Raw genomic sequence first — 57671 nt, forward strand, 5'->3', positions numbered from 1 at the left:
ATCGATCGTCACTCAAATCTGAACTCCACTCCAATCAAATCCATCCCGTCCATATAGTTTCCGCGCATAACGATTCTCCATTCAGGTCAGCAAATTCAACATAAAACTCATATATTTACGCGTAATTGGCCCGCAATCCGCAAATTGCAGGTCAGTAAAATCGGTTTTGCCCGCAGATTCTCATCCGCCTTCAGTCAAAAGTATACAATCAATCAGCGCATGTATTTTATATGTTTTGCGTTGATTATTATGTAAATATATGTTTACGGGAACCGTCCGGATCGCAACTGGCCTGCCCTCTTCCTATCGACCATCGAATCGAAACTCTCCTTCTGGTTGTGTAAGTATTGCTTCTTGAGCTTCCGATTTCGAAGCTTTGCCCTGGCATAAAGAGAACGCGCCAGCCTTCTCTCATCAGGGCGGTATCTGCACGAGTAGCAAGGACGTACATTTCATAGAGACCCATTTGAACACACCTTTCCTATCACGCGACGCAGCTGCGGCCGTGTTGTGAACTTCATCTCTTTTTCCATCAGCCTTTCAGCTCGATGGGCATTGCAACGGGGCACTGAAAATTGCCGCCTGTGGAAAATAAAGACACTTATCAGTGCCCCGCATCAGCGGTTTATGCCTGTCAGAGCGTGTCGTTCAGCCAATGCGTTTCGGAGAAATAGAAAGGCCCACCACAAACCAGATTCCATCTCTCCTCCGGTCATTACCAGAGGACTTTCCCTGTCAGGCCCCGAAATATGAGAGTGACGTCTCTCTCTCACAACCGGCGCTGGCTCCCCTTCAAACCGGAAATTTCCCGATTCATCGCGGAACAGGGGCAGTATAGAGCAGGAAAACAGGGTGGGGATGAACGGGGAAACAAAAATCCCTCCCCAAAGCTAAAGAAGCTAAGGGAAATAGTGCTGGTACGTACGTTGAAAACATACATATTTTCAGGTTGAAATATGCAGACGGCAGCCAGTCAAAATAACTTTTTTACTTTGGTTCATCGACAAGCTAGCATGATTATGTCCCTTTCGGCCCGAAGCGGACATTGGTGAGCGAACACCAAAGGATCGCTTTGCGCCTTCATTCCGGTCGTTTGACGGCTCAAAAGCCAGACCTTCAAAGCGGCCGCGAAGGAACTGCAGAAAGACGATTCTGTTATATTGGTCACTGAGGGCCAAGGCTAGGCAACATTCTTTGCTGATCCTATAAAGCGAAATGATTTTGGATCTTTAACCGGGCGGGCGGGGAATGATTTTTGAGGCTACTGCGGACCAAATTGAACGGTTAAATGAAAATCAAGTTGTAGACTTGCTTCGCCGCCTTATCAGTGCGGAGCTGAACAAAAATTCTATTCCGTTGCGATCCGGTACTGCCCCTGCGCAGATAACCATTCCAGACGGAGGTGACGATGCGCGTGTCGCATGGTCTGGCGGCCCAAATGAAACCGATTGGCTGCCAAGCCGATTTACAGTTTTTCAAAGTAAGAAAGGACCAACTTCTCCCGCAGGGCTGAAGGCCGAGACCCAGACCAAATCCACACAAGGCACGAATTCTCCAAAATTGAGTGAGGCTCTTGAGGAAGCCATTTCACAAAGCGGTGCATATGTCATCGTTACACCCACGCCGGTTGTCGGCACAAACGTCGATCGCCGCATAAAAGCTATTCGGGAGGGAATCAACGATACGGGCAACGATCCATCCCTGCTATCCTCTATCCAAATTTACGATTGCAATAGACTTGCTGCATGGACGAATACGCATCCGTCAGTAGCGCTATGGCTCAATGCCTTGTTGCGAGATGTCCATCTTGGCGGCTTTCAAACCTTCGAGGATTGGGGGCGTGCTCCTGAGATTTCCGAAATCGTATTTCAGCAAAATGACGATACACGGTTTGTAGCCAAGGGATCGGAAATCCAAACTTGGCAAAACGAGGATGCTTCGATTTCGCAGGCGAAATCCTTTGATGAAATCCGGAAGGTCATATCCACCTTTCTGGCGGCACGGGGAAATGCCGTTCGCGTAATCGGACCGTCAGGGTTTGGAAAAACGCGTCTCGTCCACCAGATCATCGCAGACCAAGCCGAGTTGCCGCAGGATGTCTTGAGCGAGAGTCAGATCATCTACTGTTTCTACGAGGATGTTAAAGAACGTCTTTTGAATATCGCGCGCGAAATTGCCGACACCGGATCTCGTGCGCTACTGATTGTTGATGATTGCCCAGACTCCGTACATACCCGGTTGAGTGAAACCGTCCATCGGGACGGTTCACGCTGCCATCTCATAACGTTAGGCGTGGAGACCAAGGTGCAGGGCATGCGCCGCAATCTGATCGTTGAACTCAATGCCGCGTCAAACGAGTTGATCAACCATATTGCCGAGGCGACGAACAAACAGGTGAGTGAAAAGAATGCTTCGCTCATCCGCGACTTGTCGCAAGGTTTCCCGCGGATGGCGGTTTTCGCATCCCGTGCATTGGAAGGTGGAGACGAAGAGCTAAGTTCTGTCGAGACCCTGATTTCACGGATCGTTTGGGGCGAACATGAAATAGACCCGTCAGCCTTCGAAAGCGTGCAACTTTTGAGCCTTTTCACAGTCGTTGGAATGGAAAACGATGCCGCGAAAGAACTCGAAGAAATAGCGAGTTATTGCGGTAAGACCGCACGACAAATGTTCAACGAATTGCGGCGTTTTACCGAGCGAGGGGTTTTATTTCGTCAGGGGGATTATGGCGAGGTGCAGCCGCTTCCTCTTGCTATGCGCTTGTCAAATCAATGGCTCGAAAGCAACCCTGCGGGGACGTTGGAGAACCTATTTCGCTCTCTCAGTGAAGAGATGAAGCTAAGAATGGTTGGACGCCTGCGTTGGGTGTCGTGGTCAGACAAGGTTTCAAATTTCGGTCGCGCTCTGCTTTCTGAGGCGTTGCCGGACGAAGCAGCATTGGACAGCGAATTCGGATCAAAGCTTCTCGACCGCTTTGTTCACCTCGCGCCCGATGCAACAATGGAACATTTGGACAGACTGCTGTCGGGCAAATCAATCGATGATCTCGTAGCCTTTGAAACAGGCAGACGAAACACGATTTGGGCATTGGAGAAGCTGGTTTTTCGCCGTCAGACCTTTGACGCGGCAGCCAGGTTGCTGCTGAAGCTTGGTGCCGCGGAAAACGAAAATTGGTCGAACAATGCATCTGGTCAGTTCACCGGCTTGTACCAGCTTTATCTCTCAGGAACGGAAGCTACGCCGGAAGAAAAGCTGCTTGTTCTGGATGACGGCTTGGCCAATGCCGATGAACGGTTGCGCCGGCTCTGCGTCGGTGCGCTTAATCGAATGCTCGAAAATGGGCATTTTTCCAGGTCCGGGGGCTCGGAACATATCGGAGCTGGCGAAGCTTTGCAGGATTGGCGGCCGGAAACATACGGTGAAGTTTTCGATTATTATCGAGCGGCATTATCTCGCCTTGAGCAAATCGCCCTTAATACCAACGATCCGAACCAGCAGACGGCGCTAAACACTATCGGTTCGCATTTGAGGAGCCTGTTCTCCAATGTCAATTTGCTTGATGAAATTCAAGCGATGATAGCGCGGTTGTGCAAAGCTCACCCCACGTGGCACAAAGCAGCGCTTGGGGTCAATGAATGGCTGTATTTTGATCGAAGCAGTGCGGATGAACCGTACCAGCGACGGCTTCGTGAATACTACGACGAGCTTCTCCCGACCGATCCGCTAGAGCAAATTCACTTTTACAGTAGCGGTTGGGCGACAGATATTAATGATCCGGATGTCAGTTATGACCGCGAGGGTGACAACCATCATCACTACGGCAAAAACAAGATATACGAGCTTGTCGATGCAGCGCCGAATGAAGCCGCATATTTCTTTCCGTTCTTAGATTCGCTCTTGGAAACAATCACGAATTCGGGATGGATTGCCGTGGTTCGCGTCGCGCGGCATGTCGATGACCCCGAACGTCTGTTGCGACACCTTGTACAAAACATAACCGCCGACCGCGAAATTGGGGTCATTTCAAATCTTGCGTGCAATGTCATTTCCGGTGCGGCCCAAACCGACAGAAACAAAGGCCTCGAATGCCTGGAGCTCGCACTTGATGTTGAGAGTTTAAGCGGGTCATCACTCGAATTTCTTGCTTCGGTCGGACTGGATGACGCGCTCATGCGACGCGCAATCGAGTTTGTGCAAAACGATACGGTTGAACCGCATCAGATTTCTGTCATCGCCTTCAACGATATTCTGCAAACCGTGGACTACGCTTTGATTGAGCTGCTGGTGAGCACATTGCTGACCAAACAAGCGCACGGAGCATGGGCCGCCGTCGATTTCCTAGTGCACGTTCTGTATCGTTCTGATCCCAATGAAGGGAGACTGCTTCAAAGTCTTAAATCAGTTGTGACCAACCGCGCCTTATTCGATAAACCACGATATTCAAACATGGACTGGTATCATTGGTGCGAGTTGGTCGAAAAGGTCCCTAATGGCGGCCACGTAGATGATGCGTTTAATGTCGAATTAGTGGACTTCATCATCAGCGTGACGTCCGTCGAGGAGTACAATGTACAACTCTCGTTCGACGATTACGCCCAAAAGATACTTCGGCGCATAATATCCAGCTCAGCAAGTTTGGTTTGGGAGAAATACCACGAAGCTCTAGCATCCCTAGACGGGCGAGCCCTATATCGACTGCCAAGTTTGTTCGAAGCAGGCGTGGGAGAGCCTTCGGCTCCCGGCGTGTTCAACGATATTCCGGCTGAAATTTACGTGCCGTGGATGCTTGAGAATAAAGAGGAGCGAATGCCGTTTATTCTGGACTGGATTCAGCTCTTTGATGGCACAAAAAATGCGCGCAATTGGAATTCAGCATTTGTGTCATTTGTCGATGCTCATGTAGACCATGCGGAGAGACTGAATGCTCTAAGCTCCAGACTAACCACCGGCATGTGGTGGGGTTCGTATGCCAACAAGTTAGAAGTGGAACGCGGCTTATTGCTGCAACTGCGGGAGATTTCAAGAAATCCAAATGTCCATCGATGGCTTGATAAAACGATATCGAAAATGGAGCAGAACATCACCGATGAACGCAGGCGCGATGCAAATCGGGAAGCTTCGTATCGGGCGTGAGCGGGCTTGGTGCGTGGGCACTGCCGAGGGCGCTGTACTGCATAAACTGTTGGCCGACCTTGAGAAGCAATTGGTCTACCCTATCAAAACTGAATATCGCGACATGTTGGATCGCGCTCGCGATCGATTGAAAGGGAATTGGGATTATCCGACACTGAGAGGCTGATCGCTGCACTGCCACCGGACTGTTGGTGGGCGACCACATACGCAAGAATTCACCATTCTATAGCTGAGCCATCATAGGCAAAAAATTGCCCCGTCTGGCTCTGGTCTAAACCGTCGATCGTTTCCAACAGGCACACAGCCGATTGATCCGGGGTGAACCGGTCTCTGCCCTTCGAAAACGGCTGGGAAAGGTCCGTATCGACTGTTCCGGGATGCAGCGCGACGATGATGGCTTGGCGGTTGGTGCGGGCAATTTCGATGGCAGCGGTTCGAATGATCTGATTTTGAGCAGCCTTCGAGGCGCGATAGGAAATCCACCCGCCCAGCCGGTTATCGCCAATAGAGCCGACACGCGCCGACAGGGAAGCAAAGACGCTTCGCCTGTCCCGTTGCAAAAGCGGCGTGAAATATTTCAGGAGCAAGGCAGGCCCTATGGCATTGACCGCAAATTGTTTCGCCATGTGACCGGCGTCGATAGCGCGTATCGACTTTTCCGGACCGGCACCATCGACCACCAAAGCACCCGTTGCGTTGAAGATCAGATCGAATGAACCGCGTCGGTCCTCCAGACGGGCAGCGGCTTCGCGGACCGTCGTCTCGTCGGTGATGTCGAGACCGTCGCGGCTGCGAGAGAGAGGCAGGGCGAGCGCACACCGGGGATCGGCCTTTAGGCGCGCAAGCAGTGCTGCGCCAATATCGCCAGACGCACCGATGACGATGGCTCTATAGCCGCTTTCAAACGAGGCTGTCATGAATACGCTCCGTCAGCTGTTATCTCTGGGCGGGAAACTCAAGCTTTTTGACATCGTAGCCCAGCTCACGCACTTTCATCATCATCCTGTTGAGCTTCGCCTGGGAGGGAACATTGCGGGCGTAAACCCATACATCGTCGGTGGATGGATTGGCGCTGACGAACCAGGACTTGTCAGGAGATTTATACCGCACCCAGTAATTGAACGTGACCAGAAGCGGGTAACGGACCCTCATCTTCGCCTTCGTAGACGCGAAGTCCTCGATCTTTCCAACACCGTTGATGGTCTTCAACTTGCCCTGCGGCGTGCCTTCGCGGCAGCCGTCTTCTACCAGCACTTCATCGGCCGACTTACCCTGCCGGTAGGTGGAATAGCCGGCGACGCATCCGTCCGTCAGAAGCATCGGCATGCGACCGATTTCCAGCCATGTGCCGCGATAGTGATCGGCATCAACGGCAACGGGCTTGGGGGCAGCCGCGGCGAGCGAGCCCGCGAATAAAAACAGCGAGAATGTCAGCGCCCCCATGATGCGCTTGCGATTTTTCTGCATAAACTCCTCCTGTCGATCAATCGGGTTCAGGTTTCAGTTCGCCGTGACAAGCCGGCATATCGAAGTGCGATAAAGGCCATGAGGCCGGCAGCGGAGAACGCATTCAGATTAAGAAGCGTTGCAAGATCGCCTGCCGACCAGGATTGCAGCCCCGCGCCCAGAAACGTGCGCGAGCAGAAGAACGCGATAAAGACAAGAATTGCCATCGCATATTGCCAGAGTTTCTCATCCGCACGGAACGAGATGGCCGCCAGCATGATGCATGCCGCAAAGAAAAACTCCGTGCCGGATGCATGGCCGAACATCGCTGTTTCAAACAGGGTATCAAGCGTTCCCACAAGAGGAAGCGCCAGGCGCGCAGCCAGATGGGATTTCTTTGCAAGAAACGGAATCGCAAGGAAAAACGGCAGCGATAGCAGGGTAACGAGCGATGCCACAGCAGCACCGGCATCGACCAGATACCAGACATAAAGCAGATAAAACGGCTTGTTGAGGATGATGACCCAGGCAACGGTCAGTGTCGCCTTCGTCAGGTCATCGTTTACGGCCAAGCCCGTCCGCGTTTCGTCCCCTCCAAGCTCCATCAGGCCGTCTCCTCCGTTAGCGCCAAGCAGGTCGCTGGCCTAGATACGAAGAGGAGACTGGTTTGGTTTCATCCACCAGGTCCTGTTGACAAAGTCAGCAGTGATATTGCGATAAAATTGCTCCTAGCGGAGGATTAGATGTCCGAACTTGATCGAGGAAATACGACTTCGACGTGGTTTGCGACATGCCTTGCCTGGGGCCGTATAATCGACGCTCGCCGTCGTTACGTGTGGCTGGATAAGCGATTGCGATGAAGCTCGCCAGGATGTGTTCGACTACATTGAAATGTTCTACAATTCGAAACGAAAACACGTCAGGAACGGGATGCTGTCTCCCGTAAAGTTCGAGAAGCAGCAGAAAATCTAGCCCGAGGGTGTCTACGAAACTCGGGGCTATTCAACCCACGCCAACCGCCCTACCAGTGACTTGTTGGGGTATTTTTATGGATCCTCTAACCCATAAGGGCGTTATCTGGGTTTCAGCTACCAAAAGGATAGTAAGGCGCCAACTTCGGAGTATTCACCACTCCGTATCGTGAGCGCACTAGTCCTTACGACCAGCTTGCCGCCCGTTTTCAGCTCGCCAAGAATGCTTCTTCAGACGGGGCACTTGGCGGGAGAAAAAAGCGTGAGGATGATCTTCCTGAACAGATACGGTTTCCCCGACCAGTCGGCAACAAGCCGGATGATATCGTCGCTCGCCATGTCGATGGCGCAGCGCGGAATGAATGTGACTGTCGTTACAAGTCGCGAAATACACAATCATCCTAGCAGCGTATTGCCCGCAACCGAGACAGTTCGGGGTATCCATATCCAGCGGCTGGCGAGCGGTCGTTTCGGCCGGCACAGCCTCATGCGCCGGAGCATTGATTATCTTCTTTTTCAGGTGCTGGCATTCGCCTGGCTTCTGCGCAACGTTCGGGCGACGGATACGGTCATTGTCTGTACCGATCCTCCGCTTCTCTCCGTCATGAGCAGCATCGCGATCCGCCTCAAGGGCGCCCTCATGGTGAACTGGATCATGGATCTTTTTCCGGAGACTGCGATCGAGCTTGGATTTTTCCGGAAACGCGCACGGTGGCTTGCGCCATGGCTGACGCGGGCGCGCAACTGGTCTCTGCGATCCCCCGGCATGGTCGTCTGCCCTACCGAAAAGATGGCGGAATTCCTCTTCACGCAAGGCATTGCAAAGGATCGCGTCAGCGTCCTGCATCACTGGTCGGATGGCGAGGAAATCTATCCCGTCTTACCCGAGGATAACAGCTTGCGGAAGGCGTGGGGACTACAGGATGTCTTTGTCGTCGGCTATTCAGGAAACTTCGGGCGCGCGCATGATTTCGGCACAATGCTTGCAGCGGCGAAACGTCTCGAGCACCGGCCGGATATCCGGTTCCTTTTGATTGGCGGCGGACACCAGCACGCGGCTGTGAAGACTGTCGTTCAGGATCTCGGCCTTCAGAACGTCATCTTCAAGCCGCTGCAGCCCGTTGAGAACCTTGCAGAAAGCCTGAGCGTTGCGGACGTGCATCTTGTCTCACTGCTGCCGGAGCTCGAACACTGTATCATTCCAAGCAAATTCTACGGCATCATGGCAGCCGGGAGGCCGACGATCTTCGTCGGCGATCCGGATGGGGAGGTGCCCCGTATTCTCAGAGCCAGGAGATGCGGCAGCAACGTCGAAATTGGCGAGACCGACAAGCTCTGCGGCATCATCGAGGAGCTTTGCGATGACCCGGATACCACGAAAACCATGGGTGATGCGGCAAGACGGCTGCTTTGTGCCGATTATTCCCGAGAAAAGGCGGCAGATGCCTGGGTGGCGCTGATTGCCGGGCTGCAAACTGTCGAGCCTTCCAGGCCACATCTCGCTCAAGGTATTTCGCCATGAAAGACAAAGTCGTCGTCAGCCAGCTCGGCGCCCGCATGCATTATGCCGTGCCGAGGATATTCGCATCCGCTGGTCGCCTTGCGCATTTTTACACGGATATTTGCGCTACGAAGGGCTGGCCCCGGATCGTCAATTCGTTTCCGGCAACCCTTTACCCCGCACCCGTCAAACGGCTGGCCGGCCGGCTGCCCAAAGGCGTGCCAACAGCGCTGACGACGGTGTTTTCCAACTTCGGCCTCCGTTCCGTGCTGCGCCACATGCGCACGAAAGACGTTGTGGAAGAAACCTCTCACGCGATCTGGGCCGGGTCGATTTTCTCCGAAATGGTCGCCCGGCGCGGCTTCCATGGTGCCGCCGGGCTCTACGCCTTCAGCGGCGACGCACTCGAACAGATGCGGGCAGCAAAACAGCAGGGCTTGTGGACCGCAGTCGAGCAGATGATCGCGCCACGCGATGTCGTCGAAATGCTTCTCAATCAGGAAATGAAGCGGTTTCCCGCATGGGCAGGTCCTGCACAGGAGAATCCGCATGCGCGTCTCTTTGCCGAACGGGAGAAAGCCGAGTGGCGTCTGGCGGATGTCATCGTCTGCCCGTCGGAATTTGTCCGCAAGCACGTCATCGCATGCGGCGGGCCGGAAGACCGGTGTGTTGTCGTACCCTACGGGGTGAATGCCGCGGCTGCCATTGACCGGCCAGCACGCATGCCGGGGCCAATCAGGGTTCTGACCGTAGGCGAAGTCGGGCTGCGCAAGGGATCGCCCTATGTTGTGGAAGCCGCCAGATTAATGGAGGGCGCCGCCCGCTTCCGGATGGCGGGCCGCGTTCGCTTAGGCGAAGACGTCAAGCAGCAGATTTCGCAATGGGTCGAGCTGCGGGGGATCGTGCCGCGCTCGCAGATCGCCGAGGAATTTCGGTGGGCGGATGTCTTCCTGCTGCCGTCGCTCTGCGAGGGTTCCGCGACCGCCGTCTATGAAGCGCTGGCAGCGGGCCTGCCTGTTATAACGACCGAAAACACCGGCAGCGTGGTTCGCGACGGCATCGAAGGTTTCATCGTTCCCGTCTGCGATCCCGAGGCTATCGCGACTGCGGTGCGTGCGCTTGCCGACAATCCCGAGCTGAGGCGGAGCATGGCCGCCAATGCGCTCCTGCGCGCGGCCGAACATACCGTGGAATCCTATGGCGAGCGGCTTCTTGCCGCCCTGTCCGGGCCGCATCTGGCGGGATCCGTGGGACTTTGCCAGACGGATGAAGCGCGATGCCTGGGAAACAACACGATATGAAGATCATCCATGTCATCGCTTCGATTGATCCCAAACATGGCGGGTTGCAGGCCGTTGCCATGCGCCTTGCCGCTGCACAGGCCGGCCTCGGCCTCGATGTGAATATCGTCAGCTATGGCGACGCCGCCATCGAGGCGCAGGTCAAGGAAATCGGCCGCAGCATTCCGCATTTCGAGAATATTCACTGGCATCTCCTGCCGCCGGCCGGGAGGCTGGAGACACTGTTCTGCTTCAGGGGACGGCGCATGCTGAAAGCCCTGCTGAAGGATGCCTCCTTCATGCATATTCACGGCGTGTGGGAGCCATTTCTGCTTTATGCGTCCAAGCTCGCCCGCGCTGCCGGTGTACCCTACTGCATTTGCCCGGCCGGCATGCTGGATCACTGGAGCCTTGGGCAGCGATCGTGGAAAAAGAAGATCGCCCTGATGCTGTGCTATCGCAGGATGCTGAACGAGGCTGCGTTCCTGCATCTGCTCAACGTCGATGAGATGGCGGCCGTAGAAACGCTGAATTTTCAGGCACGGAATCTGATCATACCGAACGGTGTTTTTGCCGAGGAATTCGACCCCCTGCCGGCCCGCGGACATTTCAGGCAGAAAATCGCCCTCGCGCACGGCAGGCGTTACATTCTGTTCCTGTCACGCCTGCACATCAAAAAGGGTATCGACATTCTTGCCTCGGCCTTTGCGGCTATCTGTGAAACCTATGTCGACGTTGATCTCGTCGTCGCAGGTCCCCCCGGTGGCGCAGAGGGCCACTTCATGCATCTGGTCAAGAAACTGAACATCCGGCACCGCGTTTTCATGGTCGGGGCCATTTACGGCAAGGCGAAGCTCGAAGCCATGGTCGATGCCGACTGCTTCTGCCTGCCAAGCAGACAGGAAGGTTTCAGCATGGCGATAACAGAAGCGCTCGCCTGTGGCACGCCTGTGGTGATCACCGACCAGTGTCACTTTCCCGAAGTCGGCTCTGCCGATGCCGGGCTTATCGTCTCGGTTGATGCGGCCGAGGTTGCGAAGGCGTTGGCAAGCGTGCTCGGCAATCCGGCCAGGGCGAGAACGATGGGCGAAAACGGCCGTCGGCTCGTACTGGAGAAATTCACCTGGCCGGCCATTGCCCATGCCACGCTCGAAGGTTACCGGCTGAGCGCGTTGGAGGCCGCCACGTCCTGACGGCGGGAGCCAACCGCCCTTGCCGGATTGCCGACATAAATCGTCCATGGCTCCAGTGACTTCGCGGTGACGGCGCGCGCGCCGAGCACGGCCCCCCTGCCGATCACGACACCGGGCCCGACGAAGGCTTCCGCAGCCACCCAGGCATCCTCCTCAATCACCACCGGCCGCGTCACGAGGGGAAACGCGCTATCCTGAACGTCATGCGACCCGGTGCACAGATGGGCCCGTTGCGAGACCGAGGCAAATTGGCCGATGGTGATCATGTCGACGTTGTAGCAGATCACGCCAGGTCCAAGAGATGAATGACGCTCCATGACGAGGTGCCCCGGCCACCACACAATCGCGCTGGAATACACCATTGCCGTGGCATGCAGGCGCGCGCCAAAACTGCGCAGGAGAAAATTGCGCCAGCGGCGCATCTGCGGCGGCGTCCAGCTGGCGAGAAGCCGCCATACGATCATCCAGACCAGCCGTTTCAATCGCAAATTCAGTGCAAAGGTCGGACCTCCGAAACGCGGCAGGGGCGTCGTTGCATGCTGGAAGCCGGGATCGTCGTATCGTGAGCGCATGGCCTACCCTCCCACCTGAGACGTCAAAGACGGTATCTCGTATCGCCGCTGCTGCGCGCGCGCGGGTATCACGGCAAATGCCAGCGCCGGCGCTGCAAACATCAGCATATGCACCCAGACCATGAGAACCCAGTCGGTCTGATGCGAGATCGCATGCATGGACGGTATGATCGACAGGAGATAGGTGAATTGCGCAGCGAACTCGCCCGTGTTCGCGGTCACCCAGATCCGGCGCACGAGATAGGCGAGCAAGAAAAATTTGAATGCTCCCAGATACCAGAAGGACCCGAACGCATCTGCCATTCCAGTCTCGGTCGTGCCAAGGACGGGATTGTAGTCGCGCGATTGAACCGGTACCGGCAGCATGAAGGATTGCTTGACCTCCACGCCCACGAGCTGCGCGGGCACGAAGTTGAAGACCAGCCTGTTCCAATGGAACTTGCCATAGTCGAATTGCAGGGTGTTTGCGGTGTTGTCGATCCGCATGATCGCATTGCGCATCTCGTCACCGCCGTCCCGGAAGACTTTTTCAAGATTGCCGACGAAATCGATCCTCTTGATGTCATCCCAGACGGGCGCATCGTTGGCCTTGGTAATGGCGCGGTAGTCACCCATGCTGTTCATCGACAATGTGCCAAGGAAGAGCGCTATGATCACGAAGATGCGCGGGATCGCCCATCCCTTGTAAAACCACCATGCCAGCGCGAACATCATGATGAGTTCCACCGCTTCGGCGCGCTTTCCGGTTATCACGATGCGATCCAGGTAAAAGACGAGATCGAACGCGAGGACTGCGAGCGCCAGCCAGGAAAATCGCCGTGCAAGACAGAGCACCGCAATGGCCAGACCATAGCTCAACAGCCGCGAGAAGAAGATGTACATGACCGGAACACCGGTCATTTGCACCGCAATGGTCAACTCGCCCGGCAGACGGCTAAGCTTGAAATAGAAGTAGGCGCCGGCGAGCGAGAGAACGGCTGCGACGATCAGCAGACGGGTTTCATCGAAATCGATACGGAAGAATGCAAAGGGTTTCGCCGTTTTCCTCCAACCCCACCAGCACATGAAAAGGCAAAGCATCATGAACAGCGCGGTTCTGGCGAACGCGCCTTCCGGCAGGAATCGTTCCGACGCCAGTCCGGGAACCTGCGGCAAGATGAAACTGAACGTGATGACGCCCGTCAGAAACGGGAACTCGTAAATTCGCTCCCGACGGATCATTCCCCAACAGATGAGCAGGATGACACCAACGAAAAGGCAAAAAACCAGCAGCGTATTCATGACGAGAGCCCCAGCTGAACCGGAGGCAAGTCCCGCACGAAACTGCTTCTGACGTCGTAGAAGAGCGCTTTGGCGTATTCCTTGAACACCTGCACCCCGTCACCGTTGATGGCGAGCCGCCACAACGACACGGTTCTTTGCGCAGGAAGGGAAATCCACTGGATCTGAGGCATGACGAACCGGAAGCGCTTTACCGCGCGCCGGGAATGAAACCAGCTCGTGACCAGAATGGCGCGTTTTGCTCCCATTCCAGTCAGTATAGGCTGGGCGAATGTCGCGTTTTCCCACGTGCTGAGGGAAAGACATTCCGTCGAGACCGCAGCGAAATCCACGCCTGAGCGCACCAGCATATCGCGGATGAAGTCGCAATCGCCGTAGCCGGTCACCAGAACAAGCGGCGCCTTTCCCTCGTGCCACAGTTTCGCGGCCTGGGCGGCTCGAGGAGGACCGTCACCGCCCAGAACCACGATGACGTCGGCTTGCGCAGGCGGATCCTCCACGACAAGGAGCGATCCCGCCGAAACGAGCGCCAGTCCGTAGAGACCGATTGCACCCAAGATGATGACACCGAGGACAATCGAATTCCGTTTCCACAGCCAGTTGGTTTTCACGCCTCGAGAAACGAGCGAACGCCAGGGCCTTCCATTCGTAAAGTGCTTTGGGGGAATGCGCGGTCCGGGCCACGGCGGCTTCATGATGCAATCACTCTTCATTCGGCGATTGTATTGCTCTTGGCTCCGACACTGATTTAGCAACCACAGGCAGACGCACGACCTCGCGATAGAGATCGAAATTGCCCCTGTGAAGCAGCGTTTTCGAGAGATAACCTGTCGCGGCAAGGACGAAGGCAGTGTGAAGGGCAATCGGCACGAGAAGACCGGCGGCCATCACTTCCGCCGGCACACCAGCTTTCATCCCGGCAAAACCAATGCCTCCGCACAGGAAGGAAATGACGATCAGCGTGTTGGTTGCCGCAGCCGGCGTGAAACCGTAATCCAGCAGCAGATGATGAAAGTGCCAGCGATCGGCCGACATTGGACTGCGACCGTGCATGATGCGCCGGATAATCAGGCTGAGCGTATCGGTGATCGGCAGGATGACGATCCACAGCAGTGCCGGAAAGGATACAGAAGCGCTTGTGGTTGCAAGCAGGACGATCACGTAGGCAATTGTCGCGCCGAGCGCGGTACTGCCGGCATCGCCAAGGAATATGCTCGCCCGTGCGCGCCATGGACCGCGCATGTTGAACACCAGAAATGCGCAGAGGCATACCGAGAGTGCCTCAAGCGGTGGAATGATGTCGCCGACGTTCGCGAAGACCGCCACAACCATCAACCAGATCAATGCAACGCCAGCCGTGCCGCCGGCAAGCCCGTCCACACCATCGAGCATGTTCCAGGAATTGACCAGCCCCGTCACGAAGAGAACGCCGATGAAGAAAAACAGCGGCAGGAACAACTCCGAATGCGACGTGAACAGCACGCCGACCGAGAGAGAGCCGATATCGGCGCCGCCTACGAGCGCAATCGCCATGGCCAGTTGCATGACAAGGCGCCCTGCTGCGGGCAGCGGCCGGCGATCATCAACGACGCCCATCAGCAGAATGACCGCCAGTCCGAGCCAGAAGTTCATGCCCAGAGCCTCGCTCCACCCGCCAACGAAGGCGGAAACAGCGAAAGCGGCAAAGATTGCAATGCCGCCGCAAAGCGGAACGGCTCCGGTGTGGCGTTTGCGGATTGAATCGGGACGATCCACAAGCTGAAACGCAATGGTCAGGCGCCTGAGAACGACAATGAAGGATACGCACAGGACGAAAGTAGCGATGGTATTGAAGAGTATCCCCGACATGTCTGATCCCCACGCTGAACCTTGGCGGCGCATTTGCAACGATACTCGCCTGCTGACGATCCTAAAAAACACCTGCCTTCAGGGGTATGCGGGCAAAAGGCGTGTGGAATCCACCAAAGGGAGAGGGTGTCGATATTAACGTCTACCCTGCCTACACCCGAACCGGATCGACCATCGAAAGAGCTAGGCTCAGGACCTTGACGGCGGGTGACCACGAATGAACGACTCGGCAATGAGCCGCAGCTCGGGAACGATCATTTCTGTGCGGAGAGAACCGCGATCCAGTCGTGAAAGCCGAAAGCATTCGCCGATGCTGGCACCGTCACGTCGCGAAGGCCGCTGCGGCCCAGACGCTCGGTGGGTTCGATGTAAAGTCCGTTCGAGGGATCATACCAGCGAAGGGTCTTCTCGCCGGCCCCCAGACTGTCGAGATCGATGGCAACGGAAGGGGTGTCGAGATAGATCAAGGCGAATGCCCCATCCCTGTCGCGCGCCGCGAATGCGCCAGCATCGCTTTTCAGCAGGCCCCCCTGATCGGGCACCAGCTTCCACCACGCCAATTGCCTGAAAAGCGCGGCCAGATGGGTAATGCTTTGAGCGCCGCGGCTGTTCAGCGAATTTTGCCAGCTGTCCTTCGCGTCATAAAGCCCGGCGGCGGAAAAATGCCAGACCGGATTGTTGCCGAAGAGCTGACCGCTCGCTCCCGAAAGCAGTGCACCATAGGCATTGAGGCGAACCTGCCGCTCCTTGACATCGTTCTCGCCTTCATAGGCGCTCTCGATGAGGAAAAAAGGCCGTCTCGGCCCAGATCGGTAACGATCCATCACCGCCGCCGCGACATTGCTGTAAGTATAAACTGAATCGATATCGAGCCAGGAAGCGTCCCGCCAAAAATCGCTGGTCACGGTATCGGGATTGCCATGCACGGTCTGCAATGCCGAAGGATCGGTTTCCGCTATCCCCATTGCAACGGCCATGACCAGCGTACGATCGGGCGGATCATAATCCCCGCCCTGCACCCAGATGATGTTGGGGTACTTCGCAAAGCGTTGTCCGACATAACGTCCGTAAGCCCGCAGCTTTTCCGGCCCGGTCGCAACCATTTCCTGATACCATCCTTCAGGACCACCGCGCGCGCCGCTATAGGCCGGACAGAGAAGCACCAGCAGGTTGCGATTGGCGGCGGCCTTTATGAACGCTTCCGCCCTGTCGAAATAGGCCTCGTTCGGTTGCTCGAAGGCTGCGCCGACAAAAGGTTTCTCGTCGTAGAAATTCGCGGGTGCCTTGCGCGAGAACCGGTGCTCGATCAACGATACAAGCACGGTGTTGAAGCCCTGCTGCTTTCGGGTTTGCAGATAAAGTTCGGCATCGGGGATGGAGGTATCGCCAATGAGCGACCACGCACTGTCTCCGACAATCAGGAATGGCAGGCCCTTGCCGTCTTCGAGATAATGACCGTCCTGCGCAACCCGCAGCGGAAAAGCGACATCCTGTGCGGCACAGGTCGAAAACATGCCCAACCATAGAAGGAAGATGCCGGACAGAGAGCCAAGTCGCCGCTGATCGCCGATCATCGCGTCAGAGCCGTTCTCGAACGACGCGAAGCCAGTTTTTCAAGGGCAACGGCAAATAGGTTCTGAGACCCGGCCTCAACCCGGCGGGAATAGACCAGTCCTCCATCCTGAGCACCGTTGACAGACCGGGGCGGTCGTTCAATGTCATGGCGATGACTTCGTTATAGCGTGCGGCCATCCGTTCGACGCTGAAGCGGTTCAGGACCATTTCCTTTCCCGCGATCGACATCCTCTCGAGAAGGTCGCGATCGGCATGCAAGCGTCCGATCGCATTGGCCGCCGCCGTATAATTGCCGATCGGGAACAGGAAGCCGTTTCGGCCCGGCTCGACAATCGTGTCCGTCACGCCCCGGATATGCGACACGACCGGGACACAGCCGCCGGCCATCGCCTCGATCATCGTCATGCCAAGCCCCTCGAAGCGGGACGGCATGATGAGAACATCGTGACTGGCCATGATGACCGGTATGTCGGAAAGCTGAACGGATCCTGCATAACTGACGCGATCGTCATGGCTGGCCAGCCTTCGCCTGAGTTTGCCCATGTCCGGCCCATCTCCGACGATCGTCAGGCGCACCGCCTCTGGCGAGCCATCCAGTATTTCCCGCAGCCACATCACGCCCTTCGATGCGTCTTCAATGCGGCCGACAAAGAGAACCTTGAGTTCCGGCCCCCGGTTGACGCGCCGAACCGCCTGGCTGCGGAACGCATCGCTGTCCACCGCATTGGGGATTGCGTAGGTGCGATCCTTCGGAAAGCCGTTGCGCGCGACCAGATCGGCGCGGCACCGCTCCGATACGCCTATCGTGACATGGGCATAGTCCCGGACCGAGCGCGCGGCCGCGTATGTTCCCGGCGAAATATTATGAACGACGAGAATACGCAGGATGCCTTCGGGCAGATAGCGCGCGATATTTGTCTGCAACTGATCGCCAAGAACGTTGACGATCACACCGTCGAACCCTCCGTTTTCGATGGCAGCCGCCATTCGCGCGGCGCAATCGCGTTCGCTGAGATTGACGGGCATGCGCAGGAGTTGCCCGAAAGCCGTCTCACCCTGCAGATCGAGGGGCAACCCGTATGTTTCCTTGCACACGCCAAGCCATCGCACGTCTATGTCATAGGCAGCGAGGCCTTTGCGAAGATGTTTGAAGACGGAATAGGTGCCGCCGATATGGGGAAGGACAAAATAGGCAAGCTTCATGGGACACTCTCGCTCTTGCATCCACACCCATGCCGCAATGGATCGACGGCGGCTGGTTCGAGTGGCGGCTAACGCGACATACTAAAAAGCCACGGGATGACAGTCAGTTGCATCTTAGGCTTAGCCGTATCTTCCTTTGAGAGGTTTGCGTCGGCCAGACTATTCGTTTGGCGTAAGACGCAACCCGAAGGTCGGTGTGGGGTCGTGCCGATCCAGCGGATATCAATGCCATATCGAGCGTGTCGGCGCCGTGCTGCGATTGGAAAATAAATGAGGATCACTCTCCTTGGACAATTTGGCTCGGGCAATTCCGGCAATGACGGATCGCTGGAAGCCATGCTCCTTTATCTGCGCAGGATGCGGCCCGATGCCGATCTCTTGTGTATCTGCGCAAGCCCGACAGTCGTAAGTGCGAAGTTCAACATTCGTTCGATGGGCGTTGGCGGCCCTCCCCTGACGAATCCGTGGATGAGGCAACTGGACAGGCTGCTCGGCAAGGTGCCTTCACGGCTGATGTTATTGGTCAGTTGCCTCTTTGGTTTCGACAAGGCTGACCTGATGATCATACCGGGGACCGGCATCCTCGACGATTTTCAGGAAAAGTGGTTCGGCTGGCCTTTTGTCGTATTTTGCTGGTGTCTCGTTGCACGCCTTCGTAACGCGCGGATCGCTTTCGTCAGCATCGGCGCCGGTCCGATGAAAAGCCGTCTCAGCCGCTGGTTCCTGCGCTCGGCAGCACAGATGGCCTCCTACCGCTCCTATCGGGACGATTTCTCCCTCAACTACATGAAAATGATCGGCGTTGACGTGTCGCGAGACCACCGTTACCCCGATATCGCTTTTGATCTTCCTGCGCCTGTTCCCCACCGCGAGAGGTCCGCCGACGGCGCAATGAGAATAGGTGTCGGCGTCATGGATTATCGCGGATGGCGTCACAACGATCCCGAGGCCAACAGGATTTACCAGACCTACATCCACAAGCTCTCGCAGCTTGTTAGCTGGTTGATCGGTGAAGGTCATCGTATCACGCTTTTGATGGGGGACGTTACGGATCGGGTCGCCTGCGCGGATCTGATGTTTCTGCTTAACGATATGCTCTTCGAGGATGAGATGTCGCAGATCGAGATCAGCTCGGCCGCAACGCTGCGCGATATCATGCTGCAGATGGCAGCAATCGATCTGGCCGTGGTGTCGAGATACCACGGAGTGGTCTGCTCGCTGAAACTTGGAAATCCGACGATATCAATAGGTTACGCCCGCAAGTTCGACGATCTTATGAATGATTTCGACCAGGAGAAATTTGTCCGGCACATCGACACGTTCGAAGTCGAGGACGTTATCGAGCTGGTGAAGGAAATACTTGCTGGGGCCGATGCGGTGAGGCAGCGGATTGCCCACGCCAATGAACGATTCAAGCGCCAGCTCGCCGAGCAGGAGGCCCTACTCGGCCGGGAATTTCTTTTAACGGATATCGTCGCAACGCCGCAGGGCGTTACGCCTTAGGCACGCACTATCCCCGCAAGCTAATGCTTTCGGCGTAATACCGAGGCGCTTTAACATTCGATTGGAGTAGACCGCCCACTGTCGCATGCCCTTCGGGAAACATTTTCCAAACCGCCTGCACCTACGGATCGGGCTGCCATCCCAATGGTCAGATTTTCAAGGTTCAAGTCCGCACTCTAGATTTGACGCTACCGTCGACTATCAGCGACGCTGTCGGAGCCTTTCGATGCACAAAGTCCGCCGTGCCTTTTTCATGGCCATGCTGGAACAGCACCTCGGAATTGCGATCAATTTCGCTCTGATCGCGATCATGTCGAGACTACTCTCGCCTGCGGAAGTGGGCTTCGCCGTTATCGGCTACGGGGTGACGGCGGTCATCTTCGCCTTTCGCGAATTCGTTTCGTCCGACTTCCTCATTCAGCTCGATGTCGTTGAACGCGATGACATAAACACATCGCTTACGCTGCTGCTTCTGGTCAGCGGTATTCTCGGGGTCGTTCTTTATCTGTGCGGACCGTATCTGGCGCTTTTCTACCACCAGCCCGGTCTCCAGCACTATCTTGTCCTCGCAATAGCCGCCGTCATGGCCGAAAGCCTTGGCATGCCGGCGTTTTCCATGCTGCGTCGCCGGCTGGCCTTCGGCACCATCGCACGCGTCCGAACCATCGGTCTCGTCGTCATGGCTGTCGTGACGATCTTCGCTGCCAGAAATGGATGGGGCTTCGTCAGTTTTGCTCTTGGCCTGCTCGTCGGCAACAGCGTTGCCAGCGCTCTTGCCGCCTATGCCGATCCGGCCCAGCGGTCAGCACGCCTCTCGCTCAAGTCGTGGCGCCGTATGGCCGAATTCGGCCGTTACAGGGGCGCTGCCACCATCGTCGACAAATTATACGAGTCCCTGCCGCAACTGGTGCTCGGCTTTGCCATGACACCGACCGCGGTTGCGATCTACAATCGCGCCAATACCGTCTGCTCCATTCCCGATCGCATTTTCCTTTCGGCAATCTTTTCCTTCGCCTTTCCGGCGCTCGCCGCAGAAGTTCGCGAAGGTGGCGACGTGCGTAGGTCCTATCTGCGCGCCCTCAGTTACATCACCGTGCTCTATTGGCCGTCACTGATCATGGTCGCCATCCTCGCCGATCCCATCGTGCGCCTTGCACTGGGAGACCAGTGGCTTGCCGCCGTACCAATCACCCGGATCCTCGCGCTTGCCTCGATTTTCTGGTTTCCAATGGTGCTGACAACGCCGCTGCTGATCGCCCTCAACGCCAACCGCGAAGCGTTCCTCGGCAATTTCGTCTGCCGCAGCGTTTCGGCAATTGTGCTCTGCTCCGCGAGCTTCTTCGGCCTGACCGCAGTCGCGCTGAGCCAGTTCGTCACATTGCCCTTCCAGATGCTCATCGCCTTCTATCTGGTCAGGCGCCATGCGCACTTCAAATTACCCGAACTGTTCGCAGCCATCGGGCCAAGTGCCAGCGTGACCTTTGCCGCGATTGCGGGGCCGCTCGCCATATCCGCCTGGATGGGCTTCCGCTTCGATTACTCCCTCGCCCAGGCTGGCGGCGCCGTCCTTCTTTCGGTGACGGGCTGGGCCGCCTGCCTGTTTCTTCTGCGCCACCCGCTCCTCAGCGAAATACGTTCGACCCTCGATGCTTTCACCGGTCGTCTGCGTAAAGTCGGCAAACCTGCTGGACCGGCTTCCATTCCCGACACCGTCGTTTCAGCGGCGGTCGAGCCATGAGCAGTATCGACATCGTCATTCCCAACTACAATTACGGTCGCTTTCTCAAGGGATGCGTAGAAAGCGTCCTTGGCCAGAACATCGCCGACATGCGCATCCTCATCATCGACAATGCCTCTACAGACGATAGTGTTGCGATCTCCCGGTCTCTCGCGGCAGCAAATCCGCGTATCGAAACGAGCCTGCGCGCAAGGAACCTCGGCGGTCACGCGTCTTTCAACGCAGGCATCGATTGGGCGCGGGCGGATTATTTCGCGATCATCTGCGCCGACGATGTCCTGTCGCCCGGGGCTCTGGCCCGCGCAATGGAAGCGCTTGACAATAATCCCGGCGCGCACATGGCCTTCGGCCGCACCGCCTTCTTTCGCAACGACGCCGAAATAGCATCAGGCCTCCACAGCGATGCCGATGGTATGCGGCTTCATCGCGGGATGGACTTCATCGCCAACATCTGTGCGACGGGACGCAGCCCGGTGCAAGGCCCACTCGCGGTTACCAGAACGCACATTCAGCAACATGCCGGACATTACCGGCCAGCACTGCGCCACACCGACGATGTCGAGATGTGGATGCGGCTCGCGGTGCTAGGCGACATCGTCGAACTTGACGCCGTGCAGAATTTCACCCGCATCCACGGCGCCAACCAGTCGGCCATCCTTGATAACGTGCTTGCCTGGAATACCGAAATCGAAGCCGCGCTCGAAAGCTTCTTCGGCAACGAAGGGGCTTTGCTTGCCGATGCCAAGACCCTGCTCCGGCGCGGCCGCGCGAGCCTGAGCGACCGCGCCTATTGGTGTGCGCTTTCCAATCTGGTCCGGCGCAGGCCTGGCGCGGGTGCCCTCCTTGCACAGGCTTTCCGCCTGAGACCCGCTTCAGCGCTTCTACCACCGATAAGTTATCTTATGCGACGACCCGATGCGCTGCACCGCATTCGTGCAGCGATCGCCCGCCGATAGCTGTCGACCGACCAAATTTTCGATGACAAAGGCCTATTCTTCGGCATTCAGGACAAGCCGCAACAATGCCGGCAACGAAGCGGATTTCGTACGGCGCATGATTGAAGCACGGTGATTCTCGACGGTGCGCTGACTAAGCTTCAGATCGGCTGCAATAATCTTGTTGGCCTGCCCCTGGACAATACGGTCAAGGATCTGCCGTTGCTTGCGCGTCAGCGTCGCCAGGGTGGCGCGCGCCGCTTCACGCCGTTCCTCGCGCTCGTTCGCATCACGCGAACGATCAAGGGCCGACCGAACGCTCCGATACAGTTCCTGGTAAGAAATCGGCTTCTCGATGAAATCGGCCGCTCCGTATCGCATCGCATCGATTGCCATACGCACATCGCTGTGACCCGTGATCACAATGACCGGAAACCGATGCTGTCTTTCTTTCAGCAGGCGTAGCAACTCCATGCCGACCATGCCCGGCAGATACGCATCGACAAGCAGACAGCCTGATCTGTCCGGCTTGTAATCTGCAATATACTCTTCGGCCGAAACATAGGTTGCGACCGTCCAGCCCTCGCCTTCGAAAAGAGCCCGCAAGTGGTCCCGGATGTCTTTCTCGTCGTCAATGATTTCGATGAGCCGGCCCGTCATCGGCTCCATATCTTCAAGTTCGCTTACGTGCTCCGCCCTCTCGCCGGTTTGGCGAACGACCAGGGTCTCGACCACCTGCACGACGTCTTTGAGTTTCACCGGCTTGTGCAGATAGGGTATTTCGTGCTGCGCAAAAGTCGTCAGGGCCTTGCTGGAAATATCGCCTGTGAGAATGAGCGCCGGAACATTTCGGCGGAGCGCCTGCCGGATATCTTCAATCGCAGCAATGCCATTCCCGCCGGTAGGGAAATTGTAGTCCGCGAGAATGACGTCGGGCTTGAACTGCAGTCCGCGAACGATCGCGAGCGCTTCGGCACCCGTTGAGGTCGCAGCGACCACATACCCAGACTGCTCAAGGCCCATCTTGAGAAGATCGCGCATGCCGTTTTCGTCCTCGATGATCAAAACCGAGGCAGACGACAGGGCGGTCGTGTGATGCGGACGGCCATCCACCGGCGCACGAAGTGGCACAAGCGGCTGACCTGCCGGTGCCTGATCGATCTCGATCATGAATACGGAACCTTTATGCAATCGCGATCGCACCGCTACCCTCAATTCGAGGAGCTCGCTGAGCCGCTTGACGATCGACAATCCCAGCCCCAAACCACGGTCTTCCGTTCCAGCAGACGCATCGAGCTGGAGGTATTCCTGGAAAACATCCTCGATTTGGCTCTCGGGAATACCGATGCCAGTGTCCCACACTTCGAACCGAACCTTCGTACCACGCCGGCGACAGCCGACCAGAATTTTGCCGCTGGTCGTATATTTCAGCGCATTGGATAGAAGGTTACGAACGATCTGCTCGAACAGACGCGGATCAGTGCGAACGGCGAGGCTGGACGGCACGACATGGAGTTGCAGCCCGGCGGCGCGAGCGGGATAATAAAACTCCTTGAAGAGCAGTCCCAGAAGGTTGCCTATTGCAAAGTTCACGACCTGCGGTTCCACCATGCCAGCTTCTATCTGGTTGATGTCGAGAAGGGAGTCGAGCATGCCCGACATCGAGGACAGCGTTTCCTCCATCCTCTGAACGAAAGTGCGCGCCCGCCCTTCGCCCACGCTCCTCTCCAAAAGCCCCTGCAACAGTTTCAGGGTTTGCAGCGGCTGACGCAGATCGTGGCTTGCCGCAGACAGGAATCGCGACTTGGCCTCGGTCGCCCGCTCGGCGGATTTCTTTGCAGCTTCCCTGCTCTCGGCAGCCTGTTTCTGGGCGCTCACATCGATGAAGGTGATGACGACCCCGTCGACGGTCTTGCTCTCGCCGCGATAGGGTTTGACGCGGCGGACATACCATCGACCGTCAGATCCTCCTATTTCCCTGTCGATTGTATTGCCGTCGTGGAGGGTCGCCATGGCATCGGTTTGAAGCGTACCGTCGCCGTCGAAGCCGCTGAGGTCTGAAAGGGGACGGCCCACATCGGACAATATGATGTGGAATACTGACCGAGTGGCTGGTGTGAAGAACCGTATACGAAGACTGGAATCCAGAAAAAGCGTCGGGACATCGGTACTATACAGGACGTTTTGCAGATCGTTGGAAACCGCGCGCTGGCGCTCCAGTGCTTCGTGCAATTGATTGTTGAGGGCTGTCAGTTCTTCGTTGAGGGATTGCAGTTCCTCTTTCGAAGTGACGAGTTCCCCATTCATCGACTGATCCTTAGCATTCAGTCCACTCGATGAAGATCCGACACCGACACTCGGGAATGCCTTAGCATGCGCTGCTTCCCGTGATCCGGGCAGCGGACCGGTGTCCGCCTCGAAAGCGGAGGGAACCTTGTGACTGTCATCGCCGCCTTCCGCCATGTTACTCTCGTAAAAATTGGCACACGTTCCAAACAGAAATCGACCCTCGCAAAGCGCCGGGTATGGAGGGTCAACGAAGTCTTGAAAACAGCCTTCACGGCCTTGAGATCATTCGTCAGGGATATATATTCCACCGTGCTCCGTCATAAGAGGAATATACGGGTACAGTGTGTCCAATCGTCTTGAGACGCAGCTTCAGAATGCGTTGAACACGCATAGGTTGCCGACATCACAAACAAATGGACCGAAGGCGGATAATAAATCAATCCGGCCGCGATTATAATTCATCCATTATAATTAGTGGTAGCCTACAAAAAACGACGACGGCCTGACAGACATTATATTTCAAGCAGTTCGCGCGTGTCTGCTTGTCTGTTCACATCATGCCTGATTGAACACTGCCTCGAAATCACAATCGAAAGTGAGTAATTTCCGAACCTTTTCTAGTTGTGATACTCCATTGTACGATGCCCTGATAGAAATTCGGGTAGTGCCACGTCTGTTGCTTTCTGGCCGACATTGAATCTCGAAAAATCCAGACCGCAATTCAGATTGTGTCTTTCCGAAGTTCCCGATTGACAACGACGTGACGGGTTGCCCCTCCAACGTCCGTTGTGGCGACTCGTAAAAAGAAACTCTTCGGTTGCGTCTCTGCCAAGCCAGGCAGATCCGCAAGCACGCTTTAGCGCGGATAGGACATACCATGCTGACGTCAGTTCCCAATAATGGATACAGCCCATTATCACCGAACTTTCATGTGATTGCGCATTCGAAACCTATGGAAACTTCGGTCAAAAAGCTGGCGATCATCGACGACCGGGCGCTTGACCGTGAGTGTCTGGCTCAGAGCCTGATCGCATATGGCCTTGATATGGAAGTCGAACTGTTTTCATCACTCGACGACTGGAGGCATGCCCCGAACGGACATCATAGCGGCATTCTGGTCAACGTCGGACGCAGCGATTTTTGCGATGACGTATCCCTTCATGAGCTGCGGGAATTTATTGCCGATTACCCTTATCTGCCGGTCGTCATTCTTGCGGAAAACCGCGATCTGCGCCAGGTCATGAGGGCGTTTGACGCAGGCGTGCGGGGATACATCTCCTCGTCAATAGGACTGGCGGTATGCGTGGGCGCCATCTCACTTGCATTGGCGGGTGGCGCTTTCGTGTCAGCTGAAAATCTGAGCGATCTCAGGCAGTTGCTCGTGGTTGCAGAAGACAAGGAACGTCAGCGCACGGCAATGTTCACCCAACGTGAGGTCGATGTCATCAACGCGCTCACGCAAGGCAAGCCAAACAAGATCATCGCCTATGAACTCAATCTTCGTGAAAGCACCGTAAAGGTGCATATTCGCAATATCATGAAGAAAGTCGACGCTAAAAACCGAACGGAAGTGATCTTTAAAATATCCGATCTTTTCAAAAACTAACATCAGGTGTCGTGAAGCGAACCTGTTTAAAATCCATGATCGCCTGCGGGTGTCGGGCCCGCACGATGCAAACGCATTGGAGCGATTATGACAAGAAGGTTGTACATCTCCTCTAAGCCTTTCGGCTAGCATTCCAAGCATAAAGACCGGGTAACGGGCACGGAGCCGGATACGGTAATCTCTGGTCATTGGACATATGGACCCGGGATTTCGCCATGCAAACTTTCGTCGAAAATTTCGAAAACTCGGATCGACTGCGCCAGCGCGCCCGCAACGTCATACCGGGCGGCGCGCATACCTATGCAAAGGGTGACGACCAGTACCCTGTTCTGTCTCCCGGATTCATTGAAAGGGGATATGGCTGCCATGTCTGGGATGTCGATGGAAATGAATATATCGAATACGGCATGGGTAATCGGGCGGTCGGCCTTGGCCATGCCTATGCCGACGTCGTAGAGGCGGCGCGTGCGGAACTATACCGTGGCTGCAACTTCACGCGCCCTTCAAAGATCGAGGTGGATTGCGCATCGACCTTTCTCGATACGGTCCAGACCGCCGAAATGGTCAAATTCTGCAAGAACGGTTCTGATGCGACATCCGCCGCGATACGACTTGCACGCGCCGTTACCGGCCGCGACCTGATCGCGCGCTGCAGCGACCACCCGTTTTTCTCGACCGACGACTGGTTCATCGGGACAACGGAAATGAATGCGGGCATTCCCGAGGCGATCCAGAATCTGGTCCTTGGCTTCAACTACAATGATCTGGCCGGTGCGCGCAGTCTGTTTGACCGCTTTAAGGGTCGCATAGCCGCCTTCATCCTGGAGCCGTCGCGCGGTGATCCGCCTCGGGACCAGTTTCTTCACAAACTCCAGAAGCTTTGCCACGAAAACGGCGCGCTTTTCATTCTCGACGAAATGATCACCGGCTTCCGATGGGATGCGGGGGGCGCGCAGAAGACATATGACATCGTCCCCGATCTATCCTGTTTCGGCAAGGCGCTGGGGAATGGCTTTTCTATTTCCGCACTTGCCGGCAAGCGCGAGTTCATGGAACGGGGCGGTATCGATCAAACCGATGCCCCACGCGTCTTCCTGCTTTCGACGACGCATGGCGCAGAAACGCATGCGATGGCGGCGGCCATCGCAACCATGAAAGTTTACACGCATGAACCCGTGGTCCCACATCTGGTCCGACAGGGAAATTCGCTGCGCGCCGCCATCAGCCAGATCGCAATTGCGCACGGGCTCGATTCCTACTTCGGCATCCAGGGCCATTCCGCCTGCCTCAGCTACTTCACGCTAGACCAGACCGGAAAGCCGTCTCAGGCCTTTCGATCGCTCTTTCTGCAGGAAACCATCCGTCGCGGCCTTCTCGCACCGTCTCTCGTTGTAAGCTACACGCATGAGGACGAGGATATAGCCAAAACGCTTGATGCCATCGATGGAGCGCTCGTCGTCTACCGTAAAGCGCTGGAATACGGCGTCGACAAATTCCTGACGGGACGCCCATCCGATGTCGTCTTCCGGCGTTTCAACGGCAACGCGCAGCATCAGGCCAGCCATGGGCTGGTCATGGCCGACATGCCCGAATTATCGGAAAGCATCCGAAAGCCTTAACCGGCCGGGGCACCTAGACCGTTCGCATTATCGCTACAGCCGCTTTGCGCGGTGCATCGATATCGCCTGAAAAGATACGCTCATCGCAATCGAAAATGGATTTTGAGGGGAAGTTTCATGCACGTTCTGGTCACCGGGCATCGCGGATACATCGGCTCCGTCATGGTACCCATCCTGCGAAAGGCGGGTCACGACGTATACGGCTATGACACTGAATTCTACCATCGCTGCGCTTATGTTCCAGGTGGACCCTTGCCGCAGGTTCCCGGCGTCTGCAAGGACATCCGCGATATCACGCCTGCGGATATGGAGGGTTTCGACGCTGTCATTCACCTTGCAGCGCTGTCAAACGATCCGCTGAGCAATCTCAATCCGGAAATTACCTATGAGATCAATTACCGCGGCAGCGTTCGGGCGGCGCAGGCGGCAAAGCAGGCGGGCGTCAAGCGTTTCATCTTCGCCTCGTCATGCAGCAATTACGGCGCCGCTGGCGAGGGACTGGTCAACGAGACGGCAGAGCTGAAACCGGTATCGGCCTATGGCACGTCCAAGGTCTTGGCGGAGCGGGAGATTGCAAGCCTCGCGAGCCCCGGCTTCTCACCGGTCTATATGCGCCCGGCAACCGCATATGGCCTTTCGCCCATGCTACGTTTCGATATCGTCCTCAATAACCTGACCGCTTGGGCGGTGACGGAAGGACTGATTCTCCTCAAATCCGACGGATCGCCCTGGCGTCCAATCGTTCACATCGAGGATATTTCACGCGCCTTTCTGGCCGCGCTCGAAGCGCCGACCGATGCCATACACAATCAGGCTTTCAACGTCGGACAGGATGCGCACAACTATCAGATCAGGGAGATCGCCGAAATCGTCGCTCTCACGGTGCCCGGATGCCGGCTGCAATATGCGAGCGATGCAAGCCCCGATACCCGTTCCTACCGCGTCGATTTCGGCAAGATCGCCCGTGCGCTTCCGGCGTTCAAACCGACATGGACGGCGGCCGCAGGTGCCGAGCAACTCTACCGGGCCTACAAGAGCGCCGGCCTGACAATGGCCGAATTCGAGGGACCGCACTATCAGCGGATCGGCCAACTCCAAAAGCTGATCGGGGACAAGGATATCGACATCAACCTGCGCCGCCCCATGGCCGCGCCGCGCCAGAACGCCGATATTGCGGCATCGGTTTAAACAGGAGGCCCGGATGGGCAAGATGGAGCCTGGTGCAAAGCTGACAGGTGATGCATGGAGAGAGGCAGGTATCGGCCAGACTATTCATGACCTGGCTTCCCGCCTCTTTCCGATCTGTCGCAGCATCACCGGCAAAGGCGTGCGCGACACCATCGATATTCTTAAAGACTATATCGATATCGAGCAGCGCGCCGTCCCAAGCGGGACGCGGGTTTTCGACTGGACGGTGCCCCAGGAATGGAACGTCCGGGACGCCTATGTGAAGAACGCGGCGGGACGCAAGGTGATCGATTTTCAAATGTCGAACCTGCATCTCATGAACTACAGCATCCCGCAACGTCGCGTGATGCCGCTGGCCGAACTGCAACCGCATATCCATACCTTGCCGGCACAACCCGATCTCATTCCTTACAAAACGGCCTATTACACGGATGCCTGGGGCTTCTGCATGGCGCATCACGACTTCCTCAAGCTCGAGGAAGGCGACTATGAAGTTGTCATCGACACCGAAAAGACGTCAGGCAATCTGTTCTACGGCGAATATCTGCATCGCGGAAAAAACGCCAAAGAGGTGCTTCTCTTCGCGCATATCTGTCATCCGTCGCTCGCAAACGACAATTGTTCCGGCCTTGCATTGCTGACATGTCTTGCCGCCGGCCTGAAAAGCAGGTCGACATATTACAGCTATAGGTTCGTCTTTGCGCCCGGAACGATCGGCTCCCTGTCGTGGCTTGCGCGGAACGAAGAAGGGATATCGAACATCGCGCAGGGTCTTGTGGTGTCTTGCATTGGCGACGGGGGTGGGCCGAACTACAAGCGCAGCCGCCGGGGAGATGCGCTGATCGACCGGATAGCCGCCTGCACGCGCTGCGGAGAGGATCGCAAACATCTGGAAATCGCCGATTTCAGCCCCTATGGCTATGATGAGCGTCAATTCTGTTCGCCAGGCTTTAATCTGCCGGTCGGACTGCTGCAGAGAAGCGCTTTCGGAACCTTTCCCGAATATCACACCTCGGCCGACAATCTCGACTTCATCCGGCCCGAGCACCTCGACTCATCCTTTTGGATGATCATGGACATGATCGATGCTCTCGAAGACAACTGGACGCCGTTGAACCTTCGGCCCAAGGGCGAGCCGCAGCTCGGAAAATACGGGCTTTTCCCTGCGATCGGCGGCCATAAGACGAATGACGACCGCACCATGGCCTATCTCTGGATACTCAACCTCGCCGATGGCAATAACTCGCTAGTCGATATTGCCGAGAGGTCGAAAATGCCGTTCGTGGATATTGCGAGCGCTGCCGACAGGCTGCTCGAGGCGGGCCTCGTCTCGAACCTCGGTGTCCAGACGCGCTAGACCTTCATTGCCAGGCCGGCCAACCGAGATCCTTTTCAGATATAACGGAGGCTGGCGCAGGCCATTCAACACCGATCGCCGGTTCGTCATGGCGGATCCCCGCCGCGCTCGCCTCGGCATAGGGCACCGAAATCAGATAGGACACAGCCACGTCGTCGCTGAGCGACTGGAAACCGTGCGCAAAACCCTCGGGAATGTAGAACTGTGCGCCATTATCGGCTGACAACACCGTACCAACCCACTGAAGATAGGTCGGCGAGCCGCGTCGCAGATCGACGGCGACATCCCATATCGACCCTTTGACGCAGGAAACCAGCTTGGTCTCCTGATGCGGCGGCCGCTGGAAATGCAACCCTCGTATGGTGTGCTTGAGCTTTGACAGCGAGAGGCTGTGCTGACTGAAATCAGACACCAGCGCGTTGCTCTCAAATTCACGCTTGCAGAATGTCCTTGCAAACGAGCCGCGACTGTCCCGGACAGGTATCGTATTGACGACCAAAAGCCCCTCGATCTTCGTCTTCTCAAACAGCATTCGGCGCTCCTGATGCAACCCGTATCCAAGAAGGATTCTGCGCCATTTCAGCGGCGCTGGAATACATCCATAGGCAGCAGCATACCTTGAAGGCGGGCTGGCAATTAAGTCACCCTTTCGGTTACCCAGACCGACAGCTGGAAGCCCATTTTCGCGGATATTCCTGTCAACCTACGGCTTATGGATGACGTTTTCGAGCCGAATGCAGTATCGTCACCCACCCTGATCCATAGTATTTTTTCCTTCTAATAAAAGAATTTTCTGAAATTAACTCAACGACACCGCGAAAATCAGGGGGCGTCCGATGAATAATGAGGCGGTTTTTTCTGCAAGACTGAGCTCGACGCAACATGTCGGGCTTTGCCGTCTTTGCAACTCGCCATTGGTGCATACCTTCGTCGATCTGGGAATGTCTCCGCCCTGCGAAAGCTTCGTTGCAGCTGATGCAGCCAACGACGTCGAGCCATTTTATCCGCTCCATGCATTTGTCTGCGACGAGTGCTTCCTCGTCCAGCTTCAGGAATATGTCGCCCCTGAGAACATTTTCACGGAATACGCGTATTTCTCTTCATTCTCGGACAGTTGGGTCGCTCACGCAAAGCGTTATTGCGACATGGTCATCGAGCGCTTCGCGCTTGGCCAGTCCAGTTTCGTTGTCGAGCTTGCCAGCAACGACGGTTACCTGCTGCAGCATTTCCTGACCAGCAACATCCCGATGCTCGGAATTGAACCGGCGGTCAACGTCGCGAAGGTGGCGATCGGGAAAGGTATTCCGACGCTGACGGAATTTTTCAACGAGGCTCTGGCGACCGATATGGCGGCCAGGGGGCAAAGGGCCGATCTCATCATCGGCAACAATGTCCTCGCGCAGGTGCCTGATATCAACGATTTCGTTGCCGGTATGAAAACCCTGCTCAAGCCTGAAGGCGTCATCACCCTCGAGTTTCCGCACATCGAAAAGCTTATCGCGGAAAACCAGTTCGACACCATCTATCACGAGCACTTTTCCTACTTCTCATTGCTGACAATAGAAAAAATGGCCCGTCGTCATGGGCTCAAGGTTTTCGATGTCGAAGAGATCCCCACACATGGCGGTTCACTGCGAGTCTTTTTCTCACACGAAGACAGCAGGTTTCCGCGTGAAGCCCGCGTGGATAGCCTCCTCGCACGGGAGTTGAATGCCGGGCTTGACAAGATCGAGACCTATACGGCGTTCGCCGAAGCCGTGCGCCAGACCAAGCGAAACCTCCTGTCCTTCCTCATCCGCCTCAAGGAGATGCGCAAATCGATCTGCGCCTATGGCGCACCGGGGAAAGGCAACACGCTGCTGAACTATTGCGGCATAGGTACCGATTTCATCGATTTCGCAGTCGATCGCAATCCTTACAAACATGGTCGTCTCACGCCGGGAATGCATATCCCGATCCGGCCCGTCAGCGAAATCCCGAGCATGAAGCCGGACTACGTTCTCATTCTCCCCTGGAACCTGAAGAATGAGATCGTTGCGCAAATGAAAGACATCAGAAACTGGGGCGGGAAATTCATCGTTCCAATTCCCGACATATCCATCATTGATCCGAAGGAGTTGGTACAATGAAGGTCGTCTTGTTCTGTGGCGGCAGGGGTACCCGCATCAGGGAATATTCCGAAAGCGTCCCGAAACCGCTGATCCCGCTCGGGTCTCAGCCGATCATGCGGCATGTCATGCAATATTACGCCCGTTACGGGCATGAGGACTTCATCCTCTGCCTCGGCTACAAGGCGCATGTCATAAAAGAGTTCTTCCTGAACAGCCGGCCGGAAAGCTATGCCGATTGCGTCATATCAAGCCCCGGACGCGTGGAACTGCTTGAGGAACTGCCGAGAGACTGGCGCGTATCCCTGATCGATACGGGAATATGGCGCAACATAGGCGAGCGTCTCTGGGCCGTGCGTCATCATCTCAAAGGCGAGAAGATGTTCCTTGCCAATTATAGCGACGGCCTGACCGACGTCGATCTCGACGACATGATTGCCCAATTCGAAAAGAGCGACAAGCTCGCCTGCTTCCTCGCTGTCAGACCGCCCCTCACCTACCACCTGGCGGAGATCGACGAGAGCGGAAGGGTTCGGGAATTCCGATCGTCGGAAACATCCGACATGTGGATCAACGGCGGCTATTTCCTGATGCGGCCGGAGATTTTCGACTACATGCGCGAAGGTGAGGAACTCGTGCTGGAACCGTTTTCCAGGTTGATTTCCGAAGACAAATTGATGGCCTACAAGCATGAGGGCTTCTGGCGGTCAATGGATACGCTGCGCGACTGGCAGACGCTGGAGGCGATGGTCGAGCGTGGTGACATGCCATGGATTGGAGACGATGCGTCAATGGCACGCAAATCGTCAAACGCCAAGCTGCTGCCATGAAAAACATGTCCCTCGCCTCAGCCGGTGATCGACTGTCGATCCTTTGTCTTGGAGCTCATTCCGACGACATAGAGATCGGCGTCGGAGGCACAGTCCTCAGCCTGCTATCAAAGGGCGTGTTGCTGGATGTCTACTGGTGCGTCCTTAGTGCCGGCAACGAACGTGCCCTGGAGGCGCGCAGTTCCGCAGAATCTTTTCTGGCAAAAGCAGCATCCTACTCGATTGAGCTTGCATCGTTTCAGGACAGCTACTTCCCCTCGCAGAGCCGTGAGATCAAGTCATGGCTGCTGACGTTGCGCGACAAAGTCAGTCCCGACATCATATTCACACATAGCCGCGAGGACGCACACCAGGATCACCGCGAAATCAACAGGCTCACATCCAACATCTTCAGAAATCACCTGATTCTGGAATACGAAATCCCGAAATGGGACGGCGATTTCGGCAGGCGAAATGCCTACGTGCCGTTGAGCGAAGACGCGATGAACATGAAGGTCGAGCTTCTCCTGCAGCACTTTGGAACACAGAGATCGAAGGACTGGTTCGACGCGGATACCTTTCGGGGCCTGGCGCGGCTGCGGGGAATGGAATGCCGTGCGCCGACACGTTTTGCGGAAGCCTTTACCGTCAGAAAGCTCACATTCGCCTGAAGCAAGCGCAAGCTCGACGACGGTACGAAATAGACGTTTTTCGAAAATTCAACGAAACCAAAAACAATACAGGGGGCATTTTCGTCATGATCCGTAACCATCTCTCCGAGAACCCGCCGGAAGGCGCACCGCATCCGCAGGCCACAGCCAGTGCCGCCGGCTATATCGGCATCATAGATCGTCGCATGCTGGAGCGGGAATGCCTCGCCCATAGTCTCAACTATCAGTATGCGGACAGGTGCATCCTGACCTTCTCCAATCTCGGCGAATGGCAACAGGCGCGCGCGGAAATCGGCATGCCTGCGGCAGTTCTGGTCAGCGCCTGGCCCGGCCCGTCGGCGGAGACAAACCGCGAGCTTGCGGAGATTGTCGCTGCGGTCTCACCGGCCGCCGTCGTCGTGCTCTCCGATGATCAGGATATCAATACCATCCTCGATACGATCGCTCTTGGCGTGCGCGGCTATATATCGAGTTCCGTCAGCGTTGATGTCTGTGTCCAGGCGATCGGTCTTGCAATCGCGGGCGGGCGTTTCATCCCGGCAAGCAGCGTGATGAACATGAAAAGCCTGTTCGGCCTGACGGCACATGCGACCATACCGCCGATGAAATTCACAAGCCGTCAATCGGCTATTGCGGAAGCCTTGCGATGCGGCAAGGCGAACAAGGATATCGCTCAGGAACTGAACCTCTGTGAAAGCACCATAAAGGTGCATATCCGCAATATCATGAAGAAACTTGGAGCAACCAACCGCACGGAAGTTGCCTGCAAGATCGGCGACATGGGTTACGAGCACTAAACACACGCCATTCACCGACCGCTACCGAACGCCCCGCTCACAGCAGGAACCGTCATGATCCAGTCGTCATCATCTCCGGGTGAGCAGGAAGGTATTTCCCGCTTCATATCCATCCTGCGGGAGCGGCGCAGAGCCGTCTTCATCTGCTTTCTCGTCAGTTTCGCTGTCGCGGCAATCGGCTACGCGCGAACCCCGATCCGATACAAGGCCGAGGCAACTCTTGCGCTTGATGTCCGCAAGCTTCAGGCGCTCCCCACCGAATCCGTGGTCTCGCCGCTGCCTCAGGAAAGCCCGGTGCTTCGAACCGAACTCGATATCATCGGCTCGAGGTCCATGGCCGAACGGGTTCTCGTCATCCTGCGGAAAGATCGACTGCTGGAAGGGCGGCAAACCAACTCCGACCGGGCGAACACCGACGTGACCACGCTTGGTAACGACGCCGAGACGTCGAAAATGGTCGACAACCTCATGACCAATGTTCGTGTGATGAATGATGGCCGGTCGTATACAATTTACATCTCCTATTATGCCGGCGATCCGGCACTCGCCGCGAAAGTCGCCAATGCTTTCGGGGAAGCCTATATCGACTATCAGATCGACCTCCAGACAACCGCAACCCGGCGCGTCAGCGCGTGGCTCGGGGAGCGGCTGGTCAGTCTTCGGACGGCACTGGAGGAATCCGAACGTCAGGCATCGCAATTTCGCGAGAAATCCGGATTGATAAACACGGGTGGCCTCCCGTTGCAGTCGCAGCGTCTCTCAAGTCTGAATGTCGAGCTGACGACGCTACAGGCCAAGCTTGCGGGATCGAGGGCACGCCTGGCGACAGCGCTCGCATTGCAGAAAAGCGGCGATGGGCTGGGGATCACCGAAGTTCTGTCCTCACCAACGATCCAGCTTTTGAGGGCCGAGCAGGCAAGGGTCATCAGAGCCATTGCGCAGATCGATGAAAGCGGCGCCGTCATGAGCCCCGAGCGGCCGCAACTATCCTCCCAGCTCAGTTCGCTCAACAAGCAGATAGATTCAGAGATAGCGCAGATTATCGCTGCCTTGCGCAACGAGATCGAGGTCAACGAAAAACAGCGGCAGGAGGTTGAAGCCAGCCTCAATGATGTGCAACGCGCCATTTCCACGACGGATATGGCAATGGTTCAGTCCGGGCAACTCGACCGGGAAGCGGCGGCGAACCGCTCGATCTACGAGACATACCTCGCACGCTACAAGCAGACGATCGAGCAGGACGGTATCGCTACTGCCGAGGCACGGATCATATCGAGCGCCATGCCGTCCCGTAAGCCGACCAGTCCGGACGCGGGTCTGTGGGGCCTCGTTGCACTTCTTCTCGGTTGCAGCACCGGTTTGGCAACGGCTTTCATCCTGAATTTCACTGACCGGTCCGTTGGCTCCATCACATCTCTTCAACAGAAAACCGGACTTAACGTCATCGGCCGCATCCCGCGCATTTCCTTCGGAGAGTTCCAGAACAAGCCCGGGAAATTCAGCAGCGGCGCGGCGGATTTCTACAGCGCGTTTGCGGACCTCCAGACCCACCTACAGTTGGCCGAGAGCAAGGCGAAAGTGATCGCCTTCACTTCTTCGGCCGATGGGGAGGGCAAGACGTTCGTGATTGCCAACCTCGCAAGATCTCTTGCGATGAGCGGCGTGAAGCTGCTGCTGATCGACGCCAATCTGCGAAACCCGGCTCTCGGGGCGGAATTCGATGTGGGATCGACGTCGCATGTCGCCCAGGCAGTCAGCCATGAGGTGACTCTGGACGACATTATCCAGCGCGATCAGGCCTCCGGGGTCGACATCATCATCGCTGAGAAAAGCGATATGCCGCCAAATCTTATTCTTGGAAGCAAGCGCTTCGCCGGCCTGATTGTGGAGGCGAGACAGCGATACGAACTGATATTGATCGAGGCCCCATCCGTTGACCATGACCTCGACCTGTTGCGGATCGCCACCCTTTCGGACGCCGTCTCCTTCGTGGTCCGGCAGGATGTCGCCGATGGCACGGGCATGAAAAACGCCGTCATCAAGCTGCGGGTCGCGGGTCGGCCGATCACGGGCATCATCCTCAACGGAATACGACGCCCGAGAAAGCGTCAACCGCCGGTCTGGCCGAGGATTTTCCGGGACTGGAACCCTCATTTCAAGCTGCGCAAGCGGGCGACCAGTCTGCGCCCACCGGCTGTGGTTCATAACGAGAGGTGAAACATGCGCTTTTTGACAAGGTCCAGGGGCTATTCCCTGATGATCGCCAGCACCACCTTTCTGTCCTTGGCGTTTTACCAGATACCGGCCGCGGCAGATGGCACCAACTACAAGGTCGCTACCGGCGACGTCCTGACGATCTCCGTCTATGGCGATCCGGGCCTGACCGGCCTCTTCCCCGTCAGCGCAGATGGAACGATCGGTTATCCTCTCCTTGGCAACGTCAACGTGGTCGACCAGACGGTGAACGAAATCGGTGAGCGGATCAGCCGTGATCTGGCAAGCCATGTGGCAAACCGCTCCGTTGCCGTCGCGGTCAAGGAATATGCTCCGATCTTCGTTGTCGGCGACGTCCAGAAGCCGGGGAAATACGAGTTCCGTCCCGGAATGATCGTGCTTGAACTCTTCGCGCTCGGCGGGGGATTGCGCGAGTCGAATTCACAGAGGGACACCTCGGGCATACAGCTGATCGCTGCCCAGCAGGAATATGAAGACATGTCGATGCAGCTCCTGTCGCAGGATATCCGGCGCGTCCGGCTGGAAGCGGAACTGAACGACACCGAATTCGAATATAAGGGCGACGAAATCGGACTTGTCCGGGATCGCGCCGCGCTGGAGAAGATCGTCGCATCTGAAACAAGTCTGTTTCGCCTTCGCCTGTCGGCGCAGCAGGACGAAAAGACCAATCTCGAAGTCCAAAGACAGAACTTCATTCAGGAAATAGACACGCTTCAGAAAAGCAACGTCATGCGCAGCCAGCAGCTTGAGTTGCTCGACATGGACGTCAACGCCTCGAAGGAACTTGTGACGCGCGGTGCAGCCTCGGAATCTGCCTTGAGAGAACGCAAGCGCGAGTTGCTATCCATGAACCAGCAGGTGCTGGAATCGACATCGTTCCTGGCGCGCGCGCAACAAAACAAGAGCGAGGTGGAGCGGCGGATTCTGGAGCTGAAGAGCAAAAGGCACAATGACGCCGCGACCGAATTGCGCGAGACCTCGCTGGACATCATGCGCCTGAAGAAAAAGCTGGACTTCAGCCTTCAATCCATGGCCGAGATCGGCTCGACGGCGCGGCGGGTTTCCAGCCTCGAGGACATGATCCAAACCAACTTCTTCATCGTGCGGCAGGTTGCAGGTACATATCGCGAAATCGCTGCGGACGAGCATACGCAGGTCCGGGCGGGGGACGTCGTCCGCGTCCGCCTGTCGGTATCCGACAAAGACACGGTTTCGGCAGCGGTCGTCACGGGAAGCGTCAATTAGAGAGACGAGCGTCTCCGATGCCCCTGTTTGAGCGGCCCCACAAAGCAGCTACCGCTTTTGGAGAGCTATAGCGCCAGGTCGCAATTTGCTATTCTGAACAGTGCCTTCCGACATTTTTGTAAGGACCCGCACCAATCAAAAGAGTTTGCCGACGTTCGATCGGTAGGCTCCTGATTTCCTCCAGAGAACAGAACAATCGGCACAGGTGCCGGGGAGACGGAGATGGAATCCGCGATCGTTCCGGTTGGTTATCACATGGTCAGGCAGCGTGCCGTCATCATCGTGAACGGCGAAAGAGGGCTGCAGCCCGTCCACGTGACGCAAGATGCCCTGAACGACATTCAGTCCCCACCACAGTGCGATGCGCAACGTCTGGCGCAATTCGTCGACGTGTTCGCAACGATAGCGGCATCCAAAATCGAGAAGGGAATGTTTGCCTTCGATGGACAGATCTGGATCACGGCGACCGACGTCCGCGCCTGGCTCAATTTGGCGGCGGAACACGGACCGGCCAAGTGACTAACTCTAACGCTTTTATCGTCCCGCCGTTACCCAAAGCGCGAAGGTTTGGCAGATAGCAAATGGATAGATGCGAACCCTACCGCTTATAGCCAGATTGAACCGGAGCCATAAAAGCGTTTTCTAGGGTTACCCGCCGCCCCCTGATACTTTGGCGGGTCACCTGTAACCGGAATTATCTGGTGACTGGGAGGGCTCGCTCGTTAAACCGGGCGAGCCAATTTGCTTTCTGCACAAACAGTCACGAGCGCCGCGCAAATCCTGTTGCGTCGATAGGTTCGGATTGAAATTTGCAAGAAATTGTCCCGGTCAAACGGAACCACAGACCGCTCGCCACTCATGGAGTAACGAACGATCCGTCGGTCCCCTCGCCTGAGATGAAAACCGCCGCGCCTCAATCTCAATGGCCCTTGGTATCGCATGGCCTTGGTCTATCGGGCCATATTCGCCACTTTCCGGCAGCCCGTCAATTCACCGCAGATACGTCATTAGAGGTAGTTTGCCCGGATTTTTCTTGGAACAGACCCCCGGTTCAATCAGGTATTGGCCTTGCAGCATCGGAGGACGATTTGACGGCGCCGGTCGTTGGGCCTCCGTTTCCCATTGCAAAACCGCTCCATGTGGAGCCGATATTTGCCCAGCTGTTCTCCGGATGCATCGTCACGAAACCCGCGCTTTGCACGGCCCCTGAGGTTCCCCGGGTAAAATGATTGTCGTAGAGCACAGTGTTGATCCGCCTTGAGCGTTCGGCCGGCCCGGCCTTAAAGCTGCCGTCGTGCGTCCACATGAGTTTGTAGGCATCAACGAAGCCGTAACGGACGTTGGCGAAGGTATTTCCGTCGAAGACCGTCCCATTATAGTCGGCACCGGGATGGTTCCAGGTTTCAAATTCGACACCGATATAGGCGATATCGGTGAACCTGTTCCTGCGATAGACATTTCCCAGACCGCCCCAGACCCCGGCAACGCCGGTATCTGCGAATGTCGTTCCGACATAAAGGCCGCTGTTGCTGCGCGTCACGCTGTTGTTGGAATATTGCAGGAAATACGGGCTAAGTCCGCGCGTCGAGTCCAGCGCAACCGTCATCATGCCGTGCCGCATCCGGGAGATGCGATTGCTGTCGACCACCACATCGTAGACGTTTCCGTAGAGAAGAACGCCGGTGGAATCGGAGTCATGCTCCGCATAACTTGCCCTGCCATCGAGCGTATTATCGTATATCACCGCTCTCGATGCGGTCGCTGCCAGGGCAAAACGGCTCGTTCGATCCGGCACGACATTCCAGGCTTGCTCAAGCAGAACGACAGAACCGTCCGTCGACGCGATGTGACGGTGCTGACCGGCACCTCGCCCGCCAACGATGACGAGATCGCGTCCGCCCGGCACGGCATCCCCCAGATCCGATAGAGACTTGAAGGTAACCGAGTTCGACGAAGCGCCGACGAAATCGTTTTTAAGCTTGCTCCCGACGATCTCGAAGCAGATTTGTTCGCCCTTGTTGCAATCGACCTTGGTACAATCGTGGGGCGCAGCGTTGCGCGAAATGTTTTTCTCAAAATAGAGGTTTCGCATGCTTCCGAAATGCGCCTGGCCAACAAAAAAACGTCCGATGCCATGACCGTCGTCGCGGCTTTCATCGGCGTTTACCAGCTCGTTGCCCGTCATGGCAAAATCGCGCCCACCCCACAGGGCGACGACGGATTCACCGTAGCCCGTCATCAGGAACCGGTTGTCGGAGAAAAATACCTGCCGGCTCGTGCCGTAAAAGGACCCATTTTCGATCAGCTCGGACGCATGGACAAAAAGCCCTTCTGTATCCTGCGCATCGAGAGCCGGCACGCCCCACGCGTCGACGCGGACGGAATCCAGCCGCGTGTTTTTGGTCTTGCGCAAAGCAAGAAGAGGTTTACCGGCAATGTTGCGGTTGGCATTGAGGGTCAGGTTCTCGAACCGGGTGTCGTCGCCGTCAACGCCAACCATGCTCTGGTCAATCCTGCGGTTCAGCCTGATCTCCGTTTTGTTCATCCCTGCCCCGAACCAGCCCACGTTTGCGGGCGCTATCAGAGGCGTCGTCACGAGATAAATGCCGGCAGGGAAATACAATGTCGCTGGCGCTATTGCAGCCGCAGCGTCGATGGCGCGCAAAATGGCTGCGGTGTCGTCGGTCACACCATCGCCCTTTGCACCGAACTGCCGGGCGTCGATGCGCTTTTTATCCTGAGCCGCCCATGGCGATTGCGACTGGACATCAAGTGTCAGCGGACCGCTCCAGCCGAACCGGCCGCCATGGGTATTGTGAACCCATACTTCATAACGCGCCGGCGGAAGAGCCGGCACCTTGAAATCGACCTTGAAGGGATTGACGGAGATTGCCTTGACGTACCAGCCGGCGGCACCGGTCGGCTTGATATAGAGATAGGATCGGCTGGTCCCGTTGAACCGCGACAGGTTGCGTCCATAGACCGAGACAATCGCTCCCGGTGCTGCGGCATCCGGCCCGATCCACCAGCTTTCGGTGCGGTTGATCGCGAAGCTGCGCCCTTGAACATTCCCCCGCTGTGGCCTGATCAGGTAGGTGGACCATGAAGGAAGCGTAGCTGGTAGTAGCAGCGTCGCTGCCGTCGCATCCGCCGTCAAGCGTGACACGGGCGTCACCACACCCTCCGTGGCACCGGGGGGTTGCGAAAAGATTTGAAAGCCGGTTCGTCCGTCGAGATCGACACCTGTCATCGAGACGACCTCGCCAGCGCCCGCCGCTTTCGAAATCTCCGCGATTGCCGGCCCCTTGCCGTCGACCTCCATCCACGGCGGATTGAAGGCATCGGCATCGTCAGGTAGTCGCGGTTCAGGGAGAGGTATCGGGAAACCGAACTGCCGTGGATCAGGTTGGCTACCTTGCTCTTGCGTTCCCTGCACTGCGGGCTGCCCGGCAGACGAGACACCTGAAAATGCGAGCACAAGGGCGGCAAGCAAAATCGATGACATCAGGGAATTTGGCGATCTCATCTTGCCGCTTGTCGTACCATATCCGATTGCAACGACTTCGGTTGTCGCCACCACTCATACAAATCCTCAATCCCGTATCTGAGCTCGACCGTCGAGGCCCAGCCAAGTGCGTTCAGCCGCGAGCAGTCGAGCAGCTTTCTGGGGGCTCCATCGGGTTTGCTGGTGTCAAAAACGATCTGCCCATCGTAGCCGACGATACCGGCAATCAGATGGGCGAGATTGCGGATGGATATCTCCCGTCCCGAACCGATATTGATCAGCGGAAAATGCGCCGATGATTTCATGAGGAAACAACAGGCATCCGCCAGATCGTCCACATGGAGAAATTCACGCAGGGGACTGCCCGTACCCCATAGAACAATCTTGTTCTGACCGCTGATTTTCGCCTCATGCATTCTCCGGATCATCGCGGGAATGACATGCGAGCTTTGCGGATCGAAATTGTCGTTCAGACCGTAAATGTTGGTCGGCATGACGGAGACGCAATTCAGGCCGTATTGACTGGAATAGAATTGGGAAAGCTTGAGCGCCGCGATCTTCGCAATCGCGTAAGCCTCGTTGGTCGGCTCCAGCGGACCTGTCAGAAGTGCATTTTCCATGATCGGTTGTGCTGCGAATTTCGGATAGATGCAGCTCGACCCCATCCAGAGAAGCTTTTCGACACCGATATCGGCAGCAGATTTCATGATATTCATCGAAATGAGCGTGTTGGTGTAAAGAAAATCCGCCGGATAGGCTGCATTTGCTGCAATGCCTCCGACCTTGGCGGCAGCGACAAAGATAACCTCGGGCCTTGCCGCCGCCATCCATTGCTCCGTCTCGTATTGTCGGGTCAGATCAAGCTCGCGGCGGGAGACTTTGAGAATTTCGCAATTCTCGCGCTCCAGACGTCGCACGAGTGCCGAGCCGACCATACCCGTATGGCCGGCGACCCAGACACGCTTGCCATTCAAGCTGAATGGCATGTCTTTCGATTCAGGCGACGAACTCATTTCTTCCCTCTTCCAACATTACGAGGCGAAGATCCGCTTCGACCATTTCCTGAACGAGGTCGCAAAAGGAAGTCGAGTGGCTCCAGTCGAGTTTTCTGCGCGCCTTGCTGGGATCGCCGAGAAGAAAATCCACTTCCGCCGGACGAAAATATCTGGGATCGATTTCGATGATCGAATTGCCGGTTTTGGCGTCATATCCCACTTCGTCACTGCCATCGCCGTGCCATTCTATTTTCTTGCCAACCACGCCGAAAGCAAGCTCAACGAATTCCCGCACCGTATGTGCCTCGCCGGTCGCAAGCACATAGTCCTCGGGTATTTCCTGCTGCACAATGCGCCACATGCCTTCGACATAATCGCGCGCATGCCCCCAGTCCCTCTTTGCGTCGAGATTGCCAAGACGCAGCTTGCTCATGAGACCGCGCTCGATGGCCGCAACGCCACGCGTGATCTTCCGGGTGACGAATGTCTCCCCGCGAATGGGGCTCTCATGATTGAAGAGAATGCCGTTGGATGCGTGGAAGCCGTAACTTTCCCGGTAATTGACCGTCATCCAGTATGCGTAGAGTTTGGCCGCAGCATAGGGGCTTCTCGGATAGAACGGCGTACCCTCGTGCTGGGCAACAGTGCCCATCCCTCCGAACAGCTCCGATGTCGATGCCTGGTAAAACCGGCAGCGATCGCCAAGGTTCAGGATACGCATGGCTTCCAGCAGCCTCAGCGTGCCCAGCGCATCCGCATTTGCGGTATATTCCGGCGTCTCGAAGCTGACCTGGACATGGCTCTGGGCACCGAGATTGTAGATCTCGTCGGGCTGGACCTCCTGAATGACGCGGCACAGGTTCGTGGCATCCGTCAGGTCACCGAAGTGCAGGCGAAAGCGAAGGTCTTCTTCGAATGGATCTTGATAAAGATGGTCGATCCGGCCGGTATTGAAGGAGGAGGACCGCCTTTTCAGGCCATGAACCATGTATCCCTTGGCAAGCAGCAATTCGCTGAGATATGCGCCATCCTGCCCCGTTACGCCGATAATCAAGGCTCTCTTGTCTACCATCCACCACATCTCCCAGCGGTTCCGGCCCCGGATGGCGCCTGTCTGAAAGGTATAACGAGGCCCTGCGCGTCGGCAGCATACCAAAAGGGAGAGGACGACAAGTCAGAACTGGCCAATTCATCGTGCACCACGTCGATATCTGTCTTTTAGAGGATGCAGGGTGGGTATTGCCGCTTTCGACTTAAGCCTTTTGGTCGAGTTGCAGGTCCCGCCGGCCGTGCCAGACTTCGGAAATACAACGCCGGGTCGCGCACGATCTTTTAAGGTAGCAGGGAGCGCGAGGCGACATCATCTACGATTTATGGAGGCGGATTGGATGGGTACGTTCGCGACGACTTACGAAAAAATGCAGGACTTCAACTGGCTCACGCGCTTTCTGCATGCGGGCCGCTATCGCAAGCTGCTCGAGGTCCTCGAAACAGTGCAGAAGGACGTTGGCAATCGGAAGGTCAGAATACTGGATATCGGTTGCGGTCCTGGAACGGCGGTCGGCCATATTTTCGAAAAATTCGACGTTGAGTATGTGGGCATCGACTACGATCCAATCTTCATCGATGCCGCGCGCAATCGTTACGGCAAAAACGAAAACTGCCGTTTCATCGTCGGCGACGCAGCCGACGAGAGGCTTTACGAAACGATCCAGGCCGATATCGTCATTGCACTGGAAACGCTCGAACATATCCACCTCAACCGCACGGTCCGCGTCATCGAGCATGTCTGCACGATCATTCGTCCGCGGATTTTCCTGGTGACGGTGCCGGTCGAAGTCGGGCCGGCCGTATGGATCAAGAACTGGGGTTCGGCGCTCATGGGCTACAACCGGCAGTCCGGCAACCTGAAAGAGACCTTTTGGGCGGGGTTGTATCGGATGGACCGGGTGCCTGCGCATCATACGTCACATCAGGGCTTCGACTGGCGGTGTCTGGCGCAGCTTATCCGCGTCAACGCGCCCTTGCGCGAAATCCGCAGCCTGCCGTTTTCTTTCGTTCCGCGCTTGCTCAGCCCGAACGTCGCGCTGATCGCCGAGCCGGTCAAATCGACGATCGATCTCGCCAATGATGACCCCGAGGCATGGAAGATCAATCATGGTCAAACGGCCTTTCAGCGTCCGCATATTGTCGACGAGACTGATGCTGCCCGTCACGCCAAGTCCTCGGCAACATGGTCGATGCGTCTTAAAGGACTTTTGGGAATGGCCCTCGCCACGATGCCATTTGCCTGGCATCGCTGGTCTTACATTTCCATTTCGCCAGGCGAACGGCACTCATCGCATTTCCTGCTGACGATCGACAAACACTTGCTGCCGCCTCATCAACCCGTTGAAGGCGACATTATCGTCCTTGCGGGGCAAGCCATTGCTCAAGGCATTTCCGAAGCCAGTTATCTGCTGATCTAGGGTCATGACTTCTCAGCCGGAGCGAGGGCAGAGAAAAGATATCCAACGTACCGAGTTACAGCCCGATGGGAGATGGTTGCGGCAGCAAGCTAAGCCATTCGCCGGCTGCCCTAATATACCGATGACACCGATCAGTTCGTGATCGACTTCGGGACGTGGGCTGTTGTAGTCCAAAAAGGTAAAAAAACGGCCGCTACGGGCCGTTTTTCGATATCGGAAAGCTGCACGCCTCACTCAGGCGTCAAGAGCTGCCTTATGAATGTCCACCAGTTCCTGATAACAGGAGGCATTGCCAGCGAGGACGGGTTGTCCTTCGAACAGCTTTTCACCTTCCAGCGAAAACGGCATGGAACGGCCGCCGGCTTCGTTAACGAGGCAGAAGCCGGCCATGCAATCCCAGGCGCGCATGTGGGGCTCGTAATATCCGACAAGGCGTCCTGCCGCGACATAGGCCAGCATCAAGGCTCCCGAGCCGTTGCGGATGAAATTGCCGCCGCGGGCCAGCACGTCGCTGATGATGTGACCGACGCGCTGCGGCGTGACATAGTTATTGCTGCCGATGCCCGTCAGCGCATTCTGCAGGTTCCGTGATGGATCGAGTTGCAGGCGTGCACCATTCAGGGTCGCGCCATTTCCCTGCGCGGCAGCGTAGATTTCCTGCAAACACGGGACCTTGATGACGCCGATGACCGGCGCACCGTCGCGGATGACGGCGATGGAGACGCACCAGCTAGGCATGCCATTGACGAAGGGGGCAGTGCCATCGATCGGATCGACAACCCAGGTATAGCCGGAGGTGCCGTCCTGATAACCGTGCTCCTCACCGAGGAAACCATCATCCACAAAGGCCGAGGCGACGCGCTCGCGCAGCAGGGTTTCGACGTTGCGGTCTGCGATGGAGACCACGTCCTGCAGATCGCTTTTCGTCTCGATCACGAGGCTGTCGCGTTTGTTGAAATAATCGAGCGCCATTAAACCGGCCTCTTCCGCCAGCGCCTTTGCCAGCGCAAAGCGTTGATCGAGGCCATCATTCCGTCCTGTCATTTCCAGTTTCCTTGGGTCTGTGAGTCTTCAAGCGTCGATGAGGGCTATGCCACGGTTTTTGAAATTGAGTGTGACATCGCTCGTTTCGCGTTGCGTGTGGTTCATTTCATGGTCGATGATGAAGAGCGTACCGACTTCGGTCTCGACTTCATATTCGATGTGGCCGCCGAGATAGGCCGTGTGCAGAACGCGGCCGGGCATGCCGCTGCCACCCGCCGCGCCGATGGTGATGGCACCGGGACGCACGGCAAGCTTGGCGCTGCCGGAGCGCGGACCGCGGCTTCGGACCCGATGTTCCATGTTGCCAACCCGCACGAGGGATTCTTCACCCGTCTGGGAGACGACTTCGCAGGGCACCACGTTGGCCTCACCCATGAAATCGGCGATGAAGGAGGACGCTGGCGCCTCGTAAAGTTCGCGGGGCGCGCCGGACTGGGCGATTTCTCCCTCCTTCATGACGATGATGCGATCCGATACCGCCAGCGCCTCATCCTGGTCATGCGTGACATAAATGGCGGTGAAGCCGATCCTCTGCTGAAGCTCGCGGATATCGGTGCGCACGCGCCGGCGCAGGCGCGCATCGAGGTTCGACAAGGGTTCATCGAGGAGCAGCACCTGCGGCTCCAGCACGAGGGCGCGGGCAACCGCGACACGCTGCTGCTGGCCGCCGGAGAGTTCCGCCGGCAGGCGGTGGCCCATGCCGGCAAGGCCGACGAGTTTCAGCCCCTCTTCGGCCTTCTCCCGCGCCTCGGCCTTTTTCAGGCCCGAAGACTGGAGGCCATAAGCGACGTTATCCAGCGCACTCATATGCGGAAACAGGGCGTAGGACTGGAAGACCATCGAGACGTCGCGCTCATTGGCGGGAAGCATGGTGACATCCTTGCCGCCGATGAGAATGCGGCCGGAATTGGGATGTTCAAGGCCGGCGAGCATGCGCAGCGTCGTCGTCTTGCCGCAACCGGAGGGCCCGAGAAGGGTGACGAGCGTGCCGGGCTCGATGGTCAATGACAGAACTGGAATGGCGGTGAATGCGCCGAAGGTCTTGCGGACATTTTCGAAGACGACGGAGCCCGGTTTGACGGTGATCATGCGATTTTCTCCTGAGGGTGAGAAACGGATTTGGCTGCATCGAGGCCCGCGACGCGGTTTTCGCGCCGCAGACGTCTTTCGCCGACGATGAGCTGGAAGCCCGCGATGACAGTGATCATGACGACGATCAGCATCGAGGAATAAGCGATTGCGACACCGTATTCGCCGTTTTCAACGAGGCCGACGATATAGGACGTCGCCATGTTGTATTGGGCGCTGACGAGAAAGATCACCGCGCTGATGGACGTGATGGCCCTGACAAAGGAATAGACCAGCGCTGCCCTGATCGCCGGGCGCAGCAGCGGCAACACTACCAGGCGAATGGTGCGGAAGCTGTTTGCCCGGAGCGTGAGCGAGGCTTCGTCGAGGCTCTTGTCCAGCTGGCTCATGGCCGCAATGCCGCCGCGCACACCGACCGGCATATTGCGGAAGACGAAGCAGGCAATGAGGATCAGGGCCGATCCCGTCATTTCGAGCGGTGGCAGGTTGAAGGCCATGATGTAGCTGACGCCGATGACTGTGCCGGGAATGGCAAAGCTCATCATCAAAGCGAATTCGAACAGGTTCCTGCCAGCAAATTTCTGCCGGACGATGATATAGGCCGTCAGCAGCCCGACAGCCGCGGTGAGCGGAGCGGAAATCAGGGCGATCTCCATCGTCGTCCAGAAGGAGTTCCAGGCAACGCCCGTCCAGGCAATCGAACCATTGCTGAGGCTGACGGAGAAAGCGCGGACATAATGTTCGATCGTCAGCGTATTATCGAGGCCCCAGGTCTTCACGAAACCGCCGACGAGGATCATGCCATAAACGACGATGGTGAAAAGCATCCAGGGAACGACGAGCGCGTGCACCCCAATCGACATGGATTTCGGAAGGGCGATATGCGCACCGCTGTCGCCCTTGCCGGTGACGGTGGCGAAATTCTTGCCGGCCAGCCAGAAGCGCTGGGCGATGAAGGCAGACAGCGTGAAGCAGAGCAGCACGATGGCGAGGACTGCGGCGCGTGACGGGTCATTCTGCGAGCCGACGACGGCGAAGAATATTTCCGTCGAGAGAACGCCGTGGCTGCCGCCCAGCACCAGAGGATTGCCGAAATCCGCCATGCTTTCGATGAAGCCGATCAGAAACGCATTGGCAAGGCCCGGCTTCATCAGCGGAAGCGACACGCGCCAGAAGGTACGCCAGCGGTCGGCACGCAGCGTCTGCGACGCCTCTTCCATCGACGGGCTGACGCCTTCGACGACACCGATCAGGACGAGGAATGAAATAGGCGTGAAGGACAGGACCTGCGCGATCCATATGCCCGTCAGGCCGTAGAGCCAGCGGCCCGGCTCGATGCCGAAGACGCTCGACATGAATTCGGTGACGACGCCTGCACGGCCGAAAAGCAGCGTCAGGGCAAGGCCGATGACGAAGGGCGGCGTGATGATCGGCAGGATCGTCAGCAGCCGCAGGCCTTTCTTGAACGGAAAACGCGTGCGGGTGGCGACAAGCGCAAAGGCCAGTCCGAGGATGGTCGATCCCGCCGCCGTCATGATGGCGAGGAAGAGCGTGCGCCATGCGACACCGCAGCGGCCGGCACCGACGACACAGTCTAGGCTCCAGATGCCGGGATCGCGCATATTGCGGATAAATCCGTCGGGATTGAACGAGCCGTCAAAGTCCTGAACCGCGCCCACCATCATGCTGCCAATGGGATAAAAGACGAAGACGCAGACCAGGAATACGAGCAGCGAAATAGAGGAGACGACAAAGACGTCACCCTTCATGAAGCCCCGTTCGGCAAGACCAAACGAAATGAAGAGCACGAAGACGAAAGCCATCGTCACGGCGCCGGCGCCCATGGAGGGCTGCCCGTCGGCCATGGCTCCGAAGAGGCTTTCGGTCGTCTGCCAGGTCCATCCGGTAAAGCCGATCGCCAGCCCCTGAAGCACGAGGAAGGCAAGCCCGAAAGCACCGGCGGCGACGAGAAGCCTGCCGCGCAGGATAGGATCGGACAGCGTCCGCGCAACCGCTCCCAACAGAAAGAAGATCAGGACGCCGAACAGCCAAATGCGGCCTTCGGTTATCATCTGGAGAATGCCGGGCGCGACCTGCGATGATGTCGGAAAATCCGATAGCCAGCCAAGGCCAAAAAAGCCGCTTTCGACGCGGTACCAGGGCACCAGCACCAGGGCAGCAAGGCCCAAGGCCAGAACAATATCCAGCCTGCGATTGCCATGGGTCATGGTCAACCTCACAAAATTGAGTGTGTCGGAAAGGGGCTGCCTTCGTCATTGAGAAACGAAGGCAGCCGACATGGGATATCAGTTGGCGGCGGTGCCGACGTCCTTGTCCCAGCGCTCCAGCAGGGCCTTGCGCTTTTCAGGATCGCCATAGGTCTTGAAGTCGTAATTGATCAGCTTGATATCCTCGAAGCGCGGCGCTTCCTTGGGAATTTCGGCCGTCTTGTTCGACGGAAGCTGGAACGACTTCGCGTCCTTCATGCGCGACTGAACGTCCGGCTGCAGCGCCCAGTCATACCAGGTCTTGGCGTTTTCGAGATTGCGCGCACCCTTGACGATGGACATGGAGCCGATTTCATAGCCGGTGCCCTCACACGGCGCGACCGACTTTACCGGAAAGCCTTCCGCTGTCTGCGCCACGGCATCATGCATGAAGACGATGCCGACAGCCGTTTCGCCACGCGCCGCCGCCTTGACCGGGGCCGAGCCCGACTTGGTATATTGCGAAATATTGCCGTTGAGCTTCTTCAGATAATCGAAAGCCTGATCTTCGCCCATGATCTGCACCAGCGAGGCAAGTGCGGTATAGGCCGTGCCAGAGGAATTCGGGTTGGCGATCTGGATTTCGCCCTTCAGTTCGGGTGCGAGAAGGTCGGCCCAGCACTTGGGTTCCTTGTAGCCCTTCTTCTTGAAGATATCCGTATTGTACCCCCAGCCGAGCGCACCGGCATAAACGCCGACCGTCTTGTAACCCGCACTTTCGGCCTGGTTCTTCGCCCAGTCCTGCAACTGGTCGAGCATCTTCGATTTATATTCGAGCGTCAGGTTTTCAGAAGCAGCCTGAAGATGCGGATCGCCGGTGCCGGCCCACCAAAGGTCGGTCTTCGGGTTGCGTGCCTCGGCGCGGATCTTGGCGTAGGCCTCGCCCGAGGACATGCGCACCATATTGACCTTGATGTCATGGGTCTTTTCGAAGTCACCCTTCATCTGCTCGCAGATCACCACATCTGCGGCGCAGATGAGATTGAGGTCGCCGGCAGCATGGGCCGGAACGCCCAAGAGCGTGGTGCCTGCGAGAAGCAGGCTGGATATGATCGTCAGTCGCATGATTTCCTCCATTGTTTGCGTCTGAATAAGTCTGCGGACATGGCTTCGCCGTTCGACATGCCGGTGGCTGTCGTCCTGGTCCGCCTCAAGTCGTCTGGTTATTGGCTGGGGGGATGGACTTCCGTGTCAAACCGGCGCAAAAGCCGTCCCCGTTCTTCCGGTGTGCCGAAGGTCGCAAAGTCATAATCGACCATCTTGATCAGCGAGAGGTCCGGCGCGCCTGCCGGCAATGCTGCCTTTGCATTTGATGGTACCTGGTTCTGCCCCGCAGCAGCCCCCGTGGCCTGACCATCCGGGCTCAGTGCAAAGTCCACGAACCGACGGGCTTCCTCCCGGTTTTTTGTCCCCCTGATAATGCTGACCGCACCAATCTCATAACCGGTTCCCTCGCAGGGAGCGACGATGACGAGGGGTGCACCCGCCTCCTTCTGCGTGACGGCGTCGTGCATGAACGATATGCCGATCACTGCTTCGCCGCGCGCGGCCGCCTTGACCGGCGCCGAGCCTGCCTTGGTATATTCGGCCACGTTCTGATCGAGCGCCTTCATGTAGCTGAACGCCTCCTCCTCGCCGAAAAGCTGGACGAGGGTCGCGAGCATGGTGAAGGCGGTGCCTGACGAATTCGGATTGCCTGCCAATATCTTGCCGCGATAGGTCTCGCTGATCAGGTCTTTCCAGCAGCTTGGAACCGGAAGCCCCTGCCGCTGCAAAAGATCGCTATTGTAGGCAAAACCGAGCGCACCCGCATAAATGCCGGCCGATTGCCCGCCCGACATGGTGAAGAAATTCTGCGCCCAGGGAAGAACTTCGGTTTCATTCTTCGAGGCGTAGGCCTCCAGAAGCCCTTCGGACGCGGCCTGCAAATGGGTATCACCGGTACCGGCCCACCAGACGTCAACCGTCGGCGCGTCCTTTTCCTTGCGAACCTGTTCAAGAATTTCACCGGTGCTCTTGCGGACCATGATGGTCTGCACGCCGGTTTTCGTTTCGTAAGCCCTCTGCATCGCCGCGCACCAGGCATCATCCGCCGCGCAAAGAATGCTCAGCCGTCCATCGGCCTGCGCCCCGGCGGTGCCGAGCGCCCACAGGGCCAAACCGGCGCTGAATGCCGCAAGCGATGCTTTCACCTTGTCCTCCCATGGAACCTCCCCGTTCCATTCTCGAGGGCAATCATGCCAGAACGACGAATTTCAGCAATCCATTGAATGGTTACCGATTTTTCAACGAAAGCTCCCTGCGGGCGAGATTGGTTACGAATATTACAAATGTAACACGACCGGTCATCATCGAGCTTTTGAATATTTCATCGCTCTTGCATATGATCGGTGATGGGAGGACTTGATTTTGCAGAAACAGAGGATCGGGATACTGATCGTCGAAGACGATCCTGATATGGCGGAACTGATTGCCGATCTTGTGGAGGCCGAAGGCTGGTCTCCGCTTGTGGTGCACTCGGCAGAAGATGCCGCAGCGACACTGGGACACGAACAAATCCATCTCGTGCTTCTCGATCACAATCTGCCTGGAATTTCCGGCAGAACCTTCGCCCAGCGCATCCGCACCGAACTGGGATTGAATGTCGGCATCGTCATGGTAACCGCGGCCGGCAGCGCAACCGAGCGCGTGCTGGGTCTGGAAACCGCCGCCGACGATTACGTCGTCAAACCTTTCGAGCCGATTGAACTGACGGCACGGATCAAGGCCGTTCTGCGGCGTATCGCTCCGTCCCTCAAGGTCGAAAAGGAGCCAGAGCGCGAAACCGAGACGAATGCGCTGAGACTGGGAGACTGGGCGGTCGATCTTTTGGGGCGGCGCGCCGTCTGCCTTGCAGACCGCAGCCGGACACTGACGACGGCCGAATTCGCGCTTCTGGAAATTCTGGCGGAAACGCCGAACAGGCCGGTCAGCCGATCCCATATTCTCGATCGCCTCGGCGCGGAAAGCGACCGTTTCATCGATCGCAACGTCGATGTTCTGGTGCTTCGCCTGCGCCGGAAGATCGAGCGCAACCCGGATCTGCCGCAACATATCCAGACACGCAGAGGCAAGGGTTACGTCTTGCACACAGACAGTGCAGAGCCGCAATTGTGATCAACAGGCTCTTGCTCCAGTCGATCGCCTTTCGTCTGCCCTTTGCCATCGTCTTCATATGCTCATCGGTCTTCATTCTGTCGGCTGTCGCAATCTACGGCTTGCAAAAAGCGAAGACCGAAATGGCGACCTACAGCCTGCAGGCGTTCTCCAGCCTTGCGCGCGCCTCGCTCGTGTCGCGACAGGTGGCCGATCTCGTTTCCAGCGCGCCGCTGCTGATGAACGCGACATCCCCCTACCGCGTATCGAGCGAAAGCCGCGCGGTGGTTTCGCAGGTCGACAGCCTTCTCGGGACCATCGGCCAATACAAGAAAGCAGAAACGCAGAACACCATTCCAAACGACGATATCGTCGAGCTGCTCCAGGCCATTCGCCAACAAACCCTGTCGCTCGCGGCGGATGCGGATGCGGCCCAGCAGCACAAGGCAGAGGCGGCAGCGGCACTCGGCGAAATCGCAACGGGTCAGGCCGTCACCGAGGGAGCCCTTCGCCAACGTCTGAATGCCATCGTGCAGGCTGCGGCCAATTCCGCCAGCCTGTTCCAACTGGGTGAATTGCAGCGTCGCTTCACGTCGGAAACCGGCTATTTCATGAACGAGCCGGCCGCGATGGATGACGCAGGAGCCGAGGGGCTTGCGCCTTACAAACGCGTGTTCGACGCACAGACGCAATATCTTCTGGAAATGTTTGCGATCCAGTCCTCCGTATCGAAACTCCACGTCGTCTCCCGCAACCTTTCCCACGCCACCGAAACGCAGAGCGAAGCCGTCGCGCACAGACTGACGCAAGGCCTCGCCTCGGCTTCGGCGGCGCTCACCCGGCTGATCGTCATGGTCGTGATCGCTTTTGTGGCCGTCATCATTCTCTCGACCCTCTCCATCCGCTCCGTCATGCGGGTCTCGCACGGCATAACGGCACTTTCAGGCGGCATGAACTCCCTCGCTACTGGCGAGCAGAATGTCAGCCTGCCCACCTATCGAGGCTCGGAAACCGAACTCATCCGCCTGTCGGACGCATTTCACGCCTTCAAGGACAGCGTCGACCGCGTGTCCCGTCTTCGCCGCACAGCCGAAGCCGCGGCCCGGACTATCCGCTCCACCTTCCGGACGATGAACGAAGGCATCGCGCTGTTTAACGCCGACGGCCAGCCCATCACCATGAACAGGCGTATCATCGAGCTTGTCGGAAAACGCGGCGGTTACTCGAGGAAGCTGCCATTGCGCGCCTTCATCGAAACAATACCGGAGATCGATCCGGCCCTCTTGCCCTCTTCCGACGAGCCCGGCGGACTCGCCAGTCGGATCACCGTACGCCACCGCACGCAGGATCAGCAGGTCACGGAGATTGCCGTGTCCCGGCAACCGGACGGTGGCATCGTGCTGCTGGCCCGCGACGTGACAGCGCTCGACCGTCAGGAGGCAGAAGCCGCGAAGGCACAGCGGCTTGATGGCATCATGCGCATGACCCATCAGCTCAGCCACGAAGTCGGCAACATGATCGGCATCATTACTGGAAGCCTCGGGCTTCTGGAGCGCGAAACAGGCTTTAGCGAGCGCCAGCAGCGCAACATCAACCGCATCCGTAAAGCCGCCGATCGTGGCCGCCAGCTTGCCAGCAGCATGCTCTCCATCGGCAGTCAGCAGCCGATCCACCCTGTCTATGTGGATGTCGCCTCGCTGCTGAAGGGAATGGTGGATGTTCTCGAGATTGCGGTCGGTACACGCAACCAGATCAACCTTCACCTTCAGGATGATCTGCCAAGGCTGGCGCTGGATGCCGCCCTGTTCGAACAGTCAATTCTCAACCTTTGCCTCAACTCTGCCGCAGCCATGCCGGGCGGCGGCGTCATCATCATTGCGGCCGAGAAATCGGATAATGTTGTCGAGATTTCCGTGGAGGACAACGGACACGGCATGGATCAGGATGCGGTGGACCGCGCCTTCGAACCCTATTTCACCACGCGCGCCCAACAGGGCGGCACGGGACTTGGCCTCGCCATGGTCTACGGTTTCATGCGTCAAAGCGGCGGTGATGCCAAAATCACGTCGCAGCCCGGTTGTGGTGCGCGCGTATCGCTCACATTCCCGATCTTCGGCAAGCAGGACGATATGCCTGAAAACGCGCGATAAAATGACGTGGTGTCATCGCAGGTGACGTTTACGTCAGTATTCCTCGAGGCAGGCACGGAAATAGAAAACCGCCATCGTGAGGATAGCGGTTGCAGCGGAAGTAAGATAAGTTTGATCGTCTTGTTGGAGCGGGGCCCCGGTGTTACGGAGGCCCGCTCTTATCACTCGCACTGGTTATTTGCGATAGGCAAGTCCACCCCAGATGCGGCCTTCATCTCTGTGGCGTCCGCCATGCACTGCACCGATATAAGCGGCAGCAGCTGAGACTAGTGCGGAGGCAGCCAGCAGAAACGCAGTCAGAATGCCAGCAATACGGGCTTTTTCAGCAGCATCGGCAGCCTTGTTCTTGGCGTCTTCCAACGCTTTCTGCGCTTCCGCCTTCACAGCCTCAACCTGCTTTTGCGCTTCATCCACCTTCTTCTGGGCTTCCGCTCTGACAGCCTGTACACGTTCAACCGTTTCGTTTACCCGTGCCTGGGCATCGGTCTGGCTGATATTTGTACGGGCAGCGATCTGATTGGTGAGCCAGGTTTTATCCGCATCGGAAATCTGGCCAGTTGCAAGCAGATTACCGAGAATACCGCTGATCTGCCGCTGAAAGTCACCGGCGCTTTGGTCACCCGGCACGGTGGTGGCCGGAGTGTCGGTTCTCAGTAGCGTATCGGTGAAATAATCGACCGGATTGGTCTTCAAGCCCTGCGGAAGCATCTGCTCGATGCTGGGCGCAGCGGCCTGTCCCGCACCTTGCGCAAGACCGCCTGCAGCACTGCCAGCGCCCGAGATGATGCCGCCCGCAAGCTGACCAGCACCCTGCATTGCTCCGCCAACGGCGGAACCCGTGGCCTCGACAGCGGTCTGTGCCACACTGCCCACGGCTTTCGCACCGCCGGACAAGACGCCGAGAGCGAGGAACGCGGACACAACCGTTCCGAGACCCCAGACGACCAAACCATTGACGCCGTCACGAACGGTCAATTCGTTCCTGTCGGCAGCCCCGGCGGGGCGACGCATGCGGCCGGCAATGTAACCGCCCAGCATATAGGAGCCCACCATCGAGAGGATGACGAAAAGCGCGGTGAGGATCAGCCACACGGTGCTGACTTCGCCACCATTGTCGGCCGAAATGGAACTAAGTCCGAGACCGCCCGCGAATGCGGTGAGGATCGCCATGGCGCCAGAGGAGATAACAGCACCGGCGAAAATGGCAGGCCAATCGACATAGCTGCGGTTAGGATTTGTTTCGATACCCGTTGGATCAACCATCAACGTAGCCCCAGCAATGAGAGAATGAACAGGACGACGACGACTAGACCGACTAGATAGATAATAGAATTCATGTGGTATCTCCTCCGAAAGGACGATCATCCTCCGCGTAGCGGGTGATTATAGGCAGCGAGAAATGCGAGCTGATTGCTCTCTCACCAAACTCGTCGCGCTCGAAAAAGTTTCACGATTGTTCATTGCAGGAGAAAGATACTGCAAAAATCTCGAAAAGTGTGATTGCTACAGGGGGAATGCCGCCGGCTGCGCGGCGCGCGGCGGCCGTATCAGTGCACAGAGACTATACTTCGCATCCGCGGGTGTTTCCGGCACGATCCGGGTTCATTTTATTTGTATGTCATCCCTTGGCGGCGGCGTACCATAACGCTGACGCCGGACATAGAGCTGGGCTATGACTTTGTTTACAGAAGCGGCACGCAGGAACATCCAAAGGTGAAAGCAGGCAGAGACTGGATTGCGAAAGAGGCGCGCCAGTCGATATCGACGGATTGAATGAGCTCTCCCGAGGATCCGGATCTGGGATGTCCGGATGCCAGGCCTCGGCTCACTGACCGCGGGCAATCATTGCGGCAAGCCAGGCGCAAGCGACCTACGCCAGATTGCGGGCGAAGGAGATACACCATGTCTAGCATCGATCGCATTGGCTCCGCCGCCGTGCTTTATACCCGCGGACGGCCTCAGGACGTTTCTCAACCGGCACTGGGCCAGACACCCGAACGGGTTGCTTCGCTGATCACGGGAGGGTCCGCGCCTTCCATTTCCTCCAACCTTGCCAATGCGCTCTGGTCGCTCCAGGGCCAGCAGGGCGGATCCATCGAGCAAGCCCCCTTGCAGGGCGGCGGCCCGAGCCCGGAGGAGAAAGAATTGAGCAAATGGGCGCATATGAGCCTCGGTGAGAAAATCCGGGCGCAATATCTGGAAGCGCGGGGATTGTCGGAAGGCGATCTCGCCGCCATGCCACCCGACGAAAGGAAGGCCATCGAGGACGAGATCCAGAAGGCGATCAGGACCGCGATGGAAGCCCCAAAGGACGATGACGTGAGCGTGCTCGCCGGCATCTGAAGACGATGTGGCCCGCCCGAAGCGGAGCGGCAACGCGCCGTGCTACGATCTGATACATAAATGCGGGTTTCACGACACATGCCGGATACCTGCGGCGCAGATCATTGCCTGATCATTTTCGGATCAGGCAGGATTTGTCATGAAGAGCCAGATTTTCTTCGCCGCCGCTCTCTCAGTTGCGGGAGCAGGTTTTGGGGCTGCTTATTCGAGCCACGCGGACACGCCGCCGGAAGACGCCTCTCCCATCTATGGCGTCACGCTTCCCGAAGGATATCGTGACTGGCGGTTCATCGCACCCGCCCAGGAAGCGCCGCCGCTCGACGAGCTTCGTGCAGTTCTTGCAAACGATATCGCCGTTAACGCCTACAAGAGTGGAACCCTGCCCTTTCCCGATGGCTCGATATTGGTGAAGCTTGCTTACAAGCGGCAGCAATCAACCGAATTTCCCCCGGCCACGGTGCCGGGCGCGGCAACCACCGTGCAGGTGATGGTCAAGGACTCCAAAAAATATCCCGACAGCCATGGCTGGGGTTTCGGGCGGTTCGTCAACGGCAAACCGGTCGATGTCGCGC

Annotated in this window: 43 protein-coding genes and 1 pseudogene (1 of these 44 running past the window's edge); 24 read left to right on the plus strand and 20 right to left on the minus strand. The window is 57.2% G+C overall.

All coding sequences use genetic code 11. The features are described from left to right. The first annotated feature begins 1248 nt into the window (after positions 1-1248). Positions 1249-5133 carry a hypothetical protein gene (locus tag GSF67_RS14940; RefSeq protein ID WP_006311473.1) on the plus strand — a complete coding sequence of 1295 codons (3885 nt, stop codon included), beginning with the start codon at positions 1249-1251 and terminating at the stop codon, positions 5131-5133. Between the two features lie 215 nt (positions 5134-5348). On the opposite strand, the gene GSF67_RS14945 is transcribed toward GSF67_RS14940, so the two are convergent. The 3 genes from GSF67_RS14945 to GSF67_RS14955 are packed head-to-tail and all read right to left on the minus strand — an operon-like array spanning position 5349 to position 7184. Beyond that, on the minus strand, positions 5349-6050 hold the full coding sequence (locus tag GSF67_RS14945) for an SDR family NAD(P)-dependent oxidoreductase (RefSeq protein ID WP_006311472.1): 702 nt from the start codon (positions 6048-6050) through the stop codon (positions 5349-5351). A gap of 19 nt (positions 6051-6069) precedes the next feature. Next, on the minus strand, positions 6070-6600 hold the full coding sequence (locus tag GSF67_RS14950) for a lipocalin family protein (RefSeq protein WP_006311471.1): 531 nt from the start codon (positions 6598-6600) through the stop codon (positions 6070-6072). A 26-nt stretch (positions 6601-6626) separates the two neighbouring features. Further along, entirely contained in the window at positions 6627-7184 is a 558-nt protein-coding gene (locus GSF67_RS14955; protein WP_006311470.1) for a hypothetical protein, read from the minus strand. A 250-nt stretch (positions 7185-7434) separates the two neighbouring features. Here GSF67_RS14955 and GSF67_RS14960 point away from each other — a divergent pair. From GSF67_RS14960 to GSF67_RS14975, 4 genes and pseudogenes are all read left to right on the plus strand, one after another. Next, a pseudogene (locus GSF67_RS14960) lies at positions 7435-7551 on the plus strand (IS3 family transposase); the annotation flags it as partial. Positions 7552-7818: 267 nt separating this feature from the next. After that, complete coding sequence (locus tag GSF67_RS14965; RefSeq protein WP_006311469.1) at positions 7819-9072, plus strand: glycosyltransferase family 4 protein; 1254 nt, start codon at positions 7819-7821, stop codon at positions 9070-9072. After that, complete coding sequence (locus GSF67_RS14970; protein ID WP_006311468.1) at positions 9069-10352, plus strand: glycosyltransferase family 4 protein; 1284 nt, start codon at positions 9069-9071, stop codon at positions 10350-10352. The genes GSF67_RS14965 and GSF67_RS14970 overlap by 4 nt, the downstream gene beginning before the upstream one ends. Further along, the gene (locus tag GSF67_RS14975) at positions 10349-11524 is read left to right on the plus strand and encodes a glycosyltransferase (RefSeq protein ID WP_006311467.1); all 1176 of its coding nucleotides are present in this window, start codon (positions 10349-10351) and stop codon (positions 11522-11524) included. Before GSF67_RS14970 ends, GSF67_RS14975 begins: the two co-directional genes overlap by 4 nt. Here the strand turns inward: GSF67_RS14975 and GSF67_RS14980 are convergent. The 6 genes from GSF67_RS14980 to GSF67_RS15005 all read right to left on the minus strand — a co-directional run bounded on the left by GSF67_RS14980 (position 11488) and on the right by GSF67_RS15005 (position 18003). Next, a complete protein-coding gene (locus tag GSF67_RS14980; RefSeq protein WP_006311466.1) occupies positions 11488-12096 on the minus strand; it encodes an acetyltransferase in 609 nt (202 codons plus the stop codon). The two genes, GSF67_RS14975 and GSF67_RS14980, sit on opposite strands and share 37 nt — an antisense overlap. 3 nt (positions 12097-12099) lie before the next feature. Further along, complete coding sequence (locus tag GSF67_RS14985; RefSeq protein WP_006311465.1) at positions 12100-13377, minus strand: hypothetical protein; 1278 nt, start codon at positions 13375-13377, stop codon at positions 12100-12102. Continuing rightward, positions 13374-14072: a YdcF family protein gene (locus tag GSF67_RS14990; RefSeq protein WP_006311464.1), complete on the minus strand. Its 699-nt coding sequence runs from the start codon at positions 14070-14072 to the stop codon at positions 13374-13376. Before GSF67_RS14990 ends, GSF67_RS14985 begins: the two co-directional genes overlap by 4 nt. 7 nt (positions 14073-14079) lie before the next feature. Further along, on the minus strand, positions 14080-15225 hold the full coding sequence (locus tag GSF67_RS14995) for an MraY family glycosyltransferase (protein WP_006311463.1): 1146 nt from the start codon (positions 15223-15225) through the stop codon (positions 14080-14082). 254 nt (positions 15226-15479) lie between these two features. Continuing rightward, a complete protein-coding gene (locus GSF67_RS15000; protein WP_006311461.1) occupies positions 15480-16799 on the minus strand; it encodes a DUF4038 domain-containing protein in 1320 nt (439 codons plus the stop codon). A gap of 4 nt (positions 16800-16803) precedes the next feature. Then, the gene (locus tag GSF67_RS15005) at positions 16804-18003 is read right to left on the minus strand and encodes a glycosyltransferase family 4 protein (protein WP_006311460.1); all 1200 of its coding nucleotides are present in this window, start codon (positions 18001-18003) and stop codon (positions 16804-16806) included. 270 nt (positions 18004-18273) lie between these two features. On the opposite strand from GSF67_RS15005, the gene GSF67_RS15010 reads away from it, so the two are divergent. The 3 genes from GSF67_RS15010 (at position 18274) to GSF67_RS15020 (ending at position 22200) form a co-directional block, all read left to right on the plus strand. Further along, positions 18274-19506, plus strand: a complete 1233-nt coding sequence (locus GSF67_RS15010) for a polysaccharide pyruvyl transferase family protein (protein ID WP_006311459.1) — start codon at positions 18274-18276, stop codon at positions 19504-19506. A 226-nt stretch (positions 19507-19732) separates the two neighbouring features. Continuing rightward, positions 19733-21244 carry an oligosaccharide flippase family protein gene (locus GSF67_RS15015; RefSeq protein ID WP_006311458.1) on the plus strand — a complete coding sequence of 504 codons (1512 nt, stop codon included), beginning with the start codon at positions 19733-19735 and terminating at the stop codon, positions 21242-21244. Further along, positions 21241-22200: a glycosyltransferase family A protein gene (locus GSF67_RS15020; protein WP_006311457.1), complete on the plus strand. Its 960-nt coding sequence runs from the start codon at positions 21241-21243 to the stop codon at positions 22198-22200. Before GSF67_RS15015 ends, GSF67_RS15020 begins: the two co-directional genes overlap by 4 nt. A gap of 33 nt (positions 22201-22233) precedes the next feature. Here GSF67_RS15020 and GSF67_RS15025 read toward each other — a convergent pair whose 3' ends face one another. Next, positions 22234-24642: a response regulator gene (locus GSF67_RS15025; RefSeq protein WP_035214800.1), complete on the minus strand. Its 2409-nt coding sequence runs from the start codon at positions 24640-24642 to the stop codon at positions 22234-22236. 703 nt (positions 24643-25345) lie between these two features. Here GSF67_RS15025 and GSF67_RS15030 point away from each other — a divergent pair. The 4 genes from GSF67_RS15030 (at position 25346) to GSF67_RS15045 (ending at position 30238) form a co-directional block, all read left to right on the plus strand. After that, entirely contained in the window at positions 25346-26074 is a 729-nt protein-coding gene (locus GSF67_RS15030; protein ID WP_035214798.1) for a LuxR C-terminal-related transcriptional regulator, read from the plus strand. A 215-nt stretch (positions 26075-26289) separates the two neighbouring features. After that, on the plus strand, positions 26290-27693 hold the full coding sequence (locus GSF67_RS15035) for a glutamate-1-semialdehyde 2,1-aminomutase (protein ID WP_006311454.1): 1404 nt from the start codon (positions 26290-26292) through the stop codon (positions 27691-27693). A 117-nt stretch (positions 27694-27810) separates the two neighbouring features. Then, on the plus strand, positions 27811-28881 hold the full coding sequence (locus GSF67_RS15040; protein ID WP_006311453.1) for an NAD(P)-dependent oxidoreductase: 1071 nt from the start codon (positions 27811-27813) through the stop codon (positions 28879-28881). Positions 28882-28894: 13 nt separating this feature from the next. Next, complete coding sequence (locus GSF67_RS15045) at positions 28895-30238, plus strand: DUF4910 domain-containing protein (RefSeq protein WP_006311452.1); 1344 nt, start codon at positions 28895-28897, stop codon at positions 30236-30238. Positions 30239-30242: 4 nt separating this feature from the next. Here GSF67_RS15045 and rfbC read toward each other — a convergent pair whose 3' ends face one another. Further along, the gene (gene rfbC, locus GSF67_RS15050; RefSeq protein ID WP_006311451.1) at positions 30243-30770 is read right to left on the minus strand and encodes a dTDP-4-dehydrorhamnose 3,5-epimerase; all 528 of its coding nucleotides are present in this window, start codon (positions 30768-30770) and stop codon (positions 30243-30245) included. Positions 30771-31074: 304 nt separating this feature from the next. Between rfbC and GSF67_RS15055 the strand changes: the two genes are divergently transcribed. From GSF67_RS15055 to GSF67_RS15085, 7 genes are all read left to right on the plus strand, one after another. Continuing rightward, positions 31075-32367: a class I SAM-dependent methyltransferase gene (locus tag GSF67_RS15055; protein WP_006311450.1), complete on the plus strand. Its 1293-nt coding sequence runs from the start codon at positions 31075-31077 to the stop codon at positions 32365-32367. Then, the gene (locus GSF67_RS15060; RefSeq protein ID WP_006311449.1) at positions 32364-33176 is read left to right on the plus strand and encodes a glucose-1-phosphate cytidylyltransferase; all 813 of its coding nucleotides are present in this window, start codon (positions 32364-32366) and stop codon (positions 33174-33176) included. Before GSF67_RS15055 ends, GSF67_RS15060 begins: the two co-directional genes overlap by 4 nt. Continuing rightward, positions 33173-33826 carry a PIG-L deacetylase family protein gene (locus GSF67_RS15065; RefSeq protein ID WP_006311448.1) on the plus strand — a complete coding sequence of 218 codons (654 nt, stop codon included), beginning with the start codon at positions 33173-33175 and terminating at the stop codon, positions 33824-33826. The genes GSF67_RS15060 and GSF67_RS15065 overlap by 4 nt, the downstream gene beginning before the upstream one ends. An 86-nt stretch (positions 33827-33912) precedes the next feature. After that, positions 33913-34623: a response regulator transcription factor gene (locus GSF67_RS15070; protein WP_006311447.1), complete on the plus strand. Its 711-nt coding sequence runs from the start codon at positions 33913-33915 to the stop codon at positions 34621-34623. A gap of 54 nt (positions 34624-34677) precedes the next feature. Continuing rightward, positions 34678-36840 (plus strand): polysaccharide biosynthesis tyrosine autokinase, encoded by a 2163-nt coding sequence (locus tag GSF67_RS15075; RefSeq protein WP_006311446.1) that lies wholly within the window; start codon positions 34678-34680, stop codon positions 36838-36840. A 3-nt stretch (positions 36841-36843) separates the two neighbouring features. Then, positions 36844-38103: a polysaccharide biosynthesis/export family protein gene (locus tag GSF67_RS15080; RefSeq protein WP_006311445.1), complete on the plus strand. Its 1260-nt coding sequence runs from the start codon at positions 36844-36846 to the stop codon at positions 38101-38103. Positions 38104-38325: 222 nt separating this feature from the next. Next, on the plus strand, positions 38326-38622 hold the full coding sequence (locus tag GSF67_RS15085; protein WP_006311444.1) for a hypothetical protein: 297 nt from the start codon (positions 38326-38328) through the stop codon (positions 38620-38622). Positions 38623-39154: 532 nt separating this feature from the next. On the opposite strand, the gene GSF67_RS15090 is transcribed toward GSF67_RS15085, so the two are convergent. Genes GSF67_RS15090 through gmd form a run of 3 tightly spaced genes read right to left on the minus strand, consistent with a single transcriptional unit; the run spans position 39155 to position 43675 of the window. Then, positions 39155-41608, minus strand: coding sequence for a glycoside hydrolase family 28 protein (locus GSF67_RS15090; RefSeq protein WP_244399778.1), 2454 nt, complete (start codon positions 41606-41608; stop codon positions 39155-39157). A 17-nt stretch (positions 41609-41625) separates the two neighbouring features. Continuing rightward, positions 41626-42621 (minus strand): GDP-L-fucose synthase, encoded by a 996-nt coding sequence (locus GSF67_RS15095; protein WP_006311441.1) that lies wholly within the window; start codon positions 42619-42621, stop codon positions 41626-41628. Then, positions 42605-43675, minus strand: coding sequence for a GDP-mannose 4,6-dehydratase (gene gmd / locus GSF67_RS15100; RefSeq protein ID WP_006311440.1), 1071 nt, complete (start codon positions 43673-43675; stop codon positions 42605-42607). The genes GSF67_RS15095 and gmd overlap by 17 nt, the downstream gene beginning before the upstream one ends. A gap of 160 nt (positions 43676-43835) precedes the next feature. Between gmd and GSF67_RS15105 the strand changes: the two genes are divergently transcribed. Continuing rightward, positions 43836-45071, plus strand: a complete 1236-nt coding sequence (locus GSF67_RS15105; protein WP_244399775.1) for a class I SAM-dependent methyltransferase — start codon at positions 43836-43838, stop codon at positions 45069-45071. A gap of 234 nt (positions 45072-45305) precedes the next feature. Here GSF67_RS15105 and GSF67_RS15110 read toward each other — a convergent pair whose 3' ends face one another. From GSF67_RS15110 to GSF67_RS15130, 5 genes are all read right to left on the minus strand, one after another. Beyond that, complete coding sequence (locus GSF67_RS15110) at positions 45306-46115, minus strand: inositol monophosphatase family protein (RefSeq protein ID WP_006311438.1); 810 nt, start codon at positions 46113-46115, stop codon at positions 45306-45308. A gap of 27 nt (positions 46116-46142) precedes the next feature. Next, on the minus strand, positions 46143-47204 hold the full coding sequence (locus GSF67_RS15115) for an ABC transporter ATP-binding protein (protein WP_006311437.1): 1062 nt from the start codon (positions 47202-47204) through the stop codon (positions 46143-46145). Then, on the minus strand, positions 47201-49432 hold the full coding sequence (locus GSF67_RS15120; RefSeq protein ID WP_006311436.1) for an iron ABC transporter permease: 2232 nt from the start codon (positions 49430-49432) through the stop codon (positions 47201-47203). The genes GSF67_RS15115 and GSF67_RS15120 overlap by 4 nt, the downstream gene beginning before the upstream one ends. Positions 49433-49510: 78 nt before the next feature. Beyond that, the gene (locus GSF67_RS15125; protein ID WP_035214813.1) at positions 49511-50536 is read right to left on the minus strand and encodes an ABC transporter substrate-binding protein; all 1026 of its coding nucleotides are present in this window, start codon (positions 50534-50536) and stop codon (positions 49511-49513) included. 98 nt (positions 50537-50634) lie between these two features. Then, positions 50635-51663, minus strand: a complete 1029-nt coding sequence (locus tag GSF67_RS15130; RefSeq protein WP_006311434.1) for an ABC transporter substrate-binding protein — start codon at positions 51661-51663, stop codon at positions 50635-50637. 217 nt (positions 51664-51880) lie between these two features. Here GSF67_RS15130 and GSF67_RS15135 point away from each other — a divergent pair, with 217 nt between their 5' ends. Continuing rightward, positions 51881-52627 (plus strand): response regulator transcription factor, encoded by a 747-nt coding sequence (locus GSF67_RS15135; protein ID WP_006311432.1) that lies wholly within the window; start codon positions 51881-51883, stop codon positions 52625-52627. Further along, positions 52624-54756 (plus strand): PAS domain-containing sensor histidine kinase, encoded by a 2133-nt coding sequence (locus GSF67_RS15140; RefSeq protein ID WP_006311431.1) that lies wholly within the window; start codon positions 52624-52626, stop codon positions 54754-54756. The genes GSF67_RS15135 and GSF67_RS15140 overlap by 4 nt, the downstream gene beginning before the upstream one ends. Before the next feature lie 174 nt (positions 54757-54930). On the opposite strand, the gene GSF67_RS15145 is transcribed toward GSF67_RS15140, so the two are convergent. Continuing rightward, a complete protein-coding gene (locus GSF67_RS15145; RefSeq protein ID WP_006311430.1) occupies positions 54931-56019 on the minus strand; it encodes a hypothetical protein in 1089 nt (362 codons plus the stop codon). A gap of 639 nt (positions 56020-56658) precedes the next feature. Between GSF67_RS15145 and GSF67_RS15150 the strand changes: the two genes are divergently transcribed. Both GSF67_RS15150 and GSF67_RS15155 read left to right on the plus strand, forming a co-directional pair. Then, positions 56659-57099: a hypothetical protein gene (locus tag GSF67_RS15150; RefSeq protein ID WP_006311429.1), complete on the plus strand. Its 441-nt coding sequence runs from the start codon at positions 56659-56661 to the stop codon at positions 57097-57099. Between the two features lie 139 nt (positions 57100-57238). Beyond that, positions 57239-57671, plus strand: partial view of a cytochrome P460 family protein gene (locus GSF67_RS15155; RefSeq protein WP_006311428.1) — the 5' portion only. The gene runs 77 nt beyond the window's last position; only the first 433 of its 510 coding nucleotides appear in the window; its start codon is at positions 57239-57241; the stop codon falls past the right edge of the window.

The organism is Agrobacterium sp. CGMCC 11546, from assembly GCF_013365515.1.
GTDB lineage: Bacteria > Pseudomonadota > Alphaproteobacteria > Rhizobiales > Rhizobiaceae > Agrobacterium > Agrobacterium fabrum.

Excerpts from the sequence above, each read along its gene's own strand:
- GSF67_RS14940 (WP_006311473.1), top strand. The coding sequence starts at position 1,249 with ATGATTTTTGAGGCTACTGCGGACCAAATTGAACGGTTAAATGAAAAT.
- GSF67_RS14945 (WP_006311472.1), bottom strand. The coding sequence starts at position 6,050 with ATGACAGCCTCGTTTGAAAGCGGCTATAGAGCCATCGTCATCGGTGCG.
- GSF67_RS14950 (WP_006311471.1), bottom strand. The coding sequence starts at position 6,600 with ATGCAGAAAAATCGCAAGCGCATCATGGGGGCGCTGACATTCTCGCTG.
- GSF67_RS14955 (WP_006311470.1), bottom strand. The coding sequence starts at position 7,184 with ATGGAGCTTGGAGGGGACGAAACGCGGACGGGCTTGGCCGTAAACGAT.
- GSF67_RS14965 (WP_006311469.1), top strand. The coding sequence starts at position 7,819 with ATGATCTTCCTGAACAGATACGGTTTCCCCGACCAGTCGGCAACAAGC.
- GSF67_RS14970 (WP_006311468.1), top strand. The coding sequence starts at position 9,069 with ATGAAAGACAAAGTCGTCGTCAGCCAGCTCGGCGCCCGCATGCATTAT.
- GSF67_RS14975 (WP_006311467.1), top strand. The coding sequence starts at position 10,349 with ATGAAGATCATCCATGTCATCGCTTCGATTGATCCCAAACATGGCGGG.
- GSF67_RS14980 (WP_006311466.1), bottom strand. The coding sequence starts at position 12,096 with ATGCGCTCACGATACGACGATCCCGGCTTCCAGCATGCAACGACGCCC.
- GSF67_RS14985 (WP_006311465.1), bottom strand. The coding sequence starts at position 13,377 with ATGAATACGCTGCTGGTTTTTTGCCTTTTCGTTGGTGTCATCCTGCTC.
- GSF67_RS14990 (WP_006311464.1), bottom strand. The coding sequence starts at position 14,072 with ATGAAGCCGCCGTGGCCCGGACCGCGCATTCCCCCAAAGCACTTTACG.
- GSF67_RS14995 (WP_006311463.1), bottom strand. The coding sequence starts at position 15,225 with ATGTCGGGGATACTCTTCAATACCATCGCTACTTTCGTCCTGTGCGTA.
- GSF67_RS15000 (WP_006311461.1), bottom strand. The coding sequence starts at position 16,799 with ATGATCGGCGATCAGCGGCGACTTGGCTCTCTGTCCGGCATCTTCCTT.
- GSF67_RS15005 (WP_006311460.1), bottom strand. The coding sequence starts at position 18,003 with ATGAAGCTTGCCTATTTTGTCCTTCCCCATATCGGCGGCACCTATTCC.
- GSF67_RS15010 (WP_006311459.1), top strand. The coding sequence starts at position 18,274 with ATGAGGATCACTCTCCTTGGACAATTTGGCTCGGGCAATTCCGGCAAT.
- GSF67_RS15015 (WP_006311458.1), top strand. The coding sequence starts at position 19,733 with ATGCACAAAGTCCGCCGTGCCTTTTTCATGGCCATGCTGGAACAGCAC.
- GSF67_RS15020 (WP_006311457.1), top strand. The coding sequence starts at position 21,241 with ATGAGCAGTATCGACATCGTCATTCCCAACTACAATTACGGTCGCTTT.
- GSF67_RS15025 (WP_035214800.1), bottom strand. The coding sequence starts at position 24,642 with ATGGCGGAAGGCGGCGATGACAGTCACAAGGTTCCCTCCGCTTTCGAG.
- GSF67_RS15030 (WP_035214798.1), top strand. The coding sequence starts at position 25,346 with ATGCTGACGTCAGTTCCCAATAATGGATACAGCCCATTATCACCGAAC.
- GSF67_RS15035 (WP_006311454.1), top strand. The coding sequence starts at position 26,290 with ATGCAAACTTTCGTCGAAAATTTCGAAAACTCGGATCGACTGCGCCAG.
- GSF67_RS15040 (WP_006311453.1), top strand. The coding sequence starts at position 27,811 with ATGCACGTTCTGGTCACCGGGCATCGCGGATACATCGGCTCCGTCATG.
- GSF67_RS15045 (WP_006311452.1), top strand. The coding sequence starts at position 28,895 with ATGGGCAAGATGGAGCCTGGTGCAAAGCTGACAGGTGATGCATGGAGA.
- rfbC (WP_006311451.1), bottom strand. The coding sequence starts at position 30,770 with ATGCTGTTTGAGAAGACGAAGATCGAGGGGCTTTTGGTCGTCAATACG.
- GSF67_RS15055 (WP_006311450.1), top strand. The coding sequence starts at position 31,075 with ATGAATAATGAGGCGGTTTTTTCTGCAAGACTGAGCTCGACGCAACAT.
- GSF67_RS15060 (WP_006311449.1), top strand. The coding sequence starts at position 32,364 with ATGAAGGTCGTCTTGTTCTGTGGCGGCAGGGGTACCCGCATCAGGGAA.
- GSF67_RS15065 (WP_006311448.1), top strand. The coding sequence starts at position 33,173 with ATGAAAAACATGTCCCTCGCCTCAGCCGGTGATCGACTGTCGATCCTT.
- GSF67_RS15070 (WP_006311447.1), top strand. The coding sequence starts at position 33,913 with ATGATCCGTAACCATCTCTCCGAGAACCCGCCGGAAGGCGCACCGCAT.
- GSF67_RS15075 (WP_006311446.1), top strand. The coding sequence starts at position 34,678 with ATGATCCAGTCGTCATCATCTCCGGGTGAGCAGGAAGGTATTTCCCGC.
- GSF67_RS15080 (WP_006311445.1), top strand. The coding sequence starts at position 36,844 with ATGCGCTTTTTGACAAGGTCCAGGGGCTATTCCCTGATGATCGCCAGC.
- GSF67_RS15085 (WP_006311444.1), top strand. The coding sequence starts at position 38,326 with ATGGAATCCGCGATCGTTCCGGTTGGTTATCACATGGTCAGGCAGCGT.
- GSF67_RS15090 (WP_244399778.1), bottom strand. The coding sequence starts at position 41,608 with ATGTCATCGATTTTGCTTGCCGCCCTTGTGCTCGCATTTTCAGGTGTC.
- GSF67_RS15095 (WP_006311441.1), bottom strand. The coding sequence starts at position 42,621 with ATGAGTTCGTCGCCTGAATCGAAAGACATGCCATTCAGCTTGAATGGC.
- gmd (WP_006311440.1), bottom strand. The coding sequence starts at position 43,675 with ATGGTAGACAAGAGAGCCTTGATTATCGGCGTAACGGGGCAGGATGGC.
- GSF67_RS15110 (WP_006311438.1), bottom strand. The coding sequence starts at position 46,115 with ATGACAGGACGGAATGATGGCCTCGATCAACGCTTTGCGCTGGCAAAG.
- GSF67_RS15115 (WP_006311437.1), bottom strand. The coding sequence starts at position 47,204 with ATGATCACCGTCAAACCGGGCTCCGTCGTCTTCGAAAATGTCCGCAAG.
- GSF67_RS15120 (WP_006311436.1), bottom strand. The coding sequence starts at position 49,432 with ATGACCCATGGCAATCGCAGGCTGGATATTGTTCTGGCCTTGGGCCTT.
- GSF67_RS15125 (WP_035214813.1), bottom strand. The coding sequence starts at position 50,536 with ATGCGACTGACGATCATATCCAGCCTGCTTCTCGCAGGCACCACGCTC.
- GSF67_RS15145 (WP_006311430.1), bottom strand. The coding sequence starts at position 56,019 with ATGGTTGATCCAACGGGTATCGAAACAAATCCTAACCGCAGCTATGTC.
- GSF67_RS15150 (WP_006311429.1), top strand. The coding sequence starts at position 56,659 with ATGTCTAGCATCGATCGCATTGGCTCCGCCGCCGTGCTTTATACCCGC.